General features: G+C 35.0%; 53 protein-coding genes, 2 tRNA genes and 1 pseudogene (2 of these 56 cut by a window edge). 31 read left to right on the plus strand and 25 right to left on the minus strand.

All coding sequences use genetic code 11. The features are described 5' to 3' along the window. The 10 genes from A9G47_RS12515 to A9G47_RS12560 all read left to right on the plus strand — a co-directional run. Positions 1-1,012, plus strand: partial view of an intermembrane phospholipid transport protein YdbH family protein gene (locus A9G47_RS12515; RefSeq protein ID WP_176700711.1) — the 3' portion only. Its footprint begins 602 nt before the window's first position; 1,012 of the gene's 1,614 nt are visible here — the last part of the coding sequence; the start codon falls outside the window, past its left edge; its stop codon occupies positions 1,010-1,012. An 11-nt stretch (positions 1,013-1,023) separates the two neighbouring features. Further along, positions 1,024-1,209, plus strand: a complete 186-nt coding sequence (locus A9G47_RS12520; RefSeq protein ID WP_218056985.1) for a YnbE family lipoprotein — start codon at positions 1,024-1,026, stop codon at positions 1,207-1,209. 105 nt (positions 1,210-1,314) lie between these two features. After that, positions 1,315-1,659, plus strand: coding sequence for a YdbL family protein (locus tag A9G47_RS12525; RefSeq protein ID WP_065566094.1), 345 nt, complete (start codon positions 1,315-1,317; stop codon positions 1,657-1,659). A 201-nt stretch (positions 1,660-1,860) separates the two neighbouring features. Then, entirely contained in the window at positions 1,861-3,534 is a 1,674-nt protein-coding gene (gene asnB, locus A9G47_RS12530; protein ID WP_065566095.1) for an asparagine synthase B, read from the plus strand. Between the two features lie 336 nt (positions 3,535-3,870). Next, on the plus strand, positions 3,871-4,851 hold the full coding sequence (locus tag A9G47_RS12535) for a D-isomer specific 2-hydroxyacid dehydrogenase family protein (protein WP_065566096.1): 981 nt from the start codon (positions 3,871-3,873) through the stop codon (positions 4,849-4,851). Positions 4,852-4,912: 61 nt separating this feature from the next. After that, positions 4,913-5,731 (plus strand): PTS mannose/fructose/sorbose/N-acetylgalactosamine transporter subunit IIC, encoded by an 819-nt coding sequence (locus tag A9G47_RS12540; protein WP_065643082.1) that lies wholly within the window; start codon positions 4,913-4,915, stop codon positions 5,729-5,731. 43 nt (positions 5,732-5,774) lie between these two features. Beyond that, positions 5,775-6,635 (plus strand): PTS system mannose/fructose/sorbose family transporter subunit IID, encoded by an 861-nt coding sequence (locus tag A9G47_RS12545; protein WP_065643042.1) that lies wholly within the window; start codon positions 5,775-5,777, stop codon positions 6,633-6,635. A 26-nt stretch (positions 6,636-6,661) separates the two neighbouring features. Next, positions 6,662-7,159, plus strand: coding sequence for a PTS system mannose/fructose/N-acetylgalactosamine-transporter subunit IIB (locus tag A9G47_RS12550; protein WP_065579494.1), 498 nt, complete (start codon positions 6,662-6,664; stop codon positions 7,157-7,159). Positions 7,160-7,174: 15 nt separating this feature from the next. After that, on the plus strand, positions 7,175-7,618 hold the full coding sequence (locus A9G47_RS12555; protein ID WP_065566100.1) for a PTS sugar transporter subunit IIA: 444 nt from the start codon (positions 7,175-7,177) through the stop codon (positions 7,616-7,618). A gap of 109 nt (positions 7,619-7,727) precedes the next feature. Further along, positions 7,728-8,672, plus strand: a complete 945-nt coding sequence (locus A9G47_RS12560) for a hypothetical protein (protein WP_141674866.1) — start codon at positions 7,728-7,730, stop codon at positions 8,670-8,672. Positions 8,673-8,756: 84 nt separating this feature from the next. Here the strand turns inward: A9G47_RS12560 and satP are convergent, their stop codons facing one another. Further along, on the minus strand, positions 8,757-9,335 hold the full coding sequence (gene satP, locus A9G47_RS12565; RefSeq protein ID WP_065579491.1) for an acetate uptake transporter: 579 nt from the start codon (positions 9,333-9,335) through the stop codon (positions 8,757-8,759). A 231-nt stretch (positions 9,336-9,566) separates the two neighbouring features. Between satP and dnaK the strand changes: the two genes are divergently transcribed. The 3 genes from dnaK to A9G47_RS12580 all read left to right on the plus strand — a co-directional run bounded on the left by dnaK (position 9,567) and on the right by A9G47_RS12580 (position 14,070). Then, the gene (dnaK, locus tag A9G47_RS12570; protein WP_065566103.1) at positions 9,567-11,477 is read left to right on the plus strand and encodes a molecular chaperone DnaK; all 1,911 of its coding nucleotides are present in this window, start codon (positions 9,567-9,569) and stop codon (positions 11,475-11,477) included. Between the two features lie 127 nt (positions 11,478-11,604). Beyond that, positions 11,605-12,735 carry a molecular chaperone DnaJ gene (gene dnaJ, locus A9G47_RS12575; RefSeq protein WP_065566104.1) on the plus strand — a complete coding sequence of 377 codons (1,131 nt, stop codon included), beginning with the start codon at positions 11,605-11,607 and terminating at the stop codon, positions 12,733-12,735. A gap of 249 nt (positions 12,736-12,984) precedes the next feature. After that, positions 12,985-14,070: a hypothetical protein gene (locus tag A9G47_RS12580; protein WP_065643044.1), complete on the plus strand. Its 1,086-nt coding sequence runs from the start codon at positions 12,985-12,987 to the stop codon at positions 14,068-14,070. A 136-nt stretch (positions 14,071-14,206) separates the two neighbouring features. Here the strand turns inward: A9G47_RS12580 and grcA are convergent, their stop codons facing one another. After that, positions 14,207-14,590 carry an autonomous glycyl radical cofactor GrcA gene (gene grcA, locus A9G47_RS12585; protein WP_065566106.1) on the minus strand — a complete coding sequence of 128 codons (384 nt, stop codon included), beginning with the start codon at positions 14,588-14,590 and terminating at the stop codon, positions 14,207-14,209. Between the two features lie 441 nt (positions 14,591-15,031). On the opposite strand from grcA, the gene ung reads away from it, so the two are divergent. Together ung and gntR are read left to right on the plus strand one after the other, a co-directional pair. Continuing rightward, positions 15,032-15,727: a uracil-DNA glycosylase gene (ung, locus tag A9G47_RS12590; protein ID WP_065643045.1), complete on the plus strand. Its 696-nt coding sequence runs from the start codon at positions 15,032-15,034 to the stop codon at positions 15,725-15,727. Beyond that, the gene (gene gntR, locus A9G47_RS12595) at positions 15,717-16,718 is read left to right on the plus strand and encodes a gluconate operon transcriptional repressor GntR (protein ID WP_065643046.1); all 1,002 of its coding nucleotides are present in this window, start codon (positions 15,717-15,719) and stop codon (positions 16,716-16,718) included. Before ung ends, gntR begins: the two co-directional genes overlap by 11 nt. 64 nt (positions 16,719-16,782) lie before the next feature. Here gntR and A9G47_RS12600 read toward each other — a convergent pair whose 3' ends face one another. After that, positions 16,783-17,157, minus strand: coding sequence for a DUF805 domain-containing protein (locus A9G47_RS12600; RefSeq protein ID WP_065583209.1), 375 nt, complete (start codon positions 17,155-17,157; stop codon positions 16,783-16,785). 245 nt (positions 17,158-17,402) lie between these two features. Here A9G47_RS12600 and upp point away from each other — a divergent pair, with 245 nt between their 5' ends. The 4 genes and pseudogenes from upp (at position 17,403) to A9G47_RS13710 (ending at position 22,461) form a co-directional block, all read left to right on the plus strand. Continuing rightward, on the plus strand, positions 17,403-18,029 hold the full coding sequence (gene upp, locus A9G47_RS12605; RefSeq protein WP_065579487.1) for a uracil phosphoribosyltransferase: 627 nt from the start codon (positions 17,403-17,405) through the stop codon (positions 18,027-18,029). A 102-nt stretch (positions 18,030-18,131) separates the two neighbouring features. Continuing rightward, complete coding sequence (locus A9G47_RS12610) at positions 18,132-19,391, plus strand: uracil-xanthine permease family protein (RefSeq protein ID WP_442903250.1); 1,260 nt, start codon at positions 18,132-18,134, stop codon at positions 19,389-19,391. A 406-nt stretch (positions 19,392-19,797) separates the two neighbouring features. Next, a complete protein-coding gene (locus tag A9G47_RS12615) occupies positions 19,798-20,331 on the plus strand; it encodes a hypothetical protein (RefSeq protein WP_065643047.1) in 534 nt (177 codons plus the stop codon). A 1,004-nt stretch (positions 20,332-21,335) separates the two neighbouring features. Continuing rightward, positions 21,336-22,461 (plus strand): annotated as a pseudogene (locus tag A9G47_RS13710) (IS3 family transposase). Between the two features lie 322 nt (positions 22,462-22,783). Here the strand turns inward: A9G47_RS13710 and lysS are convergent. From lysS to treR, 16 genes are all read right to left on the minus strand, one after another. Beyond that, entirely contained in the window at positions 22,784-24,298 is a 1,515-nt protein-coding gene (lysS, locus tag A9G47_RS12630; protein ID WP_065643050.1) for a lysine--tRNA ligase, read from the minus strand. Positions 24,299-24,329: 31 nt separating this feature from the next. Further along, positions 24,330-25,428, minus strand: a protein-coding gene (gene prfB / locus A9G47_RS12635; RefSeq protein WP_141673563.1) for a peptide chain release factor 2 whose coding sequence is annotated in 2 segments (ribosomal slippage) — positions 24,330-25,352 and positions 25,354-25,428 — 1,098 coding nt in all. Because the reading frame shifts where the segments join, the coding sequence is not laid out codon by codon here. Positions 25,429-25,613: 185 nt separating this feature from the next. After that, positions 25,614-26,240, minus strand: a complete 627-nt coding sequence (locus tag A9G47_RS12640) for a Fe-Mn family superoxide dismutase (protein ID WP_065643051.1) — start codon at positions 26,238-26,240, stop codon at positions 25,614-25,616. Between the two features lie 134 nt (positions 26,241-26,374). Next, positions 26,375-27,202 carry a VanW family protein gene (locus tag A9G47_RS12645; RefSeq protein WP_065579483.1) on the minus strand — a complete coding sequence of 276 codons (828 nt, stop codon included), beginning with the start codon at positions 27,200-27,202 and terminating at the stop codon, positions 26,375-26,377. A 45-nt stretch (positions 27,203-27,247) separates the two neighbouring features. Continuing rightward, complete coding sequence (locus A9G47_RS12650) at positions 27,248-27,967, minus strand: type 1 glutamine amidotransferase (protein WP_065643052.1); 720 nt, start codon at positions 27,965-27,967, stop codon at positions 27,248-27,250. A gap of 213 nt (positions 27,968-28,180) precedes the next feature. Continuing rightward, positions 28,181-28,256: transfer RNA gene (locus A9G47_RS12655), tRNA-Asn, on the minus strand. An 80-nt stretch (positions 28,257-28,336) separates the two neighbouring features. After that, entirely contained in the window at positions 28,337-28,918 is a 582-nt protein-coding gene (locus A9G47_RS12660) for a YiiX/YebB-like N1pC/P60 family cysteine hydrolase (RefSeq protein WP_065579481.1), read from the minus strand. Next, the gene (locus A9G47_RS12665; protein ID WP_065566117.1) at positions 28,902-29,489 is read right to left on the minus strand and encodes a biotin transporter BioY; all 588 of its coding nucleotides are present in this window, start codon (positions 29,487-29,489) and stop codon (positions 28,902-28,904) included. Before A9G47_RS12665 ends, A9G47_RS12660 begins: the two co-directional genes overlap by 17 nt. 162 nt (positions 29,490-29,651) lie before the next feature. Next, positions 29,652-30,284 carry an MBL fold metallo-hydrolase gene (locus tag A9G47_RS12670; protein WP_065566118.1) on the minus strand — a complete coding sequence of 211 codons (633 nt, stop codon included), beginning with the start codon at positions 30,282-30,284 and terminating at the stop codon, positions 29,652-29,654. Between the two features lie 4 nt (positions 30,285-30,288). Then, positions 30,289-31,692: a DHA2 family efflux MFS transporter permease subunit gene (locus A9G47_RS12675; protein WP_065579479.1), complete on the minus strand. Its 1,404-nt coding sequence runs from the start codon at positions 31,690-31,692 to the stop codon at positions 30,289-30,291. 161 nt (positions 31,693-31,853) lie between these two features. Then, positions 31,854-32,168: a hypothetical protein gene (locus A9G47_RS12680; RefSeq protein ID WP_065643053.1), complete on the minus strand. Its 315-nt coding sequence runs from the start codon at positions 32,166-32,168 to the stop codon at positions 31,854-31,856. Between the two features lie 285 nt (positions 32,169-32,453). Next, positions 32,454-33,245 carry a TatD family hydrolase gene (locus tag A9G47_RS12685; RefSeq protein WP_065643054.1) on the minus strand — a complete coding sequence of 264 codons (792 nt, stop codon included), beginning with the start codon at positions 33,243-33,245 and terminating at the stop codon, positions 32,454-32,456. Positions 33,246-33,254: 9 nt separating this feature from the next. Next, positions 33,255-36,464 (minus strand): exodeoxyribonuclease V subunit gamma, encoded by a 3,210-nt coding sequence (gene recC, locus A9G47_RS12690; protein ID WP_065643055.1) that lies wholly within the window; start codon positions 36,462-36,464, stop codon positions 33,255-33,257. Between the two features lie 389 nt (positions 36,465-36,853). After that, a complete protein-coding gene (treC, locus tag A9G47_RS12695) occupies positions 36,854-38,527 on the minus strand; it encodes an alpha,alpha-phosphotrehalase (protein ID WP_065643056.1) in 1,674 nt (557 codons plus the stop codon). A gap of 80 nt (positions 38,528-38,607) precedes the next feature. Then, positions 38,608-40,035, minus strand: a complete 1,428-nt coding sequence (gene treB, locus A9G47_RS12700) for a PTS trehalose transporter subunit IIBC (RefSeq protein WP_065643057.1) — start codon at positions 40,033-40,035, stop codon at positions 38,608-38,610. Between the two features lie 189 nt (positions 40,036-40,224). After that, positions 40,225-41,187, minus strand: coding sequence for a trehalose operon repressor TreR (gene treR, locus A9G47_RS12705; protein ID WP_065643058.1), 963 nt, complete (start codon positions 41,185-41,187; stop codon positions 40,225-40,227). Positions 41,188-41,533: 346 nt separating this feature from the next. On the opposite strand from treR, the gene A9G47_RS12710 reads away from it, so the two are divergent. Continuing rightward, positions 41,534-42,061, plus strand: coding sequence for a hypothetical protein (locus A9G47_RS12710; RefSeq protein WP_065643059.1), 528 nt, complete (start codon positions 41,534-41,536; stop codon positions 42,059-42,061). A 29-nt stretch (positions 42,062-42,090) separates the two neighbouring features. On the opposite strand, the gene A9G47_RS12715 is transcribed toward A9G47_RS12710, so the two are convergent. Continuing rightward, positions 42,091-42,423, minus strand: coding sequence for a winged helix-turn-helix transcriptional regulator (locus A9G47_RS12715; protein WP_065643060.1), 333 nt, complete (start codon positions 42,421-42,423; stop codon positions 42,091-42,093). Between the two features lie 221 nt (positions 42,424-42,644). Between A9G47_RS12715 and A9G47_RS12720 the strand changes: the two genes are divergently transcribed. Next, a complete protein-coding gene (locus tag A9G47_RS12720) occupies positions 42,645-43,280 on the plus strand; it encodes an NAD(P)-dependent oxidoreductase (protein WP_065643061.1) in 636 nt (211 codons plus the stop codon). 395 nt (positions 43,281-43,675) lie between these two features. Here the strand turns inward: A9G47_RS12720 and A9G47_RS12725 are convergent, their stop codons facing one another. Next, a complete protein-coding gene (locus A9G47_RS12725) occupies positions 43,676-44,179 on the minus strand; it encodes an NADAR family protein (RefSeq protein WP_065643062.1) in 504 nt (167 codons plus the stop codon). Positions 44,180-44,419: 240 nt separating this feature from the next. Here A9G47_RS12725 and A9G47_RS12730 point away from each other — a divergent pair. Next, positions 44,420-44,496 (plus strand) — tRNA-Met (locus A9G47_RS12730). A gap of 40 nt (positions 44,497-44,536) precedes the next feature. Here A9G47_RS12730 and metF read toward each other — a convergent pair. From metF to A9G47_RS12745, 3 genes are all read right to left on the minus strand, one after another. Next, positions 44,537-45,412 carry a methylenetetrahydrofolate reductase [NAD(P)H] gene (metF, locus tag A9G47_RS12735; RefSeq protein ID WP_065643063.1) on the minus strand — a complete coding sequence of 292 codons (876 nt, stop codon included), beginning with the start codon at positions 45,410-45,412 and terminating at the stop codon, positions 44,537-44,539. Positions 45,413-45,547: 135 nt separating this feature from the next. Next, positions 45,548-47,821, minus strand: a complete 2,274-nt coding sequence (gene metE / locus A9G47_RS12740) for a 5-methyltetrahydropteroyltriglutamate--homocysteine S-methyltransferase (RefSeq protein ID WP_065643064.1) — start codon at positions 47,819-47,821, stop codon at positions 45,548-45,550. A 183-nt stretch (positions 47,822-48,004) separates the two neighbouring features. Next, on the minus strand, positions 48,005-48,556 hold the full coding sequence (locus A9G47_RS12745) for a YagU family protein (protein WP_141674652.1): 552 nt from the start codon (positions 48,554-48,556) through the stop codon (positions 48,005-48,007). A gap of 442 nt (positions 48,557-48,998) precedes the next feature. Here A9G47_RS12745 and A9G47_RS12750 point away from each other — a divergent pair, with 442 nt between their 5' ends. From A9G47_RS12750 to A9G47_RS12785, 9 genes are all read left to right on the plus strand, one after another. Further along, on the plus strand, positions 48,999-49,883 hold the full coding sequence (locus tag A9G47_RS12750; RefSeq protein WP_065643066.1) for a sce7726 family protein: 885 nt from the start codon (positions 48,999-49,001) through the stop codon (positions 49,881-49,883). After that, positions 49,844-50,782: a sce7725 family protein gene (locus A9G47_RS12755; protein WP_065643067.1), complete on the plus strand. Its 939-nt coding sequence runs from the start codon at positions 49,844-49,846 to the stop codon at positions 50,780-50,782. The genes A9G47_RS12750 and A9G47_RS12755 overlap by 40 nt, the downstream gene beginning before the upstream one ends. Before the next feature lie 2 nt (positions 50,783-50,784). After that, positions 50,785-51,288: a hypothetical protein gene (locus A9G47_RS13715; RefSeq protein ID WP_081303676.1), complete on the plus strand. Its 504-nt coding sequence runs from the start codon at positions 50,785-50,787 to the stop codon at positions 51,286-51,288. Positions 51,289-51,319: 31 nt separating this feature from the next. After that, positions 51,320-51,562: an RES domain-containing protein gene (locus A9G47_RS13720; protein ID WP_255309226.1), complete on the plus strand. Its 243-nt coding sequence runs from the start codon at positions 51,320-51,322 to the stop codon at positions 51,560-51,562. A gap of 540 nt (positions 51,563-52,102) precedes the next feature. Then, positions 52,103-53,764, plus strand: coding sequence for a DNA repair protein RecN (gene recN / locus A9G47_RS12765; RefSeq protein WP_065566137.1), 1,662 nt, complete (start codon positions 52,103-52,105; stop codon positions 53,762-53,764). Positions 53,765-53,815: 51 nt separating this feature from the next. Beyond that, entirely contained in the window at positions 53,816-55,042 is a 1,227-nt protein-coding gene (gene coaBC, locus A9G47_RS12770) for a bifunctional phosphopantothenoylcysteine decarboxylase/phosphopantothenate--cysteine ligase CoaBC (protein WP_065643068.1), read from the plus strand. Further along, positions 55,026-55,484 (plus strand): dUTP diphosphatase, encoded by a 459-nt coding sequence (gene dut / locus A9G47_RS12775; RefSeq protein ID WP_065566139.1) that lies wholly within the window; start codon positions 55,026-55,028, stop codon positions 55,482-55,484. Before coaBC ends, dut begins: the two co-directional genes overlap by 17 nt. Beyond that, positions 55,481-56,074 carry a nucleoid occlusion factor SlmA gene (slmA, locus tag A9G47_RS12780; RefSeq protein ID WP_065566140.1) on the plus strand — a complete coding sequence of 198 codons (594 nt, stop codon included), beginning with the start codon at positions 55,481-55,483 and terminating at the stop codon, positions 56,072-56,074. Before dut ends, slmA begins: the two co-directional genes overlap by 4 nt. Before the next feature lie 61 nt (positions 56,075-56,135). Then, positions 56,136-56,969: a mechanosensitive ion channel domain-containing protein gene (locus tag A9G47_RS12785; RefSeq protein ID WP_065566141.1), complete on the plus strand. Its 834-nt coding sequence runs from the start codon at positions 56,136-56,138 to the stop codon at positions 56,967-56,969. Positions 56,970-57,025: 56 nt separating this feature from the next. On the opposite strand, the gene cysE is transcribed toward A9G47_RS12785, so the two are convergent. Beyond that, on the minus strand, positions 57,026-57,671 hold the 3' portion of the coding sequence (cysE, locus tag A9G47_RS12790) for a serine O-acetyltransferase (protein WP_065579527.1). Its footprint extends 116 nt past the window's final position; the window shows 646 of its 762 coding nt (coding positions 117-762); its start codon lies beyond the right edge, outside the window; its stop codon occupies positions 57,026-57,028.

The following is a 57,671-nucleotide window of genomic DNA, read 5'->3' on the forward strand; positions in this document are numbered from 1 at the left end:
TGGTATAGAAAATAGCCAATTAACTTTGCCATTCACGGGGTGGATTTCCAGTAATCAATTTATGTTAGTCAATTCTGGTCATGCCTCACTGATGTTAGAAAAAGCTAATTTATCTGATGATCTGATACTTGGTCGTTTAGAAAGCGTTTTTACGTTTAAAGTTGAATCGGCTATTCCTATTGAAAGTAAAAAATTAGCTACTACAACTGATTTCATTGTTAATAAATTCGATGGCATTTACAAAAATAGCGAAATAAAATCAGCAACAGGCAACATCAAAATTGTTATTAAAGATAATCAATTTACTGCATCAGTACCTATTTTAAATATACAAGAAGTCAATTTAGGCATAGCCTTTGAGCAAGTAAAATTAGCGGGTATTTATAACGCACCACTCAAGACAATAGCTCAAGGGCAGCTAAACTTGAAAAAAGCTCAAGCATCAATTTTTTCTGGTTCTGTGTCTATTAAACCAAGTAAATTGAATTTAGCTAAATTACCCCAACAATTAAGTTTAAGGCTAAAGCAAATACAGTTAAAAGAGATTCTTGCTAAATACCCAGCTGAAGGACTTGCTGGGGTAGGTACAATTGATGGTTATTTGCCCGTTATTTTACTAAAAGCGAAAAAAAAAGATGGCTCTGCGTTTGAAATTGCGATTAAAAATGGTCAGTTAACCACAATCAATGAAGGCTATTTACAGTTTGAAAATTCTGCTTTGAAAAATTATGCACAAAATAACCCTAATATGAAAATACTCACTGATATTATTAAAAATTTTCATTATACTAAGTTACAAGGTACTGTTAATTATGCCAACGAAATAGCCAAGCTTGGATTAAATATCCAAGGAAGCAATTTAGATGTCGAAAATGGCAAAGCGGTTAATTTAAATATCAATCTTGAAGAAAACATGGCTAAATTGCTGATGAGTTTACAGTTGTCTGATCAAATTAGCGAACCAGTTCGTAAACGAATTCAAGCACATTTAAAAAAAGAATCTTCAAAATAAGGGGTTATTTTATGATGCGAAATGTTATGGTTATAATGGTATTAGCAGGTATGTTAATCGGATGTTCGCCGACGGTTAAAGTGCAAGCACCTAGCGAGCCAATTAATATCAATTTAAACGTTAAGATAGACCATGAAATTAATATTAAAGTCGATAAAGCATTAGATAATATAATCAATAAATCTGGATTATATTAATTGTATAAGTTTTATTTTCATCTATTCTTTTGATTGTGGTCAGTAGAACAATCTATATTCACACTCAAATCAATAAAATATGATGTATTTACTAAGGAGTTTGTTATGACTATCTGTAAAAAAGCAACCATAGCATTATTGTCCATTATGTTATCTTTTTCTACATTTGCATTAAATTTAGAGCAAGCCATGGATTCATTAAGCCAAGCCAAAGCGCAAGGTCTTGTTGGTGAACAGGCTGATGGTTATTTAGGCGTTGTTAAAAATGAAGGCAATGCCAGTGAAATTGCGCAACTGATTAATCAGGCACGTAAAACCCAATACCAAAAAGTGTCTAATGAAAGCCATGTCCCTTTAAATGAAGTAGAAAAAAAAGCGGGTAGTAAAGCGCAAGAAAAGACCCCAACAGGTCAATATATAAAACGACAAGGTCAGTGGTTAATAAAATAATCATTTGTTTTTTGCAACAACCGAGAAAGTATAACGACATTACACTTTAATTGTGTATTAATAATGTGTATGCTGTTTGCTTAAATGTTTGTTTACCGCTTTTTTATATTTATCTATTTAATAAAAAGATGGTAAAGTTTTTATTTAATTAGTTTTTACTTGTAATAGTATCGCTTATGCGATTTGAAATGGAGAAAATCAATGTGTTCGATTTTAGGTATTCTTGATATTAAATCAGATCCAGAACAACTACGAACAAAAGCACTAGAGTTATCATGTCTACAGCGTCATCGCGGTCCTGATTGGTCTGGTATTTTTGCGTCTGATAAAGCTATTCTTGCTCATGAACGTTTATCAATTGTGGATGTCAATACAGGATCTCAGCCCCTTTATAATAAAGATAAAACCCTAGTTTTAGCGGTAAATGGCGAAATTTACAATCATCAAGAACTCCGAAATCAGTATAAAGATCGTTATGAATTTCAAACAGGCTCTGACTGTGAAGTCATTCTTGCGTTATATCAAGAAAAAGGAATTGATTGTCTTGATGAATTACAAGGCATGTTTGCTTTTATTCTTTATGACATCAATAAAGGTAGTTATTTTATTGGTCGTGACCATATTGGTATTATTCCAATGTATACAGGGCATGATGAAAACGGTACCTTTTATGTTGCCTCTGAAATGAAAGCCTTAGTACCAGTTTGTAAAACCATTGAGGCTTTCCCTCCTGGATGCTATCTATCGAGCACCGAAGGTGAAATAAAAACCTATTACAAACGTGACTGGATGGATTACGAAAATGTTAAAGATAATCAAACCGATATTAATGCACTTCGTGTTGCGTTAGAAGATTCGGTAAAAAGCCACTTGATGTCTGATGTGCCTTACGGTGTTTTATTATCAGGTGGGCTTGATTCTTCGGTCATTTCGGCAATCACTAAAAAATTCTCAGCACGCCGAGTTGAAGATCATGAAAAATCTGAAGCATGGTGGCCACAATTACACTCATTTGCTGTAGGCTTAAAAGGAGCCCCAGATCTTAAAGCTGCGCAAGCGGTTGCTGATCATTTAGGCACAGTGCACCACGAAATTAACTTTACTATTCAAGAAGGGATTGATGCAATTCGTGATGTAATTTATTTTATTGAAACTTACGATGTCACTACTATTCGTGCATCTACACCAATGTATTTAATGGCACGTAAAATCAAAGCAATGGGCATTAAAATGGTACTATCTGGTGAAGGTGCTGATGAAGTGTTTGGTGGTTATCTCTATTTCCATAAAGCGCCAAATGCAAAAGAATTCCATGAAGAAACCGTACGTAAATTAGCAGCGCTACATATGTATGATTGTGCACGAGCGAATAAAGCCATGGCAGCATGGGGAGTTGAAGCTCGGGTACCATTCCTTGATAAAAAATTCTTAGATGTCGCAATGCGCATTAATCCAAAAGATAAAATGTGTGGCAGTAATGGCAAAATGGAAAAACACATTGTACGTGAAGCATTTGAGTCTTACTTACCTGCATCGGTTATTTGGCGTCAAAAAGAGCAATTCTCAGACGGTGTTGGTTATAGCTGGATCGATACATTAAAAGAGATTGCTGAAAGTAAAATTACTGATCAGCAATTAGAAAACGCAAAATTCCGCTTCCCATACAATACACCAACATCGAAAGAAGCTTATATGTATCGTGAAATTTTTGATGAATTATTCCCACTTGAAAGTGCCGCTCGTTGCGTACCTGGTGGACCAACTGTTGCTTGTTCAACCGCTAAAGCAATTGAATGGGATGAATCATTTAAGAATCTAAACGATCCATCTGGTCGTGCGGCGGTTGGTGTTCATAATGATGCGTATAAAAAGTAATGAACCGATTTGAAATAATAAGTTTGAAAAGGGCATAATTGCCCTTTTTTATTGACTAAAATACAAGAATACAATCCCGCTGATAGCTAACTTCATATCGCTATTTTCCACAAAACTTATCTGAAAATTTTTATTCTCAACGGCTTATGATTGATTAAATAACACCTGTTGTTAATGAAAATTTTTTAAATATGTGATCTGAATTCATTTTTTACCAAAAGTAATAAACTATACTAAATGTTACCAGTCACATAATGATTAGAAGGGAAGTAAATCACATTTATTTTTCAATCCATAATTTATAAAGATACATGATTTATTAATTAGGAGGGCTGCGTGAAAAATTATAAAATTGCAATAATTAACTCAAGTAGTTTTGGAAAATATTTTCCTGATCATCTAAATCGATTAGAAAAAATAGGTGAAGTGAAACATTTCACTTTCGAGAGTAATATTTCTGGTAAGGAATTAGCCAATACATTGCAAGAATACAATATTTTTATTGCAAGCGTTAGACCATTTTTTAACAAAGAGTTTTTTGATAATCGAAAAAATCCTCTATTTTTACTTTCTCGCCATGGAATAGGGTTTAATAACGTTGATATTATTGCAGCTAAAAAGCATGGCACAATTGTTACTATTGTTCCCCCATTGGTTGAACGCGATGCTGTTGCTGAAAATGCAGTAACCAATTTGCTGGCATTAATTAGAAAAACAGTGCAATCCCAAGCTGCCGTTAAGTCAAATGAATGGAAAAATAGAGCCTCTTTTTTAGGTATTAATGTTACTGGTAAAGTTGTTGGTGTTATTGGCTGTGGCAACATTGGCAGCCGAGTAGCAGAAATATTTAAACATGGTTTTAATGCCCAGCTACTTGTTGTTGATCCTAATGTCAATAAACAGTGGGCGAGTGAAAATAACATTGAAATTGTTGATTTAAATTATCTACTACAACATGCAGACATCATCTCTTTAAACGCATCCTTAAATGAAACCAGTTACCACATTTTAACAGCGCACCAATTCTCTTTAATGAAAAAAGGTGTTTATATCACCAATACCGCAAGAGCTGAATTGATTGATGAAAGCGCATTATTAACTGCGCTTGATAGTGGTATTGTCGCTGGGCATGCAACTGACGTAATGTATGCTGAACCAGCATATAACGATAATCCTTTAGTTAAACATCCTAAAGTGCTTGTTACGCCACATACTTCCGCTTATGCAATTGAATGTTTGCAAGGTATGGGGGAAAAATGTGTGCAAGATGTAGAGAATTTTGTTAATAAGTTAAAACTTCAATCAGTTGTTTCTTAATGATTTATTTTAAATTGTTAAGTAATAATAAAAAACATTAAGGAGTTTATATATGCCAGAAATGCATGTAACTTTTCTGCAAGCAGCGATTATTTCTGTATGGGTTGCGATGGTAATGTCACGGGGATTGGGGGGAGCAACATTAACGTTAAGATTTACTCCAATGATGACTGGTTTAATTGTTGGTATTGTATTTAATGATATTGCAAATGCAATGATAACAACAGCTGCAATACAGCTAATTTATATGGGCGTCTTTTCTCCTGGCGGTCAAATGCCATCAGAGCCTTCCATTGCTACAGCAGTTGCTGTTCCTGTTGCATTACTTGGAAAAATGGAACCAACAGCTGCTGTTGCGGTCGCTGTCCCTGTAGGTTTATTAGGCTCTTATTTATATCAACTACGATTTTTCTTTAATACTATGATTATGAAATTAACTGAAAAATATGCGCAAGAAGCCAATAGTTCAAAATTAACTTTCTCCATAATCATACTACCCATTATTTGTAGCTGTGCTTTATTTATACCATTTATGTTTGTCGCATTATACTTTGGTGCGCCGATTATTGCCGATGTAATTAAATCAAATGCTGGTGGGCTTGTTTTTCATATCCTGAATGTCATAGGGGGTGGACTTGCTGCGGTAGGTATAGCATTAACCATTTATGTTATTGGTAAAAAGAGCTACATCATCTTTTTTTTATTGGCTTATTTTATTGCGGTAATAGCAAAACCACTTAATGTAACAATGGTAACCTACGCCATTGTTGGCGCCATTGTTGCATTCATTTTTGTTTTAGCAAAAAGTGAAGCAGTGAATTGTGCGGCAGAGCAACCTAGAAATAATCCAAATAATAATCAATATGATGACGATTATTAATCTGTAGTTATTCGATTAATAAATTAGATAGAGGAATATTATAATGACACAAATCGTACAAGAAAGTATTGATCTAAAGCCAGAAGCTATCACGAAAAAGGATATCACAATTGCTTGGTTACGATGGTATTATGCAAATGAAATCCCACACTCATTTGATCGTTATCTAGCTGCATCTTTAATGTGGGGATTAATGCCAATTCTTAAAAAACTATACAAATCAAAAAGTGAACTTGCTGCTGCCTATCAAAGACATTTATTGTTCTTTAATACTCAAATAACATGGGGTGGTGGGACAATTTCGGGAATTATGGCCTCACTTGAGTCTGTTAGAGCCGATGAAGTTTATCAAAATAAACCTATCAGTATTGATAATGATGTGCTTTATAACACTAAAGCTGGTTTAATGGGGGCTTTAGCTGGCATTGGCGATGCTATTGATTCTGGTACAGTACAATATATTTTTATTGCAATTGCACTCCCTTGGGCACAAGAAGGGTTGGCTATTGGCGCACTATTCCCTTTCTTTGCCTTTGTAATCTACCAACTTTTTGTAGGCTATTATTTTGCTCAACTCGGATTTAAATTAGGAAGAAACGCTGCGACAGAAGTTGTGGGTAATAAAATGCAGATGCTTATCGAAGGCTTATCTATTTTAGGTTTATTTATGATGGGTATCTTAGCAGCTAGCTATATTAAAGTATCCTCAAGTTTAAAATTTACCTTATCAGGCAAAGATTTTGTTATACAAAATACATTAGATAAGATTCTACCTGGTGCGTTACCCCTCATTGTGGTAATGGGATTGTATTTTTATTTCTCCCAAAAAGGTTTAAAAGTAACCAGGGCATTAGTAGGATTAACCATTATACTTGGTGTTTTAGCTGCAATTGGTATTTTATAAAATAATTAAAAAAGAGGTTTTAAATTATGGGAAAAGTTGTTTTAGCTCGAGTAGATAGTCGCCTTATTCACGGTCAAGTGGCAACCAACGTTTCTAAAGCGGCTGGAGCTAATGCTTTATTTGTTGCCGATGATTATTCAGCAAATGATGAGTTCACCAAAAATATCATTTTAGGGGCAGGAGCTAGCACGGGTCATAAAATCAGAGTATTAAAAGAAGATGGCGCGGTAAGATACTGGAATGATCGCAAGTACGATGATTTTAATGTTATCTTAATTACAAAAAATATTGAAGTAATGTATAAAATTATTAAAGCTGGCGTACCAATAACAAATCTTAATATTGGTGGTTTACCGCTAGTACCTGGGGCAACTTCAGTCATTAAAGAAGTATCGATTAACAAAGAGCAACTTAATCTATTAATCGATTTACAAAAAAGCTTTCCTAATATGGATATTTACTTTCAAGCAACACCTTCTTTGAAAAAAGTCACATTAAATGAAGCAATCAAAATGTTTGAATAATATAGGATAATAAATATGATAGGTATTTTATTAATTAGCCATGGCAATATGGCTGATGGGATAAAAGATAGTGTTAAAATGATTGTTGGAGAACAAGACAAATTTGAATCACTCTCACTTAACCCAGGGCAAGATATTAATCAATTAAAAACGGATATATTTAATTGTTCTAGATCGTTAGATTCGGGCGATGGTGTTCTCATTTTTGTTGATCTATATGGTGCATCTCCTTGTAATGCATCAATGAGGTGTGTGCCAGAATGGCATGATCTTGGTATGAATGTTCGCATCATTACAGGTATGAGTTTACCGATGATCATTAATGCCGTATGCAATAGAGAATCACTAACAATACAAGCGTTAGCAAAAGAGTGTATTGAGGCAGGCCATGATAATATTCAAGATGCTATTGCTAACATAATTCATCCTAATCAATCACATAATGAGGATGATTATTAATGCGTGTAATTATGCTCATTAATAATATAAATCATAGTGAATATGGTTTTATACGATTATATTCACTATATTGCTGAATTTTTTAAATTAAAATCGATTATTAATCATAATGGAAATATTTAAAGATCTTGTTCTACGATATTGTATTATATTTGGCAAACGCTTCTCTTCAACAGAGAAGTTGACTTTTTTAAGAGTATTATCTAAAGAACTGATGCAATTAGGCTATATGGTTGACGTTAAACTTGCCAAATTGAAATTAGCAACACGGCGATATGAAAACTATTACAATGCTTATATTGGTGATTTAAATAAAGCAGAGTTAATTATCTGTACTTATTATGACACAGGTCTTAATAACTTTAATCTTCAAAAAAACTATGCATTTTCACCACAATTTAGCAAGTTAAGCTATTTTATTAGTATTGCACCTATCCTTTTTTTATTTATTGTGTCATTAATATTAAATTATTTCGTTTTTGTTCCTGATATTCGTAATCATGGTTTTTTCAGCATTTCGGGCATTAGTTCAATCATTTCGACTGTAATATTATTTCTTTTCGTATTGAAATTTAAAAGTGGTATTCCTAACCAAAAGAATTTTGTTTGTAACTCATCAAGTATTATTACCATCATTAATTTAATTAACCAACTCAATAAAAAAGAGAAGAAAAAAATAGCCTTTGTTTTGTATGATGGTGGTAATAGCAGTCAATATGGTTTAAAAATGTTAGAAAGTTATTCCAAACAACTAAAAAGCAAAAAATTTATTTTTATTGACAGTATTGGCAATAGTGAAACGCTAATTTTTTTAAAACCACAACAATCAAACCTACAAGTAGAAAATATTACTTTTCATACCGGTCAAATGGAGACAAAATTACTAAATTACATCATGATCAGCTCGGGAAGTATCGATAAAAATAGTAAAATTATTATACACAATGCGCACTCGCCTAAAGATAGCCACTTACCGAATAAAGTAATAGAAAAACACACTCAATCACTACTTGCGATATGTAGAAGCCTGATAAATGATAACGCTGATAAATAGTAAAAGTAGCTTTTTTTAGGGAAGTTTAGTGAAGAAAAAATGAATCACATCAACCAAAATGACTTGGTAGATGTGATATACCAATTAATGTGTAGCGCCTTTTGGTGCCCCAATTGGTAGGATGGTTCGGCCATATTGCTCATTAATTACTTCAGCCATAGCAAGATAAACTGCACTTGCTCCGCAAACAATACCTTCAAAACCAGCGATATGGATAATGCTATGATTACCAGAAATGTTACCAATGGCTAATAAAGCAAATAAAACGGTTAAACTCGCAAAAACAAATTGTAATGCTCTATTACCTTTTAACGTACCAATAAACATAAACCCAGTAAAAATGCCCCATAAAGCAAGAAAAATACCAACAAAAGTTGCATCAGATGGTGCTGTGGCAGCAGAGGTCGGTAAATACCAAATGCCCACTAACGCAATCCAAAAGAAGCCATAAGACGTAAATGCTGTAGTGCCAAACGTATTGCCTTTTCGAAATTCTAAAATGCCAGCAATGACTTGTGCAAGACCACCATAAAAAATACCCATCGAGACAATAACCGTCATAACAGGGAAAAATCCTGCATTATGAATATTTAATAAAATTGTTGTCATACCAAACCCCATTAAGCCCAAAGGGCCAGGATTTGCAAGTTTTGTTTGTTCCATAAGGATCCTATAAATTAAGTTTGATGATTAAAAAGAGCGGCAATAATAAGTGCAGAAAACGCGATAATCAAGATTTCAGGAAAAATTATTTTTTATCGCCCCTTGATATTAATAATAATGTTCCCATTTATGTGAAAACAAAAACATTTCCTTGTGAAATTAAGGGCTTGAAAATTCATATTTAAACCCTATATACAAGGAATAAATTACAGATTTTTAGGAGAATAAATTATGGGTAAAATTATTGGTATTGACTTGGGAACAACAAACTCATGTGTTGCTGTAATGGACAATGGTCAAGCAAAAGTATTAGAAAATGCAGAAGGCGATCGCACAACTCCTTCGATTATTGCTTATACCCAAGATGGTGAAACATTAGTTGGTCAACCAGCAAAACGTCAAGCTGTAACCAATCCACAAAACACCTTATTTGCAATTAAACGTTTAATTGGTCGTCGTTTTGAAGATGCTGAAGTGCAACGTGATGTTAGCATCATGCCATATAAAATTGTGAAAGCAGATAATGGCGATGCATGGGTTGATGTTAAAGGTCAAAAAATTGCACCACCACAAATTTCTGCTGAAGTATTAAAGAAAATGAAAAAAACAGCAGAAGACTATCTTGGCGAAGCCGTTACTGAAGCAGTAATTACAGTTCCAGCTTATTTTAATGATGCTCAACGCCAAGCAACTAAAGATGCAGGTCGTATTGCTGGGCTTGATGTTAAACGCATTATCAACGAACCAACAGCTGCAGCACTCGCTTATGGTTTAGACAAAGATGTCGGCAACCGCACTATCGCTGTTTATGACCTTGGTGGTGGTACATTTGATATCTCAATCATCGAAATCGACGATGTTGATGGTGAAAAAACATTTGAAGTATTAGCAACAAATGGTGATACACACTTAGGTGGTGAAGATTTCGACTCACGCTTAATCAATTATTTAGTTGACGAATTTAAACGTGAACAAAACTTTGATTTGAAAAATGATCCACTTGCTATGCAACGCTTGAAAGAAGCAGCAGAAAAAGCAAAAATTGAATTATCATCTGCTCAACAAACAGATATTAACCTACCGTATATTACAGCTGATGCAAGCGGTCCAAAACATTTAAATATTAAAGTAACGCGTGCAAAACTTGAGTCTTTAGTTGAAGATTTGGTTAAACGCTCAATGGATCCTGTAAAAACAGCATTACAAGATGCAGGTCTTTCTGTTTCTGACATTAAAGACGTTATTCTTGTTGGTGGTCAAACACGTATGCCAATGGTTCAAAAAGCTGTTGCTGACTTCTTTGGTAAAGAGCCACGTAAAGATGTAAACCCTGATGAAGCGGTTGCTGTTGGTGCTGCTGTTCAAGGTGGTGTACTTGGCGGTGATGTTAAAGATGTTTTATTACTTGATGTTACACCATTGTCTTTAGGTATTGAGACTATGGGTGGTGTGATGACAGCGTTAATTGAAAAGAACACAACTATTCCAACTAAACATAGTCAAGTGTTCTCAACTGCTGAAGATAATCAATCAGCCGTAACTATTCATGTATTGCAAGGTGAGCGTAAACGTGCTGGCGATAATAAATCATTAGGTCAATTCAATCTAGATGGCATTCAACCTGCACCACGTGGCATGCCACAAATTGAAGTGACATTTGATATTGATGCTGATGGTATTTTACATGTATCGGCAAAAGACAAAAATACAGGTCGTGAGCAAAAAATTACGATTAAAGCCTCTTCAGGATTAAGCGAAGAAGAGATTCAAAAAATGGTTAATGATGCAGAAGCAAATGCCGATGCAGACCGTAAATTTGAAGAACTAGCTCAAACTCGTAACCAAGCCGATCACCTTGTTCATTCAACTCGAAAACAAGTGGCTGAGTCTGGTGATCAGTTATCAGCTGATGATAAAAAAGCTATTGAAGACGCAGTAAATGCTTTAGAAGTCGCAGCTCGAGGTGAAGATAAGGCAGAAATTGAAGCAAAAATTAATGCATTAATGGAAGCATCTAAAAAATTACTTGAACTAGCACAACAACAAGCTCAAGGCGCAGGTCAATCAAATAGTGAAAGCGCTAGTGCGCAAGATGATGTTGTTGATGCTGATTTTAAAGAAGTTGATGACGATAAAAAATAATCATTAATTACTATGTTTTTTAATAAGTTATTTCAACAAGTTTTAGACATGTAGCAAGTTAAACGGGCGCGAGGTAACTCAAGCCCGTTTAGTTCTTTATGAAAAGAAACAAAAATAAAGGTTAATTATGGCGAAGAAAGATTATTATGAAACATTAGGCGTTAGTAAAAGTGCTAGTGAAAGCGAGATAAAAAAAGCCTATAAACGTCTAGCCATGAAATATCATCCTGATAAAAACCAGGATAATAAAGACGAAGCTGAAGCAAAATTCAAAGAAGTAAAAGAAGCCTACGAAATCCTAACTGATCCGCAAAAAAAGGCGGCTTATGATCAATATGGTCATGCGGCATTTGAACAAGGGCAAGGAGCAGGAGCTGGTGGTTTTGGCGGATTTGGCGGTTTTGGTGGTGGAGCGTTTGACGATATATTCAGTGATTTCTTTGGTGGAGGTCGAGGGCGTAGTCAAACCACTTCTCGAGGTAATGACTTACAATACAATATCACCCTAACATTAGAAGAAGCCGCAGCCGGTGTTAGTAAAGAAATTAAAGTGCCAACATGGGTAAGTTGTGATACTTGCCATGGACAAGGAGCTGAAAAATCTTCGGATGTGGTGACGTGTAATACTTGTCATGGTTCAGGTGTTGTACAAATGCGACAAGGTTTTTTTGCCGTGCAACAAGAGTGTCCAACTTGTCATGGGCGAGGAAAAGTTGTAAAAAATCCATGTAAAAAGTGTCATGGTGAAGGTCGTGTACAAAAAACGAAAACACTTTCTGTTACTATTCCAGCAGGTGTTGACACAGGTAATCGTATTCGACTTTCTGGCGAAGGTGAAGCAGGTTTAAACGGAGCACCTGCAGGCGATTTATATGTACAAATGCAAGTTAAACCACATGCTATTTTTGAGCGAGATGGTACAAACCTGCATTGCGAAATCCCGATTAATATTGCACTCGCATCACTTGGCGGTGAAGTTGAAGTACCAACGCTTAATGGTAAGGTCAGCTTAACCATTCCTCCTGAAACACAAACAGGAAAAATGTTCCGACTACGAGGTAAAGGCGTTAAATCGTTGCGCGGTAGCACTATCGGTGATCTTTACTGTCATGTTGTGGTTGAAACACCAGTCAACTTAACAAGCAAGCAAAAAGAATTGCTAAAAGAATTGGCTGAAAGCTTTAAAGCTGATAAAAGTTCTAAACACAGTCCAAAAGAAAAAAGCTTTTTTGACAAAGTGAAAAAGTTTTTTGAATAAAACAAATCACAGCTGAAATAATAGCGAGATTAGATTACTAATCTCGCATTTAAATTATATCAAATTGTTTAATTTAAGTATTTTTAGTTTTTCTACTTTGATAAAATAAAGTTTCCTTGCAACAATATTTTCATTAATAATCTTATTAGATAATCGATAGTTATTAACTTTAAATGAATATAGTATACATTAGTTAAATTATTAATATTATTTTTGTATGATTTTAATGACATGAAGGGAATAATATATATGTTTTTTAAAAAGTTTTGGAAAAAATCACCGCCTAATATTAAAGACATACCAAAAGAGCAACAAAGCTCACAAAATCATTTAAGTGTGATAATTCAGGACTTTTGGCGACAGGTAAAAAAATCTGAACAATCTCTTAATGAACTTGAACTTATCGATATAATTAAAAATATCAATAAGCTATTAGATGAAAATCAGTTAGATGTAATTGCTGAAATTACTATAGGGGATACTAAGAAGCATAAAATTATTTTTACCGCAGATGGAAAAATTGATCGATTCGAGTATGTAATGGAAATTACTCGACAAGCACCTGATCTTCAGTTTTTCGAAGTAGAAGCATTTCGTCAGCGCACTAATAATGTAGATACATTTGTTATAAAATCTGAAGAAAGTTCTTTCTCATTAAGTGCTACTGATTTATTAATTCAATATAAAGAAAGTTATCGTAAAATATCTATCGGTATTCGGTTTGCTAAGACGATCCCCGAAGATATGGTAAAACAAGCAGAAACGATGGCATTGATTTATCTCGATCACCTATTGGGTGAATATGATTTTGCTGTTAGATTAGAATCTATTGAGTTTTTAAAGACAGATCACAATGCAGCTACAATTCCTGCTAACCAATTTGTCACTATTTTCGATCGATTATGGAAAGAAGATTTAAAACATACCGGTGTGCTTAATGTTCAAGAGGATCAATGGATTGTATTTGAATTAACGGATCTTAAAATATTAGTGCATCGTAATGAAGCGGCTAATTCTTTGGTAGGGCATGAAAATTATTGTTATGCGCTTAATATTATCGTTGATATTGATAGTAAAGAGGCTCTTTCACTTGTTTATGAATTAGAGGATACTATCAATCTTGCTTTACGTGCTGATGAGCAGGGTATTCACTGTCAAAACAGTTTTAGTCAAGGTGTCAGAAATATGTTATGGCATGTAGGAAATAAACACTCAGCACTTCAACTAGTGCAACAGATAACAGACCGATATCATACATTATCCGTTAAAACTGAATGCGAGTTCGATCCTTTCTGGCGACAATACTTACGTTGGGTTGAATGTCATCAAGCATAACATAAAATGTATCTACGATTAATGGATGCTTTTCCTCACTAATAACTAGTGCATTAGCATATTGTTATATTTAATTCATAAAAAAAGATAACCTAATTACTTAGATTATCTTTTATAAAACTTAAACTCGATTTAATTAAATTTTGGTTGTAAATGTACGAGCAATAACGTCGCGTTGTTGTTCTGCAGTTAACGAGTTAAAGCGCACTGCATAGCCAGAAACACGAATTGTTAATTGTGGGTATTTTTCTGGATTTTTTACTGCATCTTCTAAAGTTTCACGACGAAGAACGTTAACATTTAAGTGTTGACCACCTTCAACTTTGATGGTTGGTGCAACATCTAATGGAACTTCACGATATTCGAATTGGCCTAATTCGGCAGTTGGAATAACTTGATCTTCTTTATAAACTGATTTAGCTGCCACACAACGAGCTTCTTTAGTAGCGTCATCTAATAACCAAAAAGAGTTAAGAAGTGCTGCATTGTCTGCTTTAGTAATTTGGATACCTGTAATCATTTTAAATCCTCCTAACGGGGCCTTATTGCCCTAAAATAATTAGGGTTAATATAGCACTTTCAAAATTTGATTAAAGTCAAAAAAAGCTATCAATCCAATAAGTAATACCTTTGTTTAGTGTTTTTGCTATGTTTCTGAAAAACTATTTATCGCATTAATTCTTTTAAATTTATTAACTATACATTTGTATTATCTAAACATATGGGTAGATAACATAATGCCTCATTTAGTGTAAAGTGTAGCGTAACTTTGGATGTTATAAGAATATTTTATTAGCATTGCTGCCCTGATCAATAAAGCAACATTTTATATTTAAATAAATATTTTTGTTTAGTGAACCTTAAGCTCATTAGCATTAGGTTTATTATTATTTTTAGGTATAATTATTGTAATTAGTAAATGGTCTTGTTGAGTCATATAAAATAATAGTATAGGTGTTGTATGAGTAATCAATTAACATGGCATGATGTTATTGGCGCTGAAAAAGAAAAGCCCTATTTTCAACAAATAATGCAATTTGTGGCATCTGAGCGGGCGAAAGGTAAAATTATTTATCCACCACAGCATGATGTGTTTAATGCATTTCGTTTTACGCCATTTAATCAAATTAAAGTGGTGATTTTAGGGCAAGATCCTTATCATGGTCCTAATCAAGCCCACGGGCTTTCATTTTCTGTTTTACCTGGGATTAAGCCGCCCCCATCGTTATTGAATATCTATAAAGAATTATCAACAGATATTGAACATTTTAAGATTCCTTCTCATGGTTACTTAGCCTCTTGGGCAACTCAAGGTGTATTATTATTAAACAACGTGCTAACTGTTGAAGCAGGACAAGCCCATTCTCATGCAAAAATAGGTTGGGAAACTTTTACTGACCATGTGATAGCAGCAATCGATCAATATCTTGAAGGAGTAGTTTTTTTATTGTGGGGGTCTCCTGCGCAAAAAAAAGGACACTTTATTAATCGCCAAAAACATCATGTATTAACTTCAGTACATCCATCGCCGTTATCCGCACATCGAGGTTTCTTGGGCTGTAAGCATTTTTCCAAAGCAAATGATCTAATTATACAGCAAGGTAAAACTGCTATAGATTGGCAGCCAAAGCTACCGGAAAAAGTGAATGAGCAATAAAAGACGTCGAACAAGTTTGCAAGAAATTGCCAATTTGATTGGGATAAGTAAAATGACAGTCAGTCGTTTTCTGCGTGATCCTAACCTTGTATCAAAACCACTCCAATTACAAATTTCAGCCGCAATAGATAAGCTAGGATATATTCCCAATAAAGCTCCCGATATGCTGTCTAACGCTAAAAGTAATGCTATTGGTATTGTGTTCCCTTCTTTAACTAATCAGGTTTTCGCCGATATTTTAAAAGGTATTGAGATGGTGACGGATGTGCGAGGATATCAAACCATGATCACTCATACTGGATACAGTGCTGACAAAGAAGAATTACGCCTGCGCTCATTACTTTCTTATAATATTGACGGGTTAATTTTAACGGAAAGAACGCATACTCCAGCAACATTAAAGATGATTGAAATTTCGGGTGTTCCTGTTGTTGAGATTATGGATAGCATCTCACCTTGCATTGATATGGCTGTTGGGTTTGATAATTTTACAGCGACTAAAAATATGATTCATCGTATGATAGATAAAGGGCGTCGTAATATTGTTTATTTTAGCGCAAGGCAAGATCAACGAAGTATTATTCGTCAACAAGGCTATGAACAGGCAATGCAAGAAGCGGGATTAAATCCACGAACATTAGCAACTAAAGAAGCGTCATCTTATGAGTTAGGCGCACGATTTTTGCATCAGATTTTAACAGAATTACCTTGCGTTGATGGCATTTTTAGTACCAATGATGATTTGGCCTTGGGCGTATTATTAGAGTGTCAGCGAATGCGTATTGAAGTTCCAAAACAGATAGCGATTGTTGGCTTTCATGGGCATCAAATTGGTCAATATATGAATCCTAAATTAGCTTCTATACAAACACCAAGAATTGAAATGGGGAAGATTGCGGCTGAACTGTTATTAAAACGAATCAACGGCGAGAAGATAGATCGGAAAGTGATTGATTTGCCAGTTGAATATTTAGATGGCGAAAGTATTTAATAAAATAAAAGGTAACATTGAAATTATTAACCCCATCACGTTTGGTGATGAGGCTAATAGCAAACTATAACCCTTTAGGGTTTTCACCGTATTGGTTGCTGCCTGGTGTTGAATCTAGGCATGCAAACACAAATAACACAATAGCGCCAATTAGTGGGATTAATCCAATCAAAATCCACCAACCTGATTTATTAATATCATGTAAACGACGTACTGTAACCGCTAAACCAGGAATAATTAGTGCAAGAGAAATAATGCATTGGACAAAAACCATCACTGATAGTAATGAATGGCTGATTGAGCCAAAAATTAAGGCAATAAAGTTTAATGCAATCCCTAAAAGACAATTGAAAAGAACATACATCCAATACTCTTTTCTGCGTGCTCGCCCATTAAAATTTGCATAATTTTTTGTAATACAATCAATAAACCAATTCATTCTTTATATTCCTTTTTTAATTAAATTACTGAAATAAATTATTCAGGCCACATATTTTAATGAAAAAAAACAAAAATAAAACTCATTTTTATTATTAAATTATTTATTTTAGTTTTCTTTATTAATAGTTATATTGCTAGTCTGCGTGTTTCCGGTTTTCATCAAGTGAGATCTATGTTAAAATCACCGCTCAGTGGTTATTTATACCGACTAACCGATTATAGAAAATAACACTGAGGCTCTCCATGAAAATAGTTGAAGTAAAACACCCTCTTGTCCGTCATAAAATTGGATTAATGCGTGAATACGACATTAGCACCAAAGAATTTCGTGATCTTGCCAGTGAAGTTGGCAGTTTATTAACTTATGAAGCAACGGCTGATCTACCTACCGAAAAAGTAACGATAAAAGGTTGGTGTGGGCCTGTTGAAGTTGAACGTATCAAAGGTAAAAAAATTACCGTCGTACCTATCTTGCGCGCAGGTTTAGGTATGATGGATGGCGTGCTTGAACATATACCAAGTGCCCGTATTAGCGTTGTTGGTTTTTATCGTAATGAAGAGACTCTCGAACCTGTCCCTTATTTCCAAAAGTTAACATCTGATATTGAAGAGCGAATGGCTTTAGTTGTTGATCCTATGCTTGCAACAGGCGGTTCAATGGTTGCAACAATCGACTTGCTAAAAAAAGCAGGGTGTAAAAATATTAAAGTATTAGTTTTAGTTGCTGCGCCAGAAGGCATTAAAGTACTTGAACAAGCTCATCCAGATGTTGAACTTTATACCGCATCAATTGATGAGAGGTTGAACGAAAAAGGCTACATACTACCAGGACTTGGTGATGCTGGAGACAAAATCTTCGGCACTAAATAAAATCTCAAATTTTAGACCGGTTAAACCGGTTTTTTTATGCCTGTTGATCAGGCAAGTTATACAATAAGATTAGTTAAGTAAGAGAGGCGAGATGTGAACAATATCACAACAGACAAAACAAAAAATATAACATCACTGCATAAGCATTGTTGGCAGGATATTTTGACTGGAGCACAAATGTTATTTGTTGCATTTGGTGCATTGGTATTAGTACCCTTGTTAACAGGGTTAAATCCAAATGTCGCTCTTTTTACTGCTGGGGTGGGTACTTTATTATTTCAATTGACAACTAAAGGTAAAGTCCCAGTATTTTTGGCTTCATCATTTGCCTTTATTGCACCTATATCATTTGGTGTTGCCCAATGGGGAATTCCAGCAACATTAGGAGGTTTAGTTGCTGCTGGTTTTGTATTTATGCTTTTTGCATTTTTAGTTAAAATTAATGGTAGTCATGTTATTGATCGTATATTACCACCAGTGGTGACTGGTCCTATTATTATGGTTATCGGCTTATCACTAGCTCCAGTTACTGTAAATATGGCCATGGGTAAAGATAGTGGACTGCAAGCAGAAAATTATCAATTGATTATCATATCAATGACTTCATTGTTAACTACGTTAATTGTTGCCATTTGGGCAAAAGGTTTTTTAAAATTATTGCCAATTATTTCGGGAATCGTCGTTGGTTATAGCCTTTCTTGTGTATTTGGTATAGTCAATTTTCAACCAATTATGGATGCTCCATGGTTTAAGATTCCCGATTTCACTTTCCCTGAATTTCATTGGCAAGCTATTTTATATATGATTCCAATTGTCATTGCACCAACCATTGAACACGTGGGTGATATCATGGCAATTAGTTCTGTAACGGGAAAAGATTATACACGTGCTCCTGGTTTACAACGCACATTACTAGGTGATGGGATTGCAACCTCTACAGCAGGTTTTTTTGGTGGGCCACCATGCATTACTTATGCCGAAGTGATTGGTGCGGTAACGTTAACGCGCAATTTTAAAACACGCGTTATGACATGGGCAGCAATTTGGGCAATTTTAATGTCTTTTATTGGAAAAATCGGGGCATTTTTAAGCTCCATTCCAACTGTAGTAATGGGAGGAATTATGGTGCTATTGTTTGGTTCTATTGCATCAGTGGGCATCAATATTTTAGTCAAACATAAAGTCGATCTTTCCATGCCTCGAAATATGTGTATCGTTTCATTAGTTTTAGTTTTTGGGATTGGTGGAATGATTTTTGATTTTGGATCTTATGCACTACAGGGTATCAGTTTATGTGGTATCTTAGCGATTGTGTTAAATCTAATTCTGCCACATCAAGCAAAACCGACCAACTCTCACTAAATGAACAAATATATCGTTGGCCATGTTTATCGCCAACGATATTTGCAATGTAATGGTATACACTCCTCAACGTTTTTACAAAACTAAATTATTAAATTAAAACACAAAATGCTTGTGTAAGCTGAGTCGTTTTTTATATCTAAATTTTTTTTCATTTTTTTGCACTATTTTAGGGAGAGTTACAATACTAATCCATTTTCTTGCATGATTCGACCAATTCGGCGACGGAGTATTTACAATTTTGTACTCATATTCAATTCAATAACGTTTTCAATGGTGAAATTGTTGATGATAATTCACGCCATGTTTTTATGCTTATATTCTTGATTAAGAAATATAATAGTTTTAAACTGCACGATATTGAAAAGTAAATTGTGTTTAAACATAATATTACAGAGAGTACGTTATGAAAGTTCCAACACATCTTGCAAGATATATTAAAGATTATAAAATGGATCGTCTTACAACTATGGCGCTCTGTTCCGAGAACGGGAACAATTTGTTTGAAATTTGGTATTATGGTGAATTATGCGAAATACCAAGAGAGGAGCAGTTATATATTATCGATACGAATGATGCTCCTACATTGGTTGTAGCACGAAACCCATCTACGAAAGAAGATATATTATTATTTGATGGTGCTAAACATGGTTATAACAATATGTTTTGTGATACTTTTGATGAAGAGACCTTAAATAATCGTACGCTGCAAAAATATGAAATTCCAGCTTCACAAATTATTATCGAAATTGGATACAACATTGATTACGAAGAGGAAAAAGAATATTATGAGTTTGATGAAAATGGAAGGGTTCTTCTGATTAATGGTGGGAGTATTTCATGGGAAGATCTTATTACAGATGGATTTGATTGTATTGCTCTTTCATATGTTGACGATAGTGGAAAAATAATAAATTTTTTAGATGTTGAGTTAGCATAATGTAAAATATGGAGATATAAAATGGTAAACTGTGATTTAGCTATATTGATTTCGCTATCTGTTTTCATGGGTTACCTAATTACAATATTTTTAATAATTTAAATCTCTAATAAGTTGATTAATAAAAAAGGCAGATAGCTAATGTATCAGGTATCATTAACTATTTACTTGTGGCGCAAAATTATTACTGAATTGAAAAGTAGTGCTCATAGAATAATAAGATAAGAAGCTTAATTTTTTTACGTGAGTCGTGTGTATTTACAATTATAACCTTTCAATTTATCTTCATTTTATACTTTATAATACTTATTTCTCCTGCCTAAAATATTACAAAAATAAACGCATCTGCTTTTTATTATTTACTTAAAAATCGTTCAGAAAAGTCATTGATTTTATTGTGTTTTTTGTAATCTAGGAAACCTAGCTCACACCATGAAGTGCAATTCGTCTTAACGCCTTAGAATAAAAGGAGGCTGGGCTTTTAAACTTATGCCGCTTTCTTGGGTGTGAGTTCAATAAATATTGAATTTTCTTTATCTGTTCGTTGTCAACTAATGAAATAGCCGATTACTTAGGTATAAACTGACGGATTAAGCCATTGGTGTTTTCATTTGTGCCCTTTTGCCAGATTTGATATGGCTCAGCAAAACAGACGATGGTGTTTAAATAATATTTAACAGCACGATGATAATTAAATTCGGCGCCATTATCAAAGGTGATGCTTTTAACCTTTTTTTAAACGGTGTGAGTAATTTTATTATCATATCTCTCGCTTCATAGATGGTGCGTTGATTGAAGCGCCCAATTAATACCATCCCAGTTTTGCGTTCAACTAACGTCACCAACGCTTATTTGTCTTGACGGCTAATAATGATATCGCCCTCCCAATGTCCACGTGTTTTCCGTTTTTCTACATAACTAGGGCATTGTCTGTAACTATCTTCTAAAATAGTACAGCAAAAAAGTAGAAAATTCTCTATGATAAAAGAAAAGGGGATTTAATTATGAAAAAAATGACTGAACATCAAATCGTCGCTATTTTAAAAGAAGCTGAAGCAGGTATTCCCGTTAAAGAACTGTGCCGTAAATATGGCATGGGTAATTCAACTTTCTATAAATGGCGAGAAAAATACGGCGGAATGGAAACGTCGGATATCAAATGCTTGAAGGAGCTGGAGGCTGAAAACCGCAAGCTTAAACAGATGTTTGCCGAACTGAGCTTAAAATCTCAACTTCAGGAAGAAATCATAAAAAAGCTTTAGTGCCCACAAAGGCACGTAAAATGTGGGCACAACAACTACAACAAAATCATTCGGTTACTATTGTTATGAGTTGTGCTATTGTTGGCTTAAGCCGTTGTGCTTACTATTATCGATCTAAGTTACAGGATGATTCGGTGATTGTTTCGGTGTTGAATACTATCACAGACCGGCATTTACGCTGAGGCTTTCCTAAATGTTTTAATCGAATCAGAAAGCTCGGCTATCAATGGAATCATAAACGGGTATATCGGGTGTATTGTGAATTAAAGCTTAATCTCAGGATAAAGCGTAAAAAACGCATTCCTCCACGATGCCCGGAAAGGTTATTAGTCCCCAATAAACAAGGTGAATGTTGGCCAATGGATTTTATGAGTGACAGTAGCCGTAATCAACGTCGTTTTAGAACATTCAATGTCATCGATGATTTTAATCGTGAAGCGTTAGGTATTGATATTGCAGTAAGCTTACCAGCAGGAAGGATTACCCGTTACTTAGATAAACTGGCCGAATATCATGGGTATCCATTAAAAATACGGGTCGATAATGGGCCAGAATTTACAGGAAAAACCTTTACCAACTGGGCTAAATCACATGATATAACCATTGATTATATCCAGCCCGGTAGCCCTTATCAAAATGGCTATATTGAACGATTTAATCGTACCTATCGTACTGAAGTGCTCGATTTATATCTATTTAATAATCTAGAACAAGCAAGAAAGGTAACCGAAGAATGGCTAACCATTTATAACACCGAAAGACCGCATGAGGCATTAAATAACATGACACCAATTGAATACAAAACACTAAAACAGGCAGCTTAATTTTCTACGTGAGTTGTTTTACTAAGTTGGGGATATTTACATGATAGATATAGGGATTAACATAAATTATTTTTAATAACGAAACGGTATAGATTCCTCAAAGTTTTTTACAAAAATAACCTGATAAGCGAACAAGTACGTCAAAATTTCACAATTGCTATAAAATTCACATATAACATTACGTGAGCTGCTTTATGTTCAATCGATTTTACATATTTCTTTGTGACATAACGAAGTTGTTGTTTGTGACTTATTGTTTTTTTTATTATTGCTGTTATTTATAAAAAGCTTTAAGGATAGTCGGGAGGGGATTGGGTATAAAAACACACTTATCAGAAAATAAGTGCGTTTTTAGCAATAAACGCCTTATTTCACTGGTCGCATGGTTGGGAATAAAATAACATCACGAATTGTATGGCTATTTGTAAATAGCATTACTGTTCGGTCAATACCAATTCCTAATCCTGCTGTAGGCGGTAAACCATGCTCAAGGGCAGTAATGTAATCTTCATCATAGAACATTGCCTCATCATCGCCAGCGTCTTTTTGGGATACTTGATCTGCAAAACGTTGTGCTTGATCTTCGGCATCATTGAGTTCTGAGAATCCGTTACCAATTTCACGGCCACCAATAAAGAACTCGAAGCGATCGGTCACAAACGGATTATCATCGTTACGGCGTGCCAAAGGTGAGACTTCTGCAGGGTACTCGGTGATAAAGGTTGGTTGAATCAGATTTGATTCGGCAACTTCTTCGAAAATTTCAGTGACAACACGACCAAGTCCCCAGCCTTTTTCAATTTTGATGCCAACTGATTGTGCAATGGCACAGGTTTTATCAAAATCATCTAAATCGGCATTATTGGTTTCTGGGCGATAGTGGCAAATGGCTTCACGCATTGTCATCTTGATAAATGGCTTACCAAAATCAAAAGTATGATCGCCATATTGTACAACAGCATCGCCAGTTACGGCAATAGCTAAACGACGGAATAATGCTTCTGTTAATACAATCAGATCTTTGTAGTCAGCGTAAGCCATATACATTTCCATCATGGTGAATTCTGGATTATGTCTTGGCGACACCCCTTCATTACGGAAGTTACGGTTAATTTCAAATACACGTTCAAAGCCCCCAACAACTAAACGTTTTAAATAAAGCTCTGGTGCAATTCGTAAGTACATATCTAAATCAAGCGCATTATGATGCGTAATAAAAGGCTTAGCTGATGCGCCACCAGGGATAACTTGCATCATTGGCGTTTCAACTTCCATAAAGCTATTTTCAATCATAAAATTACGGATTTCACTGACCACCTTTGAGCGCGCTTTAAACGTCTCTCTTGATTCTTGATTAGTGATAAGATCCAAGTAACGCTGGCGATATCGCATTTCTTGATCAGCCAGTCCATGAAACTTATCAGGTAATGGGCGTAGTGCTTTGGTTAGCAAGCGGATTTCTTCACAATGAATAGAAAGCTCACCTGTTTTAGTTTTAAATAGGTAACCTTTAGCACCGACAATATCTCCCAAATCCCATTTTTTAAATTGTTCGTTATAAAAACCTTCAGGAAGATCATCACGAGTGACATAAAGTTGGATCTGCCCAGCAACATCTTGTAAAGAAACGAACGAAGCTTTACCCATAATACGGCGCATCATCATACGCCCAGCAACAGTTACAATAATTTTATTTTCAATCAATTCTTCATTCGTTTTATCGCCATACTGTTTATGAAGATCGCTTGAAATTGCGTCACGACGAAAATCATTCGGGAAAGCAATGCCTTGTTCGCGAATTGCAGATAATTTTTCACGACGTATTGTAAGCTCGTTATTTAACTCTTCAATATGGTTTTGTTGCTCTTGCTGTGTTGACATAATTTTACCTTTTATTTATCACCAAGCAGGGTTATAAACCTGCTTTTAAGCTTTCTTCAATAAATTGATCTAAATCACCGTCTAAAACGGCTTGGGTATTGCGTGTTTCGACACCGGTACGTAAATCTTTGATTCGTGAATCATCAAGTACGTAAGAACGAATTTGGCTGCCCCAGCCAATGTCAGATTTATTTTCTTCCATCTGTTGTTTTTCGGCATTTTTTTTCTGCATTTCAAGCTCATACAGTTTTGCTTTTAACTGCTTCATTGCTTGATCTTTATTGCTGTGTTGTGAGCGGTTATTTTGACACTGAGTAACAATCCCGGTTGGAACATGTGTAATACGTACTGCAGACTCAGTTTTATTCACGTGCTGCCCACCAGCACCTGATGCCCGGTAAACATCAATACGGAGATCTGCTGGATTAATGTCAATATCAATATCATCATCTACTTCAGGATACACAAATACTGAAGCAAACGAAGTGTGGCGCCGATTACCTGAGTCGAATGGACTTTTACGGACTAATCGATGCACCCCTGTTTCGGTACGTAACCAACCGTAAGCATAATCGCCAGACACTTTAATTGTTGCTGATTTGATACCTGCAACATCACCATCTGACACTTCCATTACTTCTGTTGTAAAACTTTTTGATTCAGCCCAACGTAAATACATTCTAAGTAACATCTCTGCCCAATCTTGTGCTTCTGTACCACCTGATCCTGATTGGATATCTAAATAACAATCGGCACTATCGTAATTGCCAGAAAACATACGTCGAAACTCAAGACCTACCAACTTTTTTTCTAGTTGATCAAGCTCGCTGATTGCTTCATCGAAAGTATCTTGATCTTCAGCTTCAATAGCAAGCTCAAGTAGACCTTCAACATCGTCAAGGCCGTGAGTTAATGAATTGAGAGTACCGATGATTTCATCAAGCGCGACACGTTCTTTACCTAACGCTTGTGCTTTTTCTGGATCTGCCCATACTTCAGGCTGTTCTAATTCAGCATTGACTTCTTCTAGTCGTTCTTTTTTTACATCATAGTCAAAGATACCCCCGAATCACAGCCGTGCGTTCGGTAAGTTCAGCGATCTTTGACTTAACAGGGTTAATTTCAAACATGATTTAAATTGATCTGCTCAGTTTATGATTTTTTAAACAAGCACCCATTGTAGCGGATTTAGGCATAAATTAGCAATTGCCAATTTTAGAGGCGGTGTTGATGAATAATCTATTGATGATAAAAAAGATGACACATAAAATGTCATCTTTAACAGGTTGGATAGAAGCTTTATTGTAATAACTATTTATTTTTTAGCTTCTGCGTAGAGTTCAGCAACTTTATCCCAGTTAACTACATTCCAAAACGCACCGATATAATCAACACGACGATTTTGGTATTTTAAATAATAAGCGTGTTCCCACACATCAAGTGTTAAAATAGGTGTGCCAGAAACGCCGGCAAATTTTTCACCCATCATTGGTGAATCTTGGTTAGCGGTTGACACAATTTCAAGCTTGCCATTTTGTAATACTAACCATGCCCAACCAGAACCAAATCGAGTTGCTGCCGCTGCGGCAAATTTTTCTTTAAAAGCATCAACTGAACCAAAATCGTTTTCGATGGCAGTTTTAAGTTCACCTTTAAGCTCGGTACCGACTTTTAATAATTCCCAGAAAAGAGTATGGTTAACATGTCCACCTACGTTATTTTTAACACCAGTAACTTTGTCGGCAGGGACTTTATCTAAATTTTTTAATAAATCACTTGGACATAAATCTTTCAATTCAGCCGGCAATGTTTCAAGGATAGCATTTGCATTGTTTACATAAGTTTGATGATGCTTATCATGATGAAGATGCATCGTTTCTGAATCGATATAAGGTTCTAATGCATCATATGCATAAGGTAAGGGAGGTAAAGTATAAGCCATGAAATTTGCTCCTTTCATATAATTAGGTATTAACTACAATTTATAATGAGTATAAGGACTATTAGTATAGCCCTCAAACTATCACTTAGATAGCTGATGACTATCTATTGTTAAGATAATTATTGTGTTTTCAATTACGTTTCATTATTTGCGATAAATGGAGTGTACATCATAATGGCGTGATTTTCACTGATGAGTTTTTCTTCCGTATGGTTATCAATTAAATGGGTTTTACGTTGCCAGATTTTATTATGTCTAGTGTAGCCTCCCCACCATTGTTGCTCAATGCGGTGATCGGTTTCAAATACTTCATAATCATAAGACAAAGGCGAATCTGCAAGCAATTCACCATGTAAGTATTGATCATCAAGCCACAGGTTAAGTCGATAAGTTGTATTAGTTTTATTGATCAACTGTAAATCGACATAGTTATAAGACAAGGTTGCCCCGCAAGCAAATGGAATTGTACGATTAATATCAGGGAAAACATCAAAGCTGTGCCGCCAACGCTCCAGAATTGTTAAATCAGAATGTAATACAATCCAATAAATCAAATTACCTAATTGGCATAACCCTCCACCAATATCTTTACCTATTTGCCCATTATGCAGCGATAACCCTTCTAAAAATCCTCGTTTTTTAGATGGACGCCCTACTTTATGCCAGATCGAAAAGCGCTGGTTGGGCTTAATGATTGAACCATTTAGTTTTTCGATTGCTAAGCGCAAATTCGTGATTTTGTTATATTGTAAATACATATCAACATCTTTTAATGGTCTTAACAAAACAGACTGATGTTTTTTATGCGAATAACAACATGTATTATTATGGATATCAACAGCGCTATAAACTTTGCGATGTCGCCACCAATCTAATTTACGTTTTAATATAAAATATTCTTTACCTAATTTTAGTCTTAATTTGCTACGTTTTTCTGGCTTATCAACGGTAATATTTTTCATGTTTTTTAATTTCCTTATTAATCAATATATAATCAATTATTTTCTTTAAGGCGAAAGATAAAGCTGACTCAATTTGTCGAGAAAAGTAAAAAGCTTTTGATTCATTTCAGTGTAATTATGAGAGCGAAGTTTATCTTGGGTATCAACAAAGCGGTATTTTTCCGTATGACTAAACTCTTTTTGTGAATTGGCAATCAGTAAATCAACTACTTTAGGCGTTAGCTCTAAATGGCATTGGAATCCATAAACTAATTCGCCATAAGCAATGATTTGGCGAGGGCAGCCTTCACTATAAGCAATAATTTGGGCATCTTTGGTTAAACCTGGCATATCATTGTGCCAATGGCCAACTTCTAATGCACTTCCAAAATCAGCAAATAAAGGATTGGCTTTACCGATTTCAGTTAGTGTAATAGGAAACTTCCCAATCTCTTTTTCTGGGCTTTTGGCATGATTTGCTCCTAATGCTTCGCCAATTAATTGCGCCCCTAAACACACACCAATGACCATTTTACCCGCTTTTATCGCAGACAAGATCACACCTTGTTCTGCTATAGAGTCAAAATATGCACACTCTTGTTGAGTTGTTGACGGTGATTGAGGCCCGCCCATGATAATAAGAATATCAATCTTATCAATATGGTGAGGAAGCGATTCACCTAGATAAACACGAGAATAGGTTATTGTGTGATGATGCATCATGGCCCACTGCTCATAGGCACCAGGCGCTTCAAAAGCTTCATGAATAATAAAATGTACATGCATTGCTCATTCCTCCTTACCGATAAATATATCATCAACTTTATGATCGAATGGAGCTTTATATATCTAGCTCTGATAGATCTATTGCTAAATTATTATGAATAATTTATTTGTAAATACAATATAGATTGCTGATATTAACGTGATAAAAGGTGGATAAGATGACTTGGTATTAAAATATTATCTATTAAAGGTGAGATTTTAAAACATGAAAGTTGGCTCCTCCAACAGGACTTGAACCTGTGACATACGGATTAACAGTCCGCCGTTCTACCGACTGAACTATGGAGGAACCGAAATGTAGCGCGCATATTATAGATTTAATGGCGCTATGTCAATAGTAAAATGCTTTTTTGTGTTAATTACCTCCTTTTAGGATAATTCAAGTGTTAGGATTGTCTTGAATAAGTGGTCTTGTCTAAGTAATTGCTGTGGATGTGAGCCAAGCTCTTGTTGTGGGATCCTCTGCTTTAGCTCACGATAATAATCAATCCAATAAGGTAAAATTTGATTTGTCGTTAAATCCTTAAAATTCATTGGATATAATGCGAAATAGTCACTACCATGCTTAGTTTTGAAAGCATAAGTGATCAGCTCACTACAATAAAATCCGTCCGAATCGGGATAAAAGCTATGATTGTAAGGTGAACCTAAACAAGTTTTAACTCGCTTAATTGCATTTTTAATAACAACTAAATCATCGATTCTGCCAATAATATTGCGCTTAGCTGCACAAACAAAATCAGCCAGTGGTTGTTCAATCACACCATATTGTTGCGTTGCTTCAATAACGATATTATTTCCGATATATAAACCGACATGATTGATATTTTTTGTTATTTTATCCATGTTAGGCACTGCGCCAGAACAGTTTATCGCGTCACTAAAATCATTATCTTCGTTAAGGCTTTGGAAGATGATATCGCCACTTTGAATATTATTGATTTTTAGCACGATAACGCCATAGAGAAAACATTACACAAGTTGCAATAATAAATTTGAGCGCATCAATACCGACAAATGGAAAGTAACCCACTTTTAAAGCATCAATAAAACTAATGTGCAAATAGCCCATCAAATAAACAACACCAAATGCAAATAATAATTGATGCGCACAAGCAAATGCAATTAAACCGAAAATAAAGTGACGATCATAACCTTTTTCTGCTGCAAACCCCGCTAAATAAGCGCTAAAAACATAGCCGTATAAGTAGCCAGAAGATGGTGAAGCCAGCGCCATAATTCCACCACTACCATTGGCAAATAACGGTAACCCCATTGCGCCTAACAATAGGTATTGGAGTATGGCTAATGTACCTAACTTACGACCTAAGAAAGCACCAATTAACAACACCGCTAATGATTGTAATGTAAATGGAACGGGGTAAGTTGGAATACTAATATTAGCCGCTAGCCCTAAGAGTAATGCCGCACTTGTGGTAGCCAATAGTTTACGTTGCCAAGAAGATAAGTTAACCAATGTGGTAATAAACGTTGGATAATACGAAGTCAGTTGTTGTTTCATTATTTTCTACCTTTATTCATAAATAGTAGAACTATGATAACGTAATGCACCCTAATGTAAACTATTTTTTATTAAAATAGTTTACATTAGGGTAATGAGAGGAGCTTTTGTTATTACGCACTAAAATAAAAATGTAATAACAAAGGCTATGTATTTCTTAACTTAGATTAGATAAGGATTGCTAATTCGTTCATGACCAAAACTCGACATCGGCCCATGCCCTGGCACAAAAATAAAGTCATCGCCAAGAGGTAATAATTTGTGGGTAATTGACGAAATCAAATCGGCATGATTGCCACGAGGAAAATCAGTTCGCCCTATACTACCTTTAAATAAAACATCACCAACAAAAGCTAATTTATCCAAATGATTAATAAAAACAATATGTCCTGGGGTATGTCCTGGGCAAAAAAGCACATCAAGGGTAGTTTTTCCTACTTGGATCTGATCACCTTCTTTTAACCAACGATCAGGTAAAAAACTGTCAGTATGTGGAAAACCAAACTGAACGCATTGTTGTGGCAAAGAGGTTAATAAAAATTCATCTTCTTGGTTTGGCCCAATAATTTTCACGTTGTAATGTTTAGCTAATTCAACGGCTGCACCAACATGATCTAAATGCCCATGGGTTAATAAAATTTGTTTAATATTAACACCTAGTTTTTCAATCGCTTTTTTAAGTAGCTCTGGCTCACCACCAGGATCAATAACAGCCCCTTCCATCGTTTTATCACACCAAATAATGCTACAATTTTCTTGGAAAGCGGTAACTGGGATAATTTGGTATTGGAACATATGCTTATCTCCTTGTTTCTTGATGATGAGCAGTTAAATTTTGTCCATCTTCTCTTTTTAATTGCGCAAAAATAAAACTTGATAATATGGTAACAACACCAAGTATAACAAATGTTAGTTGGAATGCGTGAATAGTATTAGTCGTATTGCTTATCAATCTGAGTAAAACCGCCCCAAATCCTGTGCCAAAACTAATTGCTAATTGTTGGTTAACTGCCATTAAGCTATTGCCACTACTTGTTGTTTCACCTTGTAAATCAGCTAAAGTTATACTATTCATCGCCGTATATTGCATAGAGTTAATACCACCGATACAAAATAATAATAAACTGATTAGTATAAGTGATGTTGATAAATTTAACTGAGACATTAGCACAATCATTACACCCGCTAAAATCGTATTAGCGACAAGTACTAAACGATAGCCTAGGCGAGCTAAAATATGCGGAATAAAAATACGGGTGCAAATTGACGCAATCGCCATTGGTACAAGCATAACACCTGCAAAAATAGCTGAATAGCCAAACCCTACTTGTAATAACAAGGGAATAAGAAATGGCACACCAGATATTCCTAATCGACAGATTAAATTTCCAATAATGCCTATTTTGAATGTGCGAATCTTAAAAAGCGATAGTGGAAATAATGGAGCCTGTTTTTTTCTTGCATATCGACGATAAATAACCAAAAAGAACAAGCTAATGGCAGCAAGTAACAATGGAAGATCATATTTCTGATTTTGGTTTAAAATCTCAACACTTAAAGTGGCACTAATAAAAGCAACAACAATAAATATAAAACCAAACAGATCAAAAGGCATCTTTTCGCCTTTTAAATTGGGCATATATTTCCAACTAATGATTACGCCTAAAATACCAATAGGCAAATTAATAAAAAATACCCAATGCCAACTTACCACATCAACCAGATAACCACCCAATACAGGGCCTAAAACAGGCCCAATTAGGCCTGGAATGGTGGCTGTATTTAAAGCCGCTAGAAAATCACTACGTTTAAAAGATTTAATTAACACCAAACGTGATATGGGTACCATCATTGAACCACCAATACCCTGAATAACGCGTGATATATCTAAGAAAAGTAATGAATTGGATAAAGCACAAAGCAAAGAACCAAGTGTAAATAGCGAAACAGCCATGACAAAAATATTTCTTGTGCCAAATTTATCCGACAAAAAACCGCTGACAGGAATAAACAATGCTAGAGTCAATGCATAACTTATTACTGCTGATTGCATATTTAAAGGGGACTCATTAAGATCTTTAGCCATAGTGGGTAGAGCTGTATTTAATATTGACGTATCAAGTGATTGCATAAAAAAAGCAAAAGCTGCAATCCATGGTAATATTCGATACACAAAGGGGGATAACTGTAATTCGCTATTCATTTTAATCTAACCCAAAATTGATTTAAATGCAGAATAAGTACTGGTATAAGCACTGAAAATCAAGATATTCTACTGAGTGTTGTATTCGGTAGGAGATATGATAAATGCTATTTTACAATAATATTTATCAATTATTGGCTTTTTTCTTATTTTTAACAGGGTTAACTTACCAATAGCCAGCCAGAAATATTGTGCCAAACCGAAAATACCGTAGCAGAAAAAGCTGATAATACCGAAAAATAGGGAGTACCTAATGTGACTGCAAGCGCAGAGTTTTGTATTCCTACTTCAAAAGACATTGTTCGACAGGTTGACTCATCAAAAAACAATAAACGTCCGCTCCAGTAACCGCTGATCATTCCTAGTGTATTATGAATGGCAACCACAATAATAACGCTGGCGCCAACTTGACCAATTTGGGCATGACTACCAAGATTAAACAAAAAAGGCGAATATTCAATGATGATTTTAAACATCAAAAGGTTAGTCTTTAGCAACACGGTAAATCACGTAGTGAAATCGTTGCAGAATATGATTTGACCCCATCAGCATTGGAGCGTTTGATAACGTAAGCCAGCCAAAGTGACTCATTTAAAAAAAGTAATTGTAGTTCGCAAGAGCAAGAGTTGCTAGCTTTGCGCAACGCGATTAAACAACGCCGTATGGAAAACGATATTTTTAAAGCAATACTGATAATGGGGCTAAAATCACTATCCTAAACCAAACCGGCATCGTTATAGTACGACAGGGCTAGGGTTATTTTAGTTGTTTTGTGTATTTTTCACTCTGTTGATTCTACTAAATAACGTCAAGGTATTTGTTAAAATGGTATTAAGTATATGATCTGATGATTCTTTGCGTAATTGCAACAAGACTTTAAAAACCTCAACAATATATTCAGGACGATTAACTTGCCCTTGGCGACCGCTTAATGGCATGTCAGGCGCATCGGTTTCAAGTACTAAGCTTTCAAGTGGTAATTGGGCAATAGTATTTCGCGTTTTATTCGCTCGCTCATAACTAATTACACCACCGACACCAATATAGTAGCCAAGCTTAATAAATTGCATGGCTTGCTGATAGCTACCAGAAAATCCATGTATCACGCCATGGCAAGGTAAGTTGGCTTGCTGCAATTCGTGGTACATAATATCGTGTGATTTGCGTGAGTGAATCAAAACAGGTAAATCAAACCGTTTGGCAAGTGCTAATTGTGATCTAAAAAACGATAATTGCTGTTGCCAATCTACTGTTAAATCATAGCGATCGAGTCCTATTTCACCAATGGCAACTAATTTTTTAGGTTTGGTTTCAACAATATGGGTTAACAGCTCTAAATCAGCCATTGTATGTTGATAGATAGGATGTAATCCCAAAGCAGCATAAAGCTCAGGGTAAAGATCCGTAAGTTGTAAAACAGTATCAAAATAATTAGCACTAACCGCAGGTATAATTAACCCAACAATGCCTGCTTGACGCACCTTATACATTGAGTCGCCAAGCGCACCAGCAAAAGGTGGAAAATCAAAATGGCAATGTGTATCAATAAACATAATGTCGCCTTATTCTACCGTTACTTGATGTAATAAAATGGGTAATAAAAATTGCTGAGCTGCAAATATAATCTGTTCAATTAACTCGTCCGTTAATTCAGGATACAAGCGAGCATAATAACTGTCACATTCAGCAGATTGATTAAAGCCACCTTGCCAAGTATTTAATAACTTATTTATTGCGCTTTCGCTGGCGACAATTTCACCTGTTTTCTTATTATAGGCTGCCATTAACCAGCCCCATGCACATTGCACAGGTAACAATAAAGGTTGATTGATACCATGCAAATAGCCATCTACTAACGTGGTTAGAATTGCCATAGCTTCATCATTTGGTAAATGTAAAAAACGCCATTGTTTACCATCTAGACCATAGATACGGCTTTGGCTTTCAACTTTACCAGGGTTTAAGATGCAATAAACTAAATGATCAATCCACAACGAAATCCCATCTCGAATTGAAAGTTTTGATGGGCGCCATGTCAATATACCGTCATCTTGAATATGAGTTAGCCAACCTTGCAATGAATAATCTTTTTTATTGGTCGAAATGGTTAAATTGACTTCTTGGGTTGTCATGACCAAGCGTTCTTGATTGATTTTATTCGCTAATGATTGTAGTGCTTCAAATTGTTCATCATAAATAATTTCACCAAATGCACCATCTGGTAACTCGCCAGTTAAGGCTAATTGTTGATAAAAACTATCTGGATCTTGACTATTTGTTGTAATTTGTTGATTTAAAATCTGCAAGTTTAATTGATAACGTTTTAAATTATCCAAGTTAAAATTTTCAGCATCGGGCAAAGTATCGTCTAGATAATTAGCATAAAAATTAAAACGCTTCTGTAAAAATAGACGAATAGAATGATGATAAAATCGCTTTAATTCATCAAGGTTAATGTCATCGACAATAATTGTTGGAATTTCGCTGATAAATGATTGGCTTTTACCTTGTTGTAATGCAGCAGGTAACCACTCGTCGGCATAACTTTTAGGATCTTGTAAAAAGTTTTTAGGATTAAATGGTGTTCGTGTATGGATAATTTTTAACGCATCAAGATGACTATGCTTATCTAAACTATTTACAGATTGATTATTATAGTATTGAACAATATATTCCCAAAGCTCATCAACAAGTATAGAAGGATAACGCTCACTATTATCTTTCATATCACGACCAATATAACTGATATATAACTGTTTTTGGGCGGATAAAATTGCTTCTAAAAATAGATAACGATCATCCGTACGACGACTACGATCCCCTCGCTTTGGATGATGTGCAATTAAGTCAAAATCAAGGGGAAGAGATGTTCTTGGATAATCGCCATCATTCATACCAAGCAAACACACAATTTTAAACGGTATTGAGCGCATTGGCATCATGGTACAAAAATTTACCTTACCAACTAAAAAACGATGAGCCAAATGATTTTGCTCTAAACGTGATTGCATAGCATCATGCAAGATAGCGATAGATATATTATCTGTATAATTAGCCGTTAAACCACTACTAATCAATTTTTGCCATTCTTCTTCAAGCATCAACAAAATGGATTCACGTTGCGGATTGCTGACAAAAAAATCATTAATCAATTTAAGGCAACAAGGTTGCCAATCCATTAGGGATTTTTCTTCACTTAAAATAGCAACCCACTCATTAACAACGTTAATAAACTCGGCTAATTGGCCAATTAATTCAGCATCTAAGCCCGTAGCGCCATCGTAAGGTAATATCTGTTGCCAGCCACCTTGTTCGCTACTCATGGTATAGCCAAGCAATAACCGTTTAAGCCCAAATAACCAACTATGTCCACTATCAAGCCCAAAACGAATACCCGATTCCACAATCCAAGTTCGTAGCAAAGTTAATTGTGATTCACTAATGGCAAATTTTTCGGCAATAGCGGGGATTTCTAATAAGTTAAATAGCTCTTCGGCCGTAAATCGGCTTTGAGGAAAATTTAAGATAGTGAAAAAACCTTGCACAATCGGATCAATATTTCGTGCTTTTTGATCAGAAATAGTAAAAGGTAAAAATCGCTTTCCAGTAGCATTTCCAAACACAGCGCGAATATAAGGAACATATTTATCAATATCCGACACCATAACAATGCAATCACGTAACTCCAATGTAGGATCATCATCAAAAACCGATAACAGATAATCATATAACACTTCAACTTCTCGCTGTTCACTATGGCAGGCATGAAATGAAATGGACTTATCCATAGATGATATATGTTTATTACAAAATTCGCTTTGATAAAGATCCAAAATATCTTGTTGTATGGTCTGTAACAAACAAGAACAATCCAGATCGACAAACGCTTCAATATCTTGCTTATGGCTAAATTCTTGTAGTAAAAATAGATTATCTCGACCTAATTTCCCCCACGAAGTTAATAATGGATTAGGGATTTTATCTGGCGTATTTTCGATATCTGATAATTGTTTTTCAACAATATCTCCCCAATACCATTTACATGGATTATTAAACATTAAATGGACATCAATATGTTGTCCAAGTGCTGAAAGTAATGAGAGATAAATAGGGGGAAGCGAAGTAATACCAAAAATAAAAATACGCTCAGGTAACGGATCTAAACAAGCACGATCAAAATGTTTATCTAACAAAATCTCAAGCATTTGCTGATAAATATTAGCCCGATGATAAGGTTGGCTGATAGCTATTAGCTTGCGCCAAAGCTCGGCTTGCCACGTTTCATCAGAATGATGCTTTAATTCGGCAACAGTTTGATTGGCTTCCCATTTTGCCAACCAATCAGGGCGATAAACTAAATATTGGTCAAATAACCAAGCGATACGCGTTGCGAGTTGATAGCGTTTTCTATCGTGTTTATCATCATTAAGATAATGGCTAAGTGCACTAAATTCAGGTTGCTTAATAACTTGGGGTAATAAGTAATATAAACGCCACGTCATTGATTCAATATTATAACTATTTTCAGTTGGCGCATTGGGTAACAATTTTTGGTATAGCTGCCAAATAAACTGTGTAGGAAAAAGAAAGTCAACATTAGCCACAATCCCCAATTCATCAGCTAACGCAATTTGCAACCATTGTGCCATACCTTGGCTTTGCACCATAACGACATCAGGTATGAATACGTCTTCTAATGGTTGCCTGAGCATCAATTCACTTAATAGTGTCTTGAGTAGATCGACTTGGTTAGAATGATAAATGATAAACATAGTAACAGCAAATTTGATAAGGTTGTTTAGGATTATCGCTGATCGTTACTAATAAATCTAGCCATCTAAAAACTATTCTTCTACTTTATATTTTTGCTTAATTTTGGTGCGCTGACTAGATAGGTAGGTTGGTGAATGTTTGCCATTGATAGGATTTGTATGCGCTATTTGATACTCAATTGAGCCTTCGCAGTAAACAAATTGAATAGTACATGGTTTGCCACCCATTGTGACGACATAATGGGCATTTAGCGATTTGATACATGAAATGCCAAATTAAGCTAAGGAAAGGCAAGCTTTGGTTAATATGTACAAGTTTTTATATGACTTACTACCATTATGATTATATAAAAACAGGCAATCTATCTTTGATTGCCCATATTGCTTGCTTAATTATTTTGTTGTAGCCAATACATTGCTTCATAAGGCCTTAATGTTATTTGCGAACCTAAGAACGGGCTATCTGGATAATTACTTAATAATTGATTCCAGCTTAGATGTTGTAATTGTGTTGGTAATGCGTAATTGACTTTTTTATCAGTAAGATTAATTATTACCAATAGTTGTTGCTGACAATAACTACGTACATAAACCCAATAATCGCCAATATCAGCGGAAAAATCGCGATAGTCGCCTAAAATAAAAATCGGATGCTGCTTGCGGAGCGCAATTAAAGTTTGATAACAATAAAATATTGAATCGGGATTATTGAGTGCGGTATTAACATTAATTTGTGGATAATTATCGGCAACCTCAATCCATGGTTCACCTTGCGTAAACCCTGCATTAACTGAGTTATCCCATTGCATTGGGGTTCGGCTATTGTCTCTGGATTTACTGGCTAAAATGGCTAAGATTTCCTGCTTTGTCATGCCTTGCGCGAGTTTTTCTTGATAGATATTCAGGCTTTCAACATCGCGATATTGCGTAATATCCGTAAAATGGGGGTTGGTCATACCAATTTCTTCGCCTTGATAAAGATAAGGTGTTCCTTGTAAACCATACAGCAACATGGCTAGCATTTTGGCTGATTGTGTATGATATTGGTTTTCGTTGCCAAGGCGCGATACAATGCGTGGCTGATCATGATTACACCAAAAAATGGCATTCCACGCTTGATTATGCATGCCCGTTTGCCAATAACCGATAATTTTTTTAAGCTCAATTAAATCAGGTTTAGCTAAACACCACTTATAGCCATTAGGATAATCGACTTTTAGATGATGAAAATTAAAGGTCATAGTCAATTCTTTACCATCTAATGCGGCATATTCTCGGCAGTTTTCTAGTGTGGTTGATGACATTTCACCAACCGTTTTCAACTGGTAGGGTTGAAACACATTAGTACTCAGATCCTGTAAAAATTCATGAATACGTGGACCATCGGTATAAAATCGTCGTCCATCACCATTTTCATCATTAGGAAAATTCTGCTGTTTAGACACTAAATTAACCACATCAAGCCTAAGCGCATCGACCCCTTTATTCGCCCAAAATTGACACACTTTCTTGATTTCATCACGAACGGTTGGGTTTTCCCAGTTGAGATCCGCTTGTTCTTTAGCAAATAAGTGTAAATAGTATTGCTCTGATGGTTGATGCCATTGCCACGCTTTACCACCAAATTTTGATAACCAATTATTCGGCTCTGCTCCATTTGGGGCGGCATCTTTCCATATGTAAAAGGAGCGGTAAGGGCTATTTTTATCTAAAGCCGCTTTAAACCAAGGATGCTGGGTTGAAGTATGATTAAACACCATATCCATCATAATTCGGATATCTCGTTGATGAGCTTGTGCAATGAGTAGCTCAAAATCAGCCATTGTGCCATAACTTGGATCAATATCGTAATAATCCGAAACATCATAACCGTTATCAATTTGCGGCGATGGATAGATTGGCGTTAACCAAATGGCACTAATTCCAAGGTTTTTTAAGTAATCTAATCGCTTAATAATACCTTGTAAGTCTCCAGTTGAATTTGTGCCACTAGCTTGAAAACTTTTTACATAAATTTGATAGATAGTCCCATTTTGCCACCAAGGAATTGTAATTTTGTTCATTGTGCACTCTTTTTGTTAATCAGTTAATCAGTATCACTTACCGTTTAGTTAATACAACGATAAAAAGTGACATCAATAAGTTAGCGGATATTTAACGTGCCTTGCTTCTGTTTTATTTTATAAACTAACGAGGTTAAAACAATCGGAACGACAATTGCTACCAACATAGCAACGGCATAAATTGACCAATATATCGGTTTGATAGTCAATATGCCGGGTAAGCCGCCAACACCAATGCCATTAGACAACACGCCAGCTAACCCACAAATTAATCCGGCTAACGCCGAGCCAATCATGGCGCATAACATCGGGAACTTATAACGCAAATTAATGCCATACATGGCAGGCTCAGTCACGCCTAAATAAGCTGATATCGCCGCAGGCACAGAGACTTCACGTTCATTTTGTTTTTTACTGGCTAAAATGATACCAACCACGGCTGAAGCTTGAGCTATGTTAGATAAAGCAATAATGGGCCAAATTGGTGTTCCACCCATACTATTGGTCATCTGCATGTCAATAGCAAGCGTGGTGTGATGAATACCTGTAATCACCAGTGGTGAATAAATAAAGCCAAAAATAGCCGAACCAATAAAGGCATAATCACCGGTCATTAAGTATTTAACAATATAAGCAATACCGTTACCTAACATGCGACCAAATGGGCCTAAAATAAAATGGGCTAAAAAGACCGAAGTTAGTAACGCAACAATAGGTACAATAACCAAAGTTAAATAATCGGGAACGATTTTTCGTAAACGGGTTTCGATAAAGCCGAGTGCTAATCCAGCAAAAATCGAGGGAATCACTTGTGCTTGATAACCAACTTTAGCAATAGTAAACCAACCAAAACCCCATACTTCGGGTATTTTGCTACCTAAATCATAAGCATTCATTAATTGAGGCGAAACTAAGGTAACCCCCAACACAATACCGAGTACCGGCGATCCGCCCATTTTTTTGGTGGTTGACCAACAAATAGCAACGGGCAAAAAGTGAAAAATTGCCTCGCAAGGTAACCAAAGAATACTATAAATTGGTGCTAACCAAGGGTAACTTTCGGTAAGCGGTTTATTGTCAATAAATGGCATATCACCAAGCACATTACGCAGTCCCAGTAATAACCCGCCAGCAATTAAAGCAGGCAACAGGGGTATAAAAATTTCGGCTAAATTAGAGATCAACCTTTCAAAAAACGACATATTTTGTTTAGCCACAACTTTGGTTTGTTCTTTGCTTGATTCGCTTAAATTTAATTGTTGTATCAATACTTTATAGTAGCTATCCACATTGGTACCAATAATGACTTGAAACTGTCCAGCATTAATAAAACAGCCTTTGACAAAAGGTAATGCTTCTATCGCGTCAATTTTAGCTAATTTGGGTTCAACCAGCGCAAAGCGTAACCTTGTTAAACAGTGGGTGACACTGGCAATATTTTTACTACCACCAATAAAATCAATCAATTGCCCAATAGATTCTGTGGTTATTGTTAAGTCTTTAGCCATAATAACGTTCCCTTGATTGGTAAAATCTCAGTCTAAATCATTCTATTTGAATAGATCATCTGACTATTTTTTGCTTAATGTTAAGCATAGATTGAATTGAATAATTAATAAATGGGAACGTTCCCTTTTTTGTGATTGACATCACAAATTGAGATTAAATAAGCACAAATTAACTAAATAGGGAGGTTACTAGCCTATCAACTTGCAAGGCACAGTGATAGTTTTAAAGGAGGCCTGATTTTGTAATAGATTCAACAATTCTTGAGCGGCATAACTACCCGCTTTATCAAAACCCAGCTCAACGACATAAGTTTTAGGAAAAAGAAAGCTCAGTAGTTCACTAGTACCAATACTACCAACCACAATATGTTCTAACTGTTTTTCGTGTAAGTATTTATTTAATCCTAATGCGATGCTATCTGTTGCACAAACAATTGCCGATGGCTTTTGTGCTAATACCGGTATGGCGAGCTCATAGCCTGAGCGATAACTTAATTGACCTAAGGCCGCATTTGGGATCAGTTGATATTGCTGACAAAAATCCAGATAAGCTTGGTAACGCCGAGCGCCAGTGGTTTGGTCTTGTTGATCAATACCAAGATACCCAATGTTTTGATGTCGTTGTGACTGATATAAATAGGTAAGTAGCGTATTTACTGCCCCTATATCATCATAACAAATACAAGTATGAGCAGGAAACTTTCTGGCAATCACCACACTTTTATTTTGCCAGAAGGGTAATAATGAATGCTCAAGCCCAGTAAACGCAAAAATAACCACGCCATCAGCTTGCTTGTCTTTTAGCATGGATAAATGCTCTTTAACTTTAACGGCACTAAATTGACTCTCCATAATAATAGGATCATAACCATGCTGATAAAAAATAGGCAACATACTGCGAACCGCTTGATTTTCTGACCATGAATCAAGGCGGGTCACAATAATACCAATGACCTTATTGCCGTAACCACGCATGGCGCGAGCTGATTTTGACGGCGTAAATTGATGCTGTTCAATCATTGCTATCACCTTGGAGCGTGTACTGGCTCTAACCATTGGGTCATGATTTATCACCCGTGACACCGTCGATTTGCTTACCCCACAAAGCTTTGCAATATCTTTAATCGTCAAATTGTTTGAAGATATGCCCATAATAAATTTAGCCAACAAAAATCAATAAAATCATACTAATCTATTTTAGAAAAAATAGCGATTTTAGATTGTTGATATCAACTTGATAAACTAGTGACACAGTTAATGACTAAAACAAAAAAGATGAAAAATTTCATTGCATTTCTATATAAAAATCGTTCAGAAAAGCCATTGATTTTATTGAAGTTTTTATTTTGCATTTTTAAGTGAAATCAAGCAGTTATAAGGTGGATGCTGCCTGTAGTACTAAAATAACTTTATTTCACGAAATTTTGATAAGCGCTATTCAATACAATTATTGTTATTTATAATATGAAATAATGATTTTAAAAAGGAAAAGATAACAGTGTTATACAGACTTTTATGCAGTTCACTACTTATTTTCGGCTTTTCAACATATGCATTAGCGACCGAAACAAATAATACCATTGAGTCACAATTTAAAGCGGCTTTATTATGCAACGTTGCGCCAATTGATGGTCGTGATGCAAAAGTGGTTAAACAACTCAGCGAGCAAAACATTACCGTAAAAAATTTAGAAGAAGATGGACTGATTAATTTAGAGTATCACTTTGCTAAACCGCTGGAAATAATGAATACCACTGTGTCACAGATTAAATATCAAGGCGATAGTGGTTCATACTTTTATGCGATTGCTAAAGGTGATATAGATACATTTGCCAAATCAATGGCAGCAATCCCAATCCCTGCCGATTTAAAAAAAGAAATATCTTGGGGAGATATAGGTCAATATTATCAATATACTGCCCCAGTCACGGAAGAAAATCCTTTTCCTAGTATCATTCTTATCGGTCGTGACAAAAATGTTAAATCAGATGAGTTTTATTTTGGCTGTGAAGAATTTGACAGCTAATCATGATTAATTTAAGGATGGGTAAAAGGTTACTCATCCGTTCTTAATTTGTAAGCCTTTCCCCACGCTAACATGGCATCATGCACCTGTTTTAGGCTTTGCCCAACCTCGGTTAACGTATATTCAACCCTTGGTGGGACTTCGGCATAAACTTGACGAGTTAATAGGCCACTTTTTTCCATAGCGCGTAAATGCTGAGTTAAGACTTTTTGTGATATGCCAGTAAGGGATTTTTTTAGTTCACCAAAGCGTTTGGTGCCCGTAAGTAAATCACGCACAATTAATATTTTCCATTTGTCACCCATTAACATTAATGTGGTTTCAACAGGACAAATTGGCAACGCTTCACTTAATTTTATCATTATTTAATTGTTTAAATTCAATAATAGTTTCATAAAAGTAACTATAGCACTATTTAGTACCTACTTTACAGTAGAAAGTTTAAAGGTTAACCTGAAATCAAGCTATATCATGCTAATTATTATTAGCGTTTAGCGTTCATTCTTTATGATTTATTGAACGAAAATATTAGGTTATTGAATGTCGTTGATGTTAATTATTTAAACATTAAAAGGAGTGAAATATGAAAATTGCTGTCATTGGTGCAAGTGGTAAATCAGGCTCATTAATTGTTAAAGAAGCGCTTTCACGTGGGCATGATGTCACGGCGATTGTACGTAAATCAACTTCTCACGTCGATCCAAAAGCAAAAGTATTAGTTAAAGATCTGTTTGAGCTGACTTATGAAGATTTAAAGCCTTTTGATGTGATTGTCGATGCTTTTGCCACATGGACTCCAGAATCATTGCCATTACATCAAACTAGCTTAAAACACCTTACTAATATTTTAAAAAATAGACCTAATCGATTATTAATTGTAGGCGGCGCAGGAAGCTTATACGTTAATCCAGAAAATACTATGCGTTTGGTCGATACACCTGAATTTCCTGATCAATTTAAACCATTAGCGACTAATATGGCTAAAGCACTTGATGAACTTAGAAAATGTGATGATGTGCAATGGACTTATTTAAGCCCTGCTATTGAGTTTATTGCCGATGGAGCAAGGACTGGCCATTATAAAGCTGGTGGTGAGCAAGTGTTATTCAATAATAAAGGTCAAAGCCAAATTAGCTATGCCGATTATGCCATTGCAATGATTGATGAAGCAGAAAACGCTAAACATATTAAACAGCGCTTTACCATTGTTACTGAATAATCACACTAAAATAGCGTGATTAAGTTTTTTGATTAGTTATAGATGCTTATGTTAAACAATAGCTAGTAGCATAACTCAGGAAAAATTTTTAACTCTTTGCAACCTTTATTGTTTAGCGTTGTATCTCGTTTTAAACGTTTTTAGCGTTTAGTGAAACACATTAACCCAGAGCCATAACCCAAAGGGATCGAGAGGATCCCTTTGGGTCATCTTATCTATACTCTCGTAAAGTTTTGCTCATGGTGAATTACCCAACCAAGTGAGAATAATTTTTTTAGACTTTAGTGAAAAAGCGGTAAATTATTGTCGATAAGGCTTCAGGTAATATGGTATTTGAGTATACAAACCTACTTATTGGGAAAAATATACCTAAAAAAGTAAGTCCGCCTTGTTTATTAACTTAATGTAGATTGTTCTTTTAATGCCTTACGCACGGCCATCAAAACTTCACCTAATAAGTTTTTTCCTCGCCATTTGGCCATATTAAATCGCATTTCATCATCCATACTTAAACCGATTCCCCAAACTTTATCATAAGGGCTGGCTTCTGCTAAAACTTTCTCTTTGGTGGATAATAACGATTTTTTAAGCTCCGCATTTTGAGAAAACTTTGCATAATTACCTTTAAAAACAATTTCTTTCTTATGGTTATTCCATATCGTTTCATCAAAATTACGCACAGCTTGCCCGAGCTGCTTTTGCATTTTCGAGGAAGTGATAGATAAAATGGCATTGGCACTTTCTATATCTTGAAATAACAATGCTTTAGCATACATCATCCACTGCTCTGCACTAGTAAATGTAATGTTATCAATGACAAAATGGCAAGGGTACCATTGAGATAAATAATTGTCAGGACTAAAAAAGAAAATCATTTTCTTTTTTCCAACTTGTTTCATGGGCTACAATCGCTCCTTGTTTAGAATAAATGGCCTGAAATAAATTTGCTTTCAATTAAAATCAATTATTGATAACCATACAAAAGCTATATGGGTTAGTCAATGTAAAGATATTTTAAGTTATAGCTATATTTTATCAATGTAAGCGATTATATTGTTATTTTTGTTTAAAAATAGGGCTTTTGGGTTAAAAGGGTATTGCTTTTTTATTTTATTACTATAATATAGCTACCTCTTTGACGCGGGGTGGAGCAGCTTGGTAGCTCGTCGGGCTCATAACCCGAAGGTCGTTGGTTCAAATCCAGCCCCCGCAACCAATTCTACCAAACTCATCAATCATCTTTCTTAAAACAAACACTATTTTAATTTCGGCACGGCTAATAACGTTGCTACCGCTTCGATAATGCGTCTAGCAATATAACTATTATTCATCGTATATAAATGAACACCATCAACGTTTTGCGAAACCAAATCAACTATTTGATCAATAGCATAAGCAATACCCGCATCACGAAATGCATCTGGATGATGTTCATATTTTTCCATCATCTGCTTAAACTTCTTCGGTAGGTTTACACCGCACATTGAGACCATACGCTCAATTTGATTTTTATTGGTTACTGGCATAATTCCAGCTTCGATCGGCACATTAACGCCCATATCACGTGCTTTATCTAAAAAAGCATAAAAATAATCATTATCAAAAAAGAGCTGTGAAATCAGTTGATCAGTGCCTGCATTCACTTTTTCTTTTAAGTGGATTAGATCTTGTTTTAATGTTGAAGCTTCAAGGTGACCTTCTGGGTAGCATGCGCCAACGATATTAAAATCACCACTTTCTTTAATAAAACTCACCAGCTCACTGGCATATCGAAAATCATCTTTAGGCTGTACATTTGGGCTGATGTCACCACGCAAAGCTAGCACGTTATCAATACCGGCACATTTAAGATCGTGAAGGATTTTCTGCATCTCGGTTTTACTGAAATTAATCCCAGGTAAGTGAGCGACACTCTCAATCCCATAAGTATGTTTGACCGAATGAGCAATATCGATAGTGGTTTGACCATTTAAACTCCCACCCGCGCCATAGGTGACACTGATAAAATCAGGTTTAAAATAACCAAGTTCACGTAATGTGCTATAAATGGTTTCTAAAGGCGATGTTTTTTTAGGTGGAAAAACTTCAAAGGAGAACACTGTTTTTTGATTAAAGAGTAGATTTGTTTTCATTTGTCTCATCCATTGGTTATGTCACTAATTATCCTTATTGACATTTCGCCGCCTAACATAGGCGGCGGTAATGTAAGGTTTAACAAAGTACTAGGTCTTAACAAAAGAGTCCTGCAACGTTGTAAAAAATAGTCACTAATTAAGCGTTTTTCTTACTTCTAATGTGGCTTGAACAAGGTGCTGTAAGCTTTCTACCACTTCTTTTTCACCGCGTGTTTTTAAACCACAGTCTGGATTAATCCATAATTTTTGCTTATCAATTTTTGCCAATAATTTTTCAATAGTTGCTTTAATTTCAGCCACAGGTGGAACACGTGGCGAATGAATATCGTAAACACCAGGTCCAACTTCAGTTTTAAAATGATTAGCTTTAAGCACATCAATTAACTGTAGATTAGAACGAGACGCTTCAAACGAGATAACATCAGCATCCATTGCATCAATATCTTTAATGATGTCGGCAAATTCGCTATAACACATGTGGGTATGAATTTGGGTATCAGCTTGAACTTTGCTATGTACTAATCTAAATGACGGAATAGCCCAATCAAGATATTCACTATTCCAATCCGCTTTACGCAGTGGTAATTTTTCTTTTAAAGCGGCTTCGTCAATTTGGATGATTTTAATGCCAGCCGCTTCAAGATCTAAAACCTCATCACCAATTGCTAATGCTATTTGATACACCGATTCTTTTTGGGAAATATCTTCACGTGGGAATGACCAATTTAGAATAGTCACCGGCCCTGTTAACATGCCTTTAACAGGCTTATCCGTCAAGCTTTGAGCATATTTTGAATATTCAACGGTAATTGGCTTAGAACGTGAAATATCTCCCCAAACAATCGGTGGCTTAACACACCGTGTACCGTAAGATTGTACCCATGCTTTTTCAGTAAAGACAAAGCCATTTAAACTTTCACCAAAATATTCGACCATGTCATTACGTTCAAATTCACCATGCACTAACACATCAATGCCAATTTCTTCTTGTAATTTAATGCATTCAGCAATTTTTTGTTGATTAAACTCAGTGTATTCATTCAAACAAATTTCCCCTTTTTTGAATTTAGCACGGTTTAAACGTACATCAGGCGTTTGCGGGAATGAACCAATTGTGGTTGTTGGCAATAATGGTAAATTAAAGGCTTTTTTCTGTGCTGCTTCACGCACCGAAAATTCAGGCAAGCGAGTAAAATCAGACTCTTTTAATGCAGCAACTTTTTGGCGAACAGTTTGATTTGCGCCTTCGCGTTCACGCGTAAATAGTGTCAGATTAGCTTTATAAGCTGCATGGCTATCTGGATTTGCTTCATTAAATAGCTGACCAAGTTCAGCAAGTTCTTGTAGCTTTTCTTGTGCAAAAGCAAAATATGCACGTTGTTGAATCGTTAATTTAGTTTCATTTTGCAGGGTATAAGGCACATGCAATAGTGAACATGAGGTATTAATAACAATATTGGTTGCTTTTTGTTTGATTTTACCAAGTAATGCCAAGGTTTTTGAATAATTATTTTTCCAAATATTTTTCCCGTTTACAACACCGGCAAATAATATTTTATCTGATGGAAAACCATTATTTTCAAGCAATGTTAATGATTGCTTGCCTTCCACAAAATCAAGGCCAATACCATCAAAAGGTAAAGCAACAAGCTCTTTATAACAGTCACGTACATCACCAAAATAGGTTTGTAGAACAATCTTGGTTTGCCCTTTAACCGATAAAATGGCCTGATAAAGCTCTGCAAATAGCGCAATATCGTCCTTATTCAGATCTGTCACTAAAATGGGTTCATCAATTTGGATCCACTCAGCACCAAGTGCAGTAAATTTTTGGATGATTTCTTGATAAGCTTTAATAATATCAGCTTTAAAATCAACAAGCTGTTTATTACCTAAATACTGAGCTAATTTAAAAAAGGTTAATGCACCGATCACCACTGGTTTGGTTTGTACGCCTAACGCTTTGGCTTCTTGATATTCATCAAAAGGTTTAGTACTAGCTAATTTAATTTCTACTGAATCTTCAATTTCGGGCACTAAGTAGTGGTAATTGGTATTAAACCATTTTTTCATAGCAAGCGCACGCACATCACCTTTTTCACCTTGATAACCACGTGCCATGGCAAAATAGCGGTCAAGTTCAGGTAAGCCTAAATCTTGGTAACGTTTTGGAATGACATTAAGTAAACATGCTGTATCTAATACCGCATCATAAAATGAAAAGTCATTAGATGAGATGAAAGCTATTTTTTGATCGGCTTGTTGTTTTAAATGCTCGGCTCGTAGCGCTTTGGCTTCATTTAATAATTCAGCTTGAGTTTTATTACCTTTGAAATAAGCTTCTGTTGCAAATTTAAGTTCACGAAGCTTACCAACGCGAGGATATCCAATAACAGCAGTATTCATGTTTATTTCCTTTTTATCCATTTTTATTTTCTTTAGTGATAAAAAGATAACAAAAAAAAATAATATTGAATAATTCTAGTTTTTTATTGGTTGATATAGTTTTTTTCTATATCAAATAGAATAAAAAATCCCACTATAGCTTAATAGCAGGATCTAACATGAACTGATCTAAATTTAAATCAATTATTGACGCCACTTACCATGAATTGGTCTTGAAAAATGGGCTAATACCGCAATCATACACACTTCGATTGATGCTCCCCAATAAATATGGCCCAGAATTTCACTCCAAAGCTCATAACCATTTAAATTCCATAACCAACCCACAGTCCCTTCAGCATCATAAGCAGGATGGCGAAAGCCAAGTAACGGAATTAAAAAACCATGCATAACAACAGTTATAATAATGCCATATAATGCACCATACCATAAGCGGATCTTATTACAATAATATGCGCCAGCAACATAAACAAAGGCAAAAGCGAAACTAAATAGCCAGTGATAAAGTGTTACCGCCCCTAAAACACTTGCGCCTTGATAAATATAATCCAGTGAATGGGAATTAATACCTAACCAACCAAGCCATGCATCAATGTGCGCTGCTGGTGGCGATATTTCACCTGGCAAGCGAGGAGGCATATTAACCTCTGAACCCCATTTCACTAATGAACTGAAAAAGCCACCAATGATAGTTGTCCAAATAATTACTTGGCGATTTGTTTTATTGCCGAACATATTGTGTTTTTCCATAATTAAAAGAATAAGTCATTAAATTATACTCCTGTGTAATTTTGGATAAAAGGAGAATAAATAAGATTGGCAGTAATTATATAAGGCTAGTTTAAATGAATCAGGTATCATGATTTTTTATGGTTAAACGGTATAGAGTTCTGAGTATGTTTTACAATGTGATAGTTTTTTGCGCTAGTAAAATATAGTAATATTTAAAGGTTGTAGGGATTTGTTTGGTTGTTGGGCTTTTATTGTAGATAAGCGAAGTTGGTGGTTAAGAAGATCTTGGAAAAATATAGTAATTGTTAAAATTTTAGCATTAAGTTTACCTTCTAAAAATGAAAAAAAATTTAACTTTTAATTTTATTTATAGTAACCTTATCCTAAAGGGCACATAATTATTAATTATAGTGCTCATTTTATTTAATATATGGTTGAGAAAATTATGTTAAGAAGTAAAGATGCTATGAAATTGTTTACAAGTCATGCAATTTCTTCGTTAGCTAAAAATGATTTTTCTATTCTCCATAAAACAATTCAGGAATATCTTGTACCAAATAATCTCCCAGTTAAAATTTCAGAACTATTTGATTTAACTCTATCAAAAATATCTAAAGATTATAAAGGTGAATATTTTTATAAAAATGTTATAGCACAAAAATTATTTTTAAATCGTCATGGGGAAAAAGCTACAATGTTAGCTGAATTTAGAGTTGGTGCAAACAAAGCTGATTGCCTTATTTTAAATGGAATATCAACCTGCTATGAAATAAAAACTGAATTTGATACATTAAACAGATTGCCGGAACAATTATCTTCTTATACAAAAATTTTTGATAAAGTTTTTGTTATTTGTGCTAATAAACACCTTGATAAAATTTGCGCGCTATTACCCAAAAATGTTGGTCTTCTGGAGTTAACCGAAAGAGGGGCTATTAAAGAAGTAATAAAAGCAAACATGATTAATACTTCTATTGACCGTAAAATAATGATGCAATCTCTTAGAGTACAAGAATATAAATATATTGTTGAAGTTTTTTTTGAAACACTTCCAAAAATGAAAAATACAGAAATATTTGATTATTGTTTAGATAAATTCTATGAAATACCATCTGATAAACTAAGAGTATTATTCAGAGAAACTTTAAAGAAATACAGAGCAAATGACTTTAATTTTATTAAACAGTTACCTAATTCTTTAATTTCATCCGCCATTTGCTATAATATAACAAAAAATGAACAGAATATCTTATTAGATATTTTAAATAAATATATAGATGAGGAAAATATATGTACTTTCCAGTCATGCGAGGTAAACAGAACGAATTAATTGCGCTTAAGGAATTAGCTTCTATCGTATCTCCCCACAATTTTAAGCCTATTATAGAACCAGTAAGAAGTAATTTTATTCCGCTTATAAGAACAATTCATGCTTTGAATGAATATAACATTATTCCTATTGTAATAATCAATCCTTGCATGGGAGATTTCAAAGATAAAAAAATAAATATAATAAAGGATTTAAAAAATAATTTATTAGAATTAGATATCAATTTCATTCCATGCATTAAAGTAACATCCCCTGCTGATAGTTATAAAAAACTAATCGATTCGATTAATTTTTTACAATTCCCCGAAAAAGCTGTTTATGTTTATGATGATATAGATCGAGATAAGATAGATCTTTTATCACACATTAATTATGTAATTATAAACAGGTATACGCCACTTATGATAATAGAACAATTAGACAATATAATTCTAATGGATGATCCATTTCAGAAAAGAAATAAAAATGCTGATTATAGTCATAAGTCATTTTTTTCAGATTTGCATAATTCATTTGAAAAATTTCATCCGAAGGTAATTGGCTTTGGTGATTATACAATAGTTGGCGATAATTACTCAGAAAATGGTGGTCCCGCTTTCGTAGTTACAATTCATCTTTCATACATTGATGATGAAGAATATTATTCCATGTATGTTAGGCATTTTTCTTCCGAAGATGATAAAACACCAACAAATCCTGCAGGAAAATTTATTCAAGCTTTAGAAAAAATTATTCAATTATTAAATTCACACATAAATCCATTTATTGAATCTAATGGAATAAAGGAATTAAAATTATTACATAAAGATCGACATTTTCCTGGTTTAGGTGTTATAAAAAAGATTTCAATGAAACACCACATAGAAACAATTTGTAAATACCTGAATAGGTCGTTATAAATATGATCACTTATCTCTGTTGTATTAATTGCTTTAATGATATTCATTTAAAAGTTTTTATTCAAAACAATAGCCAATTAGCAGATAAATGTGATTTCTGTTCCTCTGAACAAAGCATATGTTTAAAGCCATCCATCCTTTTAGAAAAATTTGAATTTCTCATTGATTGTTTTGAAGAAGATAATAATGGAAACCTTCTTTCAACTTTGCTTAATGATACTTATGTCATATTTCACAAAGATATGAATAAAACCGAATTGCTTTTGCAAAAAATTTTGGGTGAAACATATAGAGAAAAGAAATATAAACCAAGATTTGATACTTCATCTTATGCAAAACAATGGAATCAATTCAAAGATGAAATAAAATATGAAAATAGATTTTTTCCAGTAAACTCTATTTACTCCTCTATCTTCGATATAAACCAAAAAGAATCTATATTTTTCGAACTATTATCACAATTGACAAAAAAAATTTCAAAAAAAACAAACTTTTTATCGAGCTAGAATAAGTGAAAAGGAGCTCAAAAAAGAAGATATGGGATCCCCCCCAAAAGGTACATCTTCTGCAGGTAGGGCCAATCCTATAGGAATTTCCTATTTATACCTCGCTAATAATTTAGAAACATGCATATCAGAAGTTAGACCCAATAATGCAAGTTCTATATATGTTTCAAAGTTTAATATCAATTGTGAGGATATGAATATACTTGATCTAACAAACCCTAAAAAAGATACTTCAATTATGGCTTTTGAAGCAGATGCATTAGGCCATGTTTAGAATTATTAGAAATTTTGTCTAGCGAATTATCGAAACCGATTTTACCAAATAACTCAATTATAAATTACATTCCGACTCAATTATTATGCGAGTTCATAAAATCAGTAGGAAAATTTAATGGTATTGCTTTCAATAGTTCATTTAATCATGGAACTAATTACGTATTTTATGATCCTAATAAATTTACAGTAAGCTCTCCTGAAAAATATAAAATTAATGCGATATCTTACAATTTTGAGGTAATTAATGCGTAGTTTTAAATAATTCTTTTGATAAATTTATTTAACTAAGCACCCTAACACCAATTTTTATAATTGTTTTTAAAAGATATTTAATATACATAAACATTAAAAAATAAATGTATTCCTTGTGCTCAAAAATAATTGGATTCATTAATCATCTAAATAAAAATACAATAAATAATAATCATTTCAATATCCTAATAGTAAATCCTTCCCAAAAACACTAACCTGTATTTATTTACAGTACTTTTACTGCTATACTGCCAATATTATAACTAGCCTTATGTATTAATTTATTATGATAACTCAACTAACTATTAATAATTTTGCTATTGTGGATCAGCTTCTTGTCGATTTTACTTCGGGTATGACCGCTATTACCGGTGAAACGGGTGCAGGGAAGTCGATTGCCATTGATGCATTGGGATTATGTTTAGGCAATCGTTCCGATGCCTCATCGATTCGCTATGGTGCAGATCGCGTTGATATTTCTGCAAGTTTTGTACTTGATGATACACCAGCTGCTTTTGCTTGGCTCAGTGAAAACCAACTTGATGAAGGCAATGAATGTATTTTACGGCGCGTTATTAATCAAGATGGACGTTCTAAGGCTTTTATTAATGGTCGTGCAGTACCTATTTCGCAATTAAAAGATTTGGGGCAGATGCTCATTCAAATTCATGGTCAACATGAACATCAACGGCTTTTGCGCAGTGACTATCAACAGTTGTTACTAAATCATTATATGAATGAGCCAACACTGCTAACACAGATGCATCAAGCTTATAAGCAATGGAAAGATGCAGTGCGTACTTACCAACAATATGAAGCTTCACGGCAAGAACGTGACGCACATATGCAACTTTTGCAATATCAGTTAAAAGAACTTAATGAGTTTTCGCCAATTGAAGGAGAATATCAACAAATTGACGAAGAGTACAAGCGATTATCAAACAGTGAACAATTAATTAACCTTAGTCAACAATCAGTCATGCTATTAGATGAAACTGATGATTATAATGTTAATAATTTACTAAGTAGCGTAAAAAATAGCGTTCAAGAACTAGCTGAACTCGACCCTTTCTTAAATAGCGTTTATAACATGTTAGAAGAAGCCTCTATCCAAATTAAAGAGGCAAGTGATGAACTGCGCCACTATAGCGAGCGTTTAGAACTCGATCCTGCTCGCGCCATGCAACTTGAACAGCGAATTTCAAAGCAAATTGCTTTAGCTCGCAAACATCATGTATCTCCCGAAACCCTACCCGAATTACATCAAAATTTGTTAGCTGAATTTAAACAAATTAATCAACAAGATGAGCAAAGCGAGCAACTGAAAACAGATATAAAAAAATATCATCAAATTGCTATTGAAATTGCGGCTAAATTACACCAAAAACGCTTAACAATCAGTAAAACGTTAGCGAAAAACGTGACCGCAACGATGCATGAATTATCTATGCCAAATGGACAATTAAGTATAGATATTGCTTTTAACGAAAATCGATTAAACAGCGATGGGGCTGATCAAGTAACATTTTTAGTCAGTACTAATGCCGGTCAAAATCCACAACCGCTGGCTAAAGTCGCATCGGGTGGCGAATTATCCCGTATTGCTTTAGCAATTCAAGTGTTAACGGCAAAAAAAATGGATACGCCTGCGTTAATCTTTGATGAAATTGATGTCGGTATCAGCGGTCCAACTGCCGCCAAAGTAGGGCAGCTATTAAGAGAGCTTGGGCAATCAACGCAAGTTATTACCGTTACGCACTTACCACAAGTAGCAGGGCAAGCTAATCAGCATTACTTTGTTAGTAAACAAACTAATAGCAAAAAAACGTCCACAGATATGCAAAAATTAGACAATGATGGACGGTTAAATGAGTTAGCGAGATTATTAGGTGGCGATAAAATTACAGATGCAACATTAGCCAACGCAAAAGAGCTACTTATTATCTAATTTAATTGTGGTAATATAGCGCTTTCATTTTAGGTGTGAAGGAAGCTTCTCATGAGTTTATCTGGTAAACGTATTTTATTAGGAATTACAGGTGGCATTGCTGCTTATAAATGCCCTGATCTTGTTCGCCATTTAAAGAAAGCTGGTGCGCAAGTGCATGTCGTTTTAACTGATTCGGCTAGCCATTTTGTCACCAAAATGACCCTACAAGCCGTATCTGGCAATCCGGTATCAAGTGATCTATTTGATCCTTCAGCTGAGCTTTCTATGAGCCACATTGAACTCGCAAAATGGGCTGATTTTGTCCTAATTGCTCCCGCTACAGCAAATATAATTGCCAAAATGGCAAATGGAATTGCCGATGATCTGCTTTCTACCATTTGCTTAGCAAGCTCTGCACCGATTGCTATTGCACCTGCGATGAATCAACAAATGTATAAAGCCACAGCAACTCAACATAATTTATCAGTATTAGCATCAAGAAATACCCTAATTTTAGGCCCTGATAATGGATATCAAGCCTGCGGAGATATAGGTCCAGGCCGAATGCTTGAACCGCATACTATTGTTGAAGAAATTGCTCACTTTTTTTCTAAAAAGTCGGTGCTTTCAGGTTTGTCTATTACAATTACAGCAGGTCCAACCATTGAAGAGATTGATCCTGTTCGTTACATTAGTAATTACAGCTCAGGAAAAATGGGCTTTGCTATTGCAAACGCGGCTGCACAAATGGGTGCAACAGTGACGTTAATTAGTGGGCCAGTTCATTTAAATACACCAAATAATGTCAACCGAATTGACGTTAAAAGCGCTAGACAGATGTACGATGAAGCACTAAATCACGCGCAAAAATCAACTATTTTTATTTCTTGCGCCGCTGTTGCTGATTATCATGCTAAAACAATTGCAACGCAAAAAATCAAAAAAATAAGCGATAACGATGAACTTACTATTGAATTAGTTAAAAATCCCGATATTGTTGCAAGTGTAGCAGCACTAAAAAGCCATCGGCCTTTTGTTGTTGGATTTGCTGCTGAAACCAATGATGTTAAAGCTTATGCAATAAAAAAATTAATCGATAAAAACTTAGATTTAATTTGTGCTAATGATGTTTCAGATAAAACTATTGGCTTTAATTCCGATCAAAATTCATTAACACTATATTGGCAAAGTGGTGAGCAAACGTTACCATTAAGCAGTAAACAACAATTAGCAACACAGTTACTTCAAGCTGTTATAACACGATATAAAGCGAGTCATGATGAAAAGAAAAATTGATATAAAAGTATTAGACAAACGACTGGGGAATGAATTTCCACTACCTACCTATGCAACGGAAGGATCTGCGGGTATTGATTTACGAGCGATGTTTGATAAAACAACTGAAATAAAACCAGGCGAAACCATCTTAACACCTACGGGGCTATCAATGCATATTGCTGATCCTAGCTTGGCTGCATTAGTATTGCCTCGATCAGGACTTGGTTCAAAAAATGGTATTGTGCTTGGTAATTTGGTTGGTTTAATCGATTCTGATTATCAAGGTCAGCTATTTGTTCCTGTTTGGAACCGTAGCCAAACGCCTTTTGTGATTGAAGCAGGTGATAGAATTGCCCAATTAATTATCGTTCCAGTTGTGCAAGCAGAATTTAATATTGTTGATGAATTTATTGAGTCAGCACGCGGTGAAGGTGGATTTGGACATTCGGGTAAAAAATGATCGTGAGTAGCAAAAATAAAAATCGCAAAGAAGACATATTACAAGCATTGGCAACGATGCTCGAATCCAATGAAGGGACTCAGAGAATCACAACAGCTAAATTAGCCGCAATGGTAGGTGTCTCTGAAGCTGCGCTATATCGACATTTTCCAAGCAAAACAAAAATGTTTGAAAGCTTAATTGTCTATATTGAAGATATCTTGTTATCTCGTATTAATGTGATTATACAAGAACAATCTGCTACATTTACTCGCTTACAGCTTATTCTTGCGTTGATATTAGGTTTTTCTGAAAAAAATCCAGGATTAACCAGAATTATGACTGGCCACGCATTAATGTTTGAGCAAGAACAATTACAAGAACGTATTAGCCAGCTATTTGAACGCATTGAAACCCAAATCAAACAAGTTCTACGTGAGCGAAAAATTCGTGAAGGAGTTGCATTCATAACAGATGAGCGTATTTTATCTAGCCAATTGTTAGCTTTTTGTGAGGGCATGATGGCACGATATTCTCGTTCAGGCTTTAAATATCTACCAACAACTAATTTTGACACACGTTGGGCTTTATTAGCCAAACAATTGGTTTAATCAATTTGGTAAACCAATACCTTGTTAAAAATTTTTATTACCGATTACTGAGGATAATACGATGAATTTTGAAGATTTTTCAAATCATGCCATTTCGTTTATCAAAAGGTACGATGGAGTGGTTTTTAGCTATATTGCACATTTTTGCTTTGCTATTATTATTTTTATTATTGGTAGAACTATCGCTAAATTTATTAGCAAGCAATTAAAACGAATATTATTAAATCGCCACGTTGATCCGACGGTAGTTAAATTTGTCAGCGCTTTGTCGTACTATGCCTTTATGGTAATGACATTAGTTGCCGTTTTAGGTCAATTGGGCGTACAAACCGCTTCGATTGTCGCTGTTATTGGTGCTGCTGGTTTAGCTATTGGTTTGGCATTACAAGGCTCGCTATCTAACTTTGCAGCAGGCGTTATTTTAATTATTTTTCGACCATTTAAAGTCGGTGAAACAGTAGTCATCAATAGCCAGCAAGGTGTTATTGATTCCATACAGATATTTTCAACATCTATTGTTACCCCTACCAATGAACTAGTTGTGATCCCTAATAGTCAGGTTGTCAGTGCCAATATTATTAACTATACACGCTTACCTGAAAGGCGTTTAGATTTAGTGATCAATGTAGGCTATAACTCAGATATTCAAAAAGTATACCAAGTGTTAAAACAAGCGGTTGATAAAACCAGTAATATATTAACCAGCAAAGAGCCAACCATCCGGTTAGATGTCTTAGATGCTTCCTCAATGAATTTTAATGTATTAGTTTGGACATTAAATGAAAATTACGGTTCAGTAAAAGGGGAGTTACTTGAAAATATCAAAAATGCGCTAACAGAAAACAACATTAATATTCCATATCCAACAATGGATGTAAATCTTAATACTAAGTAATTTACTAAAGCTCCGTTGATAGATATCAACGGAGTTTTTACATTAGTTAATAGCAATTAAATATCTTGATCCATATTTAAAGCTGGTTTTTCACAATCAGGGCAACCAACCACTTTCGCTGGCACACCAGCAACGGTTGTATGTTGTGGCACGGGATCCAACACCACAGAGCCAGCACCAATTTTAGCGCCTTTACCTATCTCAATATTACCTAAAATTGTTGAATGTGCACCAATCATTACCCCTTCGCGTATTTTGGGGTGACGATCACCGTTTTGTTTACCTGTTCCGCCTAATGTTACTGATTGTAAGATAGAAACATCATTCTCAATCACCACTGTTTCACCAACCACAATTCCTGTCGCATGATCAAACATCACGCCACAACCAATTTGAGCTGCGGGATGAATATCAACACCAAACACTATCGCAATCTGGCTTTGTAAAAAAATGGCTAGTGATTTACGATCTTGCATCCAAAGCCAGTGAGCAATCCGATAAGCTTGTAATGATAAAAAGCCTTTATAATAAAGTAGTGGTGTTGAGTAATAATTAGTTGCAGGATCGCGAATATAGACAGCGATAATATCATTTATAGCTGATTGAATAATGCTTTCATCTGCTTCGTACGCCTGCCGAGCAATTTCACGAATTTCAATAGCAGGCATAACCTGAGAAACAAGCTTATTGGCTAAAATATAA

Origin of the sequence: Gilliamella sp. WF3-4, from assembly GCF_001690275.1 — a bacterium.
GTDB classification, from domain to species: Bacteria; Pseudomonadota; Gammaproteobacteria; order Enterobacterales; family Orbaceae; genus Gilliamella; species Gilliamella apicola_C.

What these genes read in the sequence shown, in the direction of transcription:
- A9G47_RS12520 (WP_218056985.1), top strand. Translation starts at nt 1,024, where the DNA reads ATGATGCGAAATGTTATGGTTATAATGGTATTAGCAGGTATGTTAATC.
- A9G47_RS12525 (WP_065566094.1), top strand. Translation starts at nt 1,315, where the DNA reads ATGACTATCTGTAAAAAAGCAACCATAGCATTATTGTCCATTATGTTA.
- asnB (WP_065566095.1), top strand. Translation starts at nt 1,861, where the DNA reads ATGTGTTCGATTTTAGGTATTCTTGATATTAAATCAGATCCAGAACAA.
- A9G47_RS12540 (WP_065643082.1), top strand. Translation starts at nt 4,913, where the DNA reads ATGCATGTAACTTTTCTGCAAGCAGCGATTATTTCTGTATGGGTTGCG.
- A9G47_RS12545 (WP_065643042.1), top strand. Translation starts at nt 5,775, where the DNA reads ATGACACAAATCGTACAAGAAAGTATTGATCTAAAGCCAGAAGCTATC.
- A9G47_RS12550 (WP_065579494.1), top strand. Translation starts at nt 6,662, where the DNA reads ATGGGAAAAGTTGTTTTAGCTCGAGTAGATAGTCGCCTTATTCACGGT.
- A9G47_RS12555 (WP_065566100.1), top strand. Translation starts at nt 7,175, where the DNA reads ATGATAGGTATTTTATTAATTAGCCATGGCAATATGGCTGATGGGATA.
- A9G47_RS12560 (WP_141674866.1), top strand. Translation starts at nt 7,728, where the DNA reads ATGGAAATATTTAAAGATCTTGTTCTACGATATTGTATTATATTTGGC.
- satP (WP_065579491.1), bottom strand. Translation starts at nt 9,335, where the DNA reads ATGGAACAAACAAAACTTGCAAATCCTGGCCCTTTGGGCTTAATGGGG.
- dnaK (WP_065566103.1), top strand. Translation starts at nt 9,567, where the DNA reads ATGGGTAAAATTATTGGTATTGACTTGGGAACAACAAACTCATGTGTT.
- dnaJ (WP_065566104.1), top strand. Translation starts at nt 11,605, where the DNA reads ATGGCGAAGAAAGATTATTATGAAACATTAGGCGTTAGTAAAAGTGCT.
- A9G47_RS12580 (WP_065643044.1), top strand. Translation starts at nt 12,985, where the DNA reads ATGTTTTTTAAAAAGTTTTGGAAAAAATCACCGCCTAATATTAAAGAC.
- grcA (WP_065566106.1), bottom strand. Translation starts at nt 14,590, where the DNA reads ATGATTACAGGTATCCAAATTACTAAAGCAGACAATGCAGCACTTCTT.
- ung (WP_065643045.1), top strand. Translation starts at nt 15,032, where the DNA reads ATGAGTAATCAATTAACATGGCATGATGTTATTGGCGCTGAAAAAGAA.
- gntR (WP_065643046.1), top strand. Translation starts at nt 15,717, where the DNA reads ATGAGCAATAAAAGACGTCGAACAAGTTTGCAAGAAATTGCCAATTTG.
- A9G47_RS12600 (WP_065583209.1), bottom strand. Translation starts at nt 17,157, where the DNA reads ATGAATTGGTTTATTGATTGTATTACAAAAAATTATGCAAATTTTAAT.
- upp (WP_065579487.1), top strand. Translation starts at nt 17,403, where the DNA reads ATGAAAATAGTTGAAGTAAAACACCCTCTTGTCCGTCATAAAATTGGA.
- A9G47_RS12615 (WP_065643047.1), top strand. Translation starts at nt 19,798, where the DNA reads ATGAAAGTTCCAACACATCTTGCAAGATATATTAAAGATTATAAAATG.
- lysS (WP_065643050.1), bottom strand. Translation starts at nt 24,298, where the DNA reads ATGTCAACACAGCAAGAGCAACAAAACCATATTGAAGAGTTAAATAAC.
- A9G47_RS12640 (WP_065643051.1), bottom strand. Translation starts at nt 26,240, where the DNA reads ATGGCTTATACTTTACCTCCCTTACCTTATGCATATGATGCATTAGAA.
- A9G47_RS12645 (WP_065579483.1), bottom strand. Translation starts at nt 27,202, where the DNA reads ATGAAAAATATTACCGTTGATAAGCCAGAAAAACGTAGCAAATTAAGA.
- A9G47_RS12650 (WP_065643052.1), bottom strand. Translation starts at nt 27,967, where the DNA reads ATGCATGTACATTTTATTATTCATGAAGCTTTTGAAGCGCCTGGTGCC.
- A9G47_RS12665 (WP_065566117.1), bottom strand. Translation starts at nt 29,489, where the DNA reads ATGAAACAACAACTGACTTCGTATTATCCAACGTTTATTACCACATTG.
- A9G47_RS12670 (WP_065566118.1), bottom strand. Translation starts at nt 30,284, where the DNA reads ATGTTCCAATACCAAATTATCCCAGTTACCGCTTTCCAAGAAAATTGT.
- A9G47_RS12675 (WP_065579479.1), bottom strand. Translation starts at nt 31,692, where the DNA reads ATGAATAGCGAATTACAGTTATCCCCCTTTGTGTATCGAATATTACCA.
- A9G47_RS12680 (WP_065643053.1), bottom strand. Translation starts at nt 32,168, where the DNA reads ATGTTTAAAATCATCATTGAATATTCGCCTTTTTTGTTTAATCTTGGT.
- A9G47_RS12685 (WP_065643054.1), bottom strand. Translation starts at nt 33,245, where the DNA reads ATGTTTATTGATACACATTGCCATTTTGATTTTCCACCTTTTGCTGGT.
- recC (WP_065643055.1), bottom strand. Translation starts at nt 36,464, where the DNA reads ATGTTTATCATTTATCATTCTAACCAAGTCGATCTACTCAAGACACTA.
- treC (WP_065643056.1), bottom strand. Translation starts at nt 38,527, where the DNA reads ATGAACAAAATTACAATTCCTTGGTGGCAAAATGGGACTATCTATCAA.
- treB (WP_065643057.1), bottom strand. Translation starts at nt 40,035, where the DNA reads ATGGCTAAAGACTTAACAATAACCACAGAATCTATTGGGCAATTGATT.
- treR (WP_065643058.1), bottom strand. Translation starts at nt 41,187, where the DNA reads ATGGGCATATCTTCAAACAATTTGACGATTAAAGATATTGCAAAGCTT.
- A9G47_RS12715 (WP_065643060.1), bottom strand. Translation starts at nt 42,423, where the DNA reads ATGATAAAATTAAGTGAAGCGTTGCCAATTTGTCCTGTTGAAACCACA.
- A9G47_RS12720 (WP_065643061.1), top strand. Translation starts at nt 42,645, where the DNA reads ATGAAAATTGCTGTCATTGGTGCAAGTGGTAAATCAGGCTCATTAATT.
- A9G47_RS12725 (WP_065643062.1), bottom strand. Translation starts at nt 44,179, where the DNA reads ATGAAACAAGTTGGAAAAAAGAAAATGATTTTCTTTTTTAGTCCTGAC.
- metF (WP_065643063.1), bottom strand. Translation starts at nt 45,412, where the DNA reads ATGAAAACAAATCTACTCTTTAATCAAAAAACAGTGTTCTCCTTTGAA.
- metE (WP_065643064.1), bottom strand. Translation starts at nt 47,821, where the DNA reads ATGAATACTGCTGTTATTGGATATCCTCGCGTTGGTAAGCTTCGTGAA.
- A9G47_RS12745 (WP_141674652.1), bottom strand. Translation starts at nt 48,556, where the DNA reads ATGTTCGGCAATAAAACAAATCGCCAAGTAATTATTTGGACAACTATC.
- A9G47_RS12750 (WP_065643066.1), top strand. Translation starts at nt 48,999, where the DNA reads ATGTTAAGAAGTAAAGATGCTATGAAATTGTTTACAAGTCATGCAATT.
- A9G47_RS12755 (WP_065643067.1), top strand. Translation starts at nt 49,844, where the DNA reads ATGTACTTTCCAGTCATGCGAGGTAAACAGAACGAATTAATTGCGCTT.
- A9G47_RS13715 (WP_081303676.1), top strand. Translation starts at nt 50,785, where the DNA reads ATGATCACTTATCTCTGTTGTATTAATTGCTTTAATGATATTCATTTA.
- A9G47_RS13720 (WP_255309226.1), top strand. Translation starts at nt 51,320, where the DNA reads ATGGGATCCCCCCCAAAAGGTACATCTTCTGCAGGTAGGGCCAATCCT.
- recN (WP_065566137.1), top strand. Translation starts at nt 52,103, where the DNA reads ATGATAACTCAACTAACTATTAATAATTTTGCTATTGTGGATCAGCTT.
- coaBC (WP_065643068.1), top strand. Translation starts at nt 53,816, where the DNA reads ATGAGTTTATCTGGTAAACGTATTTTATTAGGAATTACAGGTGGCATT.
- dut (WP_065566139.1), top strand. Translation starts at nt 55,026, where the DNA reads ATGAAAAGAAAAATTGATATAAAAGTATTAGACAAACGACTGGGGAAT.
- slmA (WP_065566140.1), top strand. Translation starts at nt 55,481, where the DNA reads ATGATCGTGAGTAGCAAAAATAAAAATCGCAAAGAAGACATATTACAA.
- A9G47_RS12785 (WP_065566141.1), top strand. Translation starts at nt 56,136, where the DNA reads ATGAATTTTGAAGATTTTTCAAATCATGCCATTTCGTTTATCAAAAGG.